At 73.5% G+C, this 53,583-nt stretch carries 54 protein-coding genes and 2 pseudogenes (1 of these 56 only partly in view); 22 read left to right on the top strand and 34 right to left on the bottom strand.

The features are described from left to right. The 4 genes from Q9S36_RS22240 to Q9S36_RS22255 all read right to left on the bottom strand — a co-directional run. Positions 1–72: the beginning of a DUF3140 domain-containing protein gene (locus Q9S36_RS22240; RefSeq protein ID WP_311287036.1), read on the bottom strand. Its footprint begins 270 nt before the window's first position; the window shows 72 of its 342 coding nt (coding positions 1–72); its start codon is at positions 70–72; its stop codon lies beyond the left edge, outside the window. A 79-nt stretch (positions 73–151) separates the two neighbouring features. Beyond that, complete coding sequence (locus Q9S36_RS22245; RefSeq protein ID WP_311287038.1) at positions 152–1,630, bottom strand: class I SAM-dependent methyltransferase; 1,479 nt, start codon at positions 1,628–1,630, stop codon at positions 152–154. A gap of 76 nt (positions 1,631–1,706) precedes the next feature. Beyond that, positions 1,707–4,034 carry a sodium-translocating pyrophosphatase gene (locus Q9S36_RS22250; protein WP_311287039.1) on the bottom strand — a complete coding sequence of 776 codons (2,328 nt, stop codon included), beginning with the start codon at positions 4,032–4,034 and terminating at the stop codon, positions 1,707–1,709. A gap of 152 nt (positions 4,035–4,186) precedes the next feature. Next, positions 4,187–4,522 carry an anti-sigma factor antagonist gene (locus Q9S36_RS22255; protein ID WP_311287040.1) on the bottom strand — a complete coding sequence of 112 codons (336 nt, stop codon included), beginning with the start codon at positions 4,520–4,522 and terminating at the stop codon, positions 4,187–4,189. Between the two features lie 158 nt (positions 4,523–4,680). Between Q9S36_RS22255 and Q9S36_RS22260 the strand changes: the two genes are divergently transcribed. Together Q9S36_RS22260 and Q9S36_RS22265 are read left to right on the top strand one after the other, a co-directional pair. Beyond that, a complete protein-coding gene (locus Q9S36_RS22260; RefSeq protein ID WP_396653814.1) occupies positions 4,681–7,020 on the top strand; it encodes a DEAD/DEAH box helicase in 2,340 nt (779 codons plus the stop codon). Positions 7,021–7,037: 17 nt separating this feature from the next. Beyond that, positions 7,038–7,346 carry a hypothetical protein gene (locus tag Q9S36_RS22265; RefSeq protein WP_311287041.1) on the top strand — a complete coding sequence of 103 codons (309 nt, stop codon included), beginning with the start codon at positions 7,038–7,040 and terminating at the stop codon, positions 7,344–7,346. 20 nt (positions 7,347–7,366) lie between these two features. On the opposite strand, the pseudogene Q9S36_RS51655 reads toward Q9S36_RS22265, so the two are convergent. The 7 genes and pseudogenes from Q9S36_RS51655 to ssd all read right to left on the bottom strand — a co-directional run. Beyond that, a pseudogene (locus tag Q9S36_RS51655) lies at positions 7,367–7,684 on the bottom strand (Rv3654c family TadE-like protein); the annotation flags it as partial. Further along, entirely contained in the window at positions 7,681–8,043 is a 363-nt protein-coding gene (locus Q9S36_RS22270; protein WP_311287042.1) for a pilus assembly protein, read from the bottom strand. The gene Q9S36_RS22270 and the pseudogene Q9S36_RS51655, both read right to left, overlap by 4 nt. Then, positions 8,043–8,228 (bottom strand): DUF4244 domain-containing protein, encoded by a 186-nt coding sequence (locus Q9S36_RS22275; RefSeq protein WP_311287043.1) that lies wholly within the window; start codon positions 8,226–8,228, stop codon positions 8,043–8,045. Before Q9S36_RS22275 ends, Q9S36_RS22270 begins: the two co-directional genes overlap by 1 nt. A 163-nt stretch (positions 8,229–8,391) precedes the next feature. Then, a complete protein-coding gene (locus Q9S36_RS22280) occupies positions 8,392–9,078 on the bottom strand; it encodes a type II secretion system F family protein (RefSeq protein ID WP_311287044.1) in 687 nt (228 codons plus the stop codon). After that, positions 9,075–9,737 carry a type II secretion system F family protein gene (locus Q9S36_RS22285; protein WP_311287045.1) on the bottom strand — a complete coding sequence of 221 codons (663 nt, stop codon included), beginning with the start codon at positions 9,735–9,737 and terminating at the stop codon, positions 9,075–9,077. Before Q9S36_RS22285 ends, Q9S36_RS22280 begins: the two co-directional genes overlap by 4 nt. Further along, the gene (locus Q9S36_RS22290; RefSeq protein WP_311287046.1) at positions 9,734–10,900 is read right to left on the bottom strand and encodes a TadA family conjugal transfer-associated ATPase; all 1,167 of its coding nucleotides are present in this window, start codon (positions 10,898–10,900) and stop codon (positions 9,734–9,736) included. Before Q9S36_RS22290 ends, Q9S36_RS22285 begins: the two co-directional genes overlap by 4 nt. Next, positions 10,897–11,916 (bottom strand): septum site-determining protein Ssd, encoded by a 1,020-nt coding sequence (gene ssd, locus Q9S36_RS22295; RefSeq protein WP_311287048.1) that lies wholly within the window; start codon positions 11,914–11,916, stop codon positions 10,897–10,899. The genes Q9S36_RS22290 and ssd overlap by 4 nt, the downstream gene beginning before the upstream one ends. A 134-nt stretch (positions 11,917–12,050) precedes the next feature. Between ssd and Q9S36_RS22300 the strand changes: the two genes are divergently transcribed. Continuing rightward, positions 12,051–12,848, top strand: a complete 798-nt coding sequence (locus tag Q9S36_RS22300; RefSeq protein ID WP_311287049.1) for an HAD-IB family hydrolase — start codon at positions 12,051–12,053, stop codon at positions 12,846–12,848. Between the two features lie 291 nt (positions 12,849–13,139). Here Q9S36_RS22300 and Q9S36_RS22305 read toward each other — a convergent pair whose 3' ends face one another. Continuing rightward, positions 13,140–13,856 (bottom strand): hypothetical protein, encoded by a 717-nt coding sequence (locus Q9S36_RS22305; protein WP_311287050.1) that lies wholly within the window; start codon positions 13,854–13,856, stop codon positions 13,140–13,142. A gap of 93 nt (positions 13,857–13,949) precedes the next feature. Here Q9S36_RS22305 and Q9S36_RS22310 point away from each other — a divergent pair, with 93 nt between their 5' ends. The 8 genes from Q9S36_RS22310 to Q9S36_RS22345 all read left to right on the top strand — a co-directional run bounded on the left by Q9S36_RS22310 (position 13,950) and on the right by Q9S36_RS22345 (position 22,459). Next, positions 13,950–15,263 carry a hypothetical protein gene (locus Q9S36_RS22310; RefSeq protein ID WP_311287051.1) on the top strand — a complete coding sequence of 438 codons (1,314 nt, stop codon included), beginning with the start codon at positions 13,950–13,952 and terminating at the stop codon, positions 15,261–15,263. Positions 15,264–15,296: 33 nt separating this feature from the next. After that, complete coding sequence (locus Q9S36_RS22315; protein ID WP_311287052.1) at positions 15,297–16,148, top strand: class I SAM-dependent methyltransferase; 852 nt, start codon at positions 15,297–15,299, stop codon at positions 16,146–16,148. 20 nt (positions 16,149–16,168) lie between these two features. Then, positions 16,169–17,557, top strand: coding sequence for a hypothetical protein (locus Q9S36_RS22320; protein WP_311287053.1), 1,389 nt, complete (start codon positions 16,169–16,171; stop codon positions 17,555–17,557). An 18-nt stretch (positions 17,558–17,575) separates the two neighbouring features. After that, positions 17,576–18,706, top strand: coding sequence for a histidine kinase (locus Q9S36_RS22325; RefSeq protein WP_311287054.1), 1,131 nt, complete (start codon positions 17,576–17,578; stop codon positions 18,704–18,706). Further along, positions 18,703–19,425, top strand: a complete 723-nt coding sequence (locus Q9S36_RS22330; protein ID WP_311287055.1) for a LytTR family DNA-binding domain-containing protein — start codon at positions 18,703–18,705, stop codon at positions 19,423–19,425. The genes Q9S36_RS22325 and Q9S36_RS22330 overlap by 4 nt, the downstream gene beginning before the upstream one ends. Then, on the top strand, positions 19,422–19,817 hold the full coding sequence (locus Q9S36_RS22335) for a hypothetical protein (protein WP_311287056.1): 396 nt from the start codon (positions 19,422–19,424) through the stop codon (positions 19,815–19,817). The genes Q9S36_RS22330 and Q9S36_RS22335 overlap by 4 nt, the downstream gene beginning before the upstream one ends. After that, on the top strand, positions 19,814–21,331 hold the full coding sequence (locus tag Q9S36_RS22340; RefSeq protein WP_311287057.1) for a cation acetate symporter: 1,518 nt from the start codon (positions 19,814–19,816) through the stop codon (positions 21,329–21,331). Before Q9S36_RS22335 ends, Q9S36_RS22340 begins: the two co-directional genes overlap by 4 nt. A gap of 87 nt (positions 21,332–21,418) precedes the next feature. Further along, positions 21,419–22,459, top strand: a complete 1,041-nt coding sequence (locus Q9S36_RS22345; protein WP_311287058.1) for a DUF4082 domain-containing protein — start codon at positions 21,419–21,421, stop codon at positions 22,457–22,459. Between the two features lie 107 nt (positions 22,460–22,566). On the opposite strand, the gene Q9S36_RS22350 is transcribed toward Q9S36_RS22345, so the two are convergent. Beyond that, complete coding sequence (locus Q9S36_RS22350) at positions 22,567–23,223, bottom strand: VOC family protein (RefSeq protein WP_311287059.1); 657 nt, start codon at positions 23,221–23,223, stop codon at positions 22,567–22,569. Between the two features lie 124 nt (positions 23,224–23,347). Here Q9S36_RS22350 and Q9S36_RS22355 point away from each other — a divergent pair, with 124 nt between their 5' ends. Continuing rightward, positions 23,348–23,911: a hypothetical protein gene (locus Q9S36_RS22355; RefSeq protein WP_311287060.1), complete on the top strand. Its 564-nt coding sequence runs from the start codon at positions 23,348–23,350 to the stop codon at positions 23,909–23,911. After that, entirely contained in the window at positions 23,911–24,198 is a 288-nt protein-coding gene (locus Q9S36_RS22360; RefSeq protein ID WP_311287061.1) for a transcriptional regulator, read from the top strand. Before Q9S36_RS22355 ends, Q9S36_RS22360 begins: the two co-directional genes overlap by 1 nt. A 24-nt stretch (positions 24,199–24,222) precedes the next feature. Here the strand turns inward: Q9S36_RS22360 and Q9S36_RS22365 are convergent, their stop codons facing one another. The 5 genes from Q9S36_RS22365 to Q9S36_RS22385 form a co-directional block, all read right to left on the bottom strand. Then, positions 24,223–25,128, bottom strand: a complete 906-nt coding sequence (locus tag Q9S36_RS22365) for an NAD(P)-dependent oxidoreductase (RefSeq protein ID WP_311287062.1) — start codon at positions 25,126–25,128, stop codon at positions 24,223–24,225. Then, the gene (locus tag Q9S36_RS22370; protein WP_311287063.1) at positions 25,125–26,264 is read right to left on the bottom strand and encodes a uroporphyrinogen-III synthase; all 1,140 of its coding nucleotides are present in this window, start codon (positions 26,262–26,264) and stop codon (positions 25,125–25,127) included. The genes Q9S36_RS22365 and Q9S36_RS22370 overlap by 4 nt, the downstream gene beginning before the upstream one ends. Beyond that, a complete protein-coding gene (gene nirD / locus Q9S36_RS22375) occupies positions 26,261–26,605 on the bottom strand; it encodes a nitrite reductase small subunit NirD (RefSeq protein WP_311287064.1) in 345 nt (114 codons plus the stop codon). Before nirD ends, Q9S36_RS22370 begins: the two co-directional genes overlap by 4 nt. Further along, on the bottom strand, positions 26,602–29,196 hold the full coding sequence (nirB, locus tag Q9S36_RS22380) for a nitrite reductase large subunit NirB (protein ID WP_311287065.1): 2,595 nt from the start codon (positions 29,194–29,196) through the stop codon (positions 26,602–26,604). Before nirB ends, nirD begins: the two co-directional genes overlap by 4 nt. Before the next feature lie 76 nt (positions 29,197–29,272). Further along, positions 29,273–29,713: a hypothetical protein gene (locus Q9S36_RS22385; RefSeq protein ID WP_311287066.1), complete on the bottom strand. Its 441-nt coding sequence runs from the start codon at positions 29,711–29,713 to the stop codon at positions 29,273–29,275. A gap of 55 nt (positions 29,714–29,768) precedes the next feature. Here Q9S36_RS22385 and Q9S36_RS22390 point away from each other — a divergent pair, with 55 nt between their 5' ends. After that, the gene (locus tag Q9S36_RS22390) at positions 29,769–31,223 is read left to right on the top strand and encodes a phospholipase D family protein (protein ID WP_311287067.1); all 1,455 of its coding nucleotides are present in this window, start codon (positions 29,769–29,771) and stop codon (positions 31,221–31,223) included. Here Q9S36_RS22390 and Q9S36_RS22395 read toward each other — a convergent pair. The 3 genes from Q9S36_RS22395 to Q9S36_RS22405 form a co-directional block, all read right to left on the bottom strand. After that, positions 31,172–31,885, bottom strand: coding sequence for a phosphatase PAP2 family protein (locus Q9S36_RS22395; RefSeq protein WP_311287068.1), 714 nt, complete (start codon positions 31,883–31,885; stop codon positions 31,172–31,174). The genes Q9S36_RS22390 and Q9S36_RS22395 overlap by 52 nt on opposite strands. Positions 31,886–31,958: 73 nt before the next feature. Further along, positions 31,959–33,026: an S-adenosylmethionine:tRNA ribosyltransferase-isomerase gene (locus tag Q9S36_RS22400; RefSeq protein WP_311287069.1), complete on the bottom strand. Its 1,068-nt coding sequence runs from the start codon at positions 33,024–33,026 to the stop codon at positions 31,959–31,961. Beyond that, entirely contained in the window at positions 33,023–33,709 is a 687-nt protein-coding gene (locus tag Q9S36_RS22405) for an SDR family NAD(P)-dependent oxidoreductase (RefSeq protein ID WP_311287070.1), read from the bottom strand. Before Q9S36_RS22405 ends, Q9S36_RS22400 begins: the two co-directional genes overlap by 4 nt. A gap of 49 nt (positions 33,710–33,758) precedes the next feature. Between Q9S36_RS22405 and soxR the strand changes: the two genes are divergently transcribed. Both soxR and Q9S36_RS22415 read left to right on the top strand, forming a co-directional pair. Then, positions 33,759–34,241: a redox-sensitive transcriptional activator SoxR gene (gene soxR / locus Q9S36_RS22410; RefSeq protein ID WP_311287071.1), complete on the top strand. Its 483-nt coding sequence runs from the start codon at positions 33,759–33,761 to the stop codon at positions 34,239–34,241. Further along, positions 34,238–34,663 carry a GNAT family N-acetyltransferase gene (locus Q9S36_RS22415; RefSeq protein ID WP_311287072.1) on the top strand — a complete coding sequence of 142 codons (426 nt, stop codon included), beginning with the start codon at positions 34,238–34,240 and terminating at the stop codon, positions 34,661–34,663. The genes soxR and Q9S36_RS22415 overlap by 4 nt, the downstream gene beginning before the upstream one ends. 298 nt (positions 34,664–34,961) lie before the next feature. Here the strand turns inward: Q9S36_RS22415 and Q9S36_RS22420 are convergent, their stop codons facing one another. Both Q9S36_RS22420 and Q9S36_RS22425 read right to left on the bottom strand, forming a co-directional pair. Then, the gene (locus tag Q9S36_RS22420; protein WP_311287073.1) at positions 34,962–35,381 is read right to left on the bottom strand and encodes a VOC family protein; all 420 of its coding nucleotides are present in this window, start codon (positions 35,379–35,381) and stop codon (positions 34,962–34,964) included. 14 nt (positions 35,382–35,395) lie between these two features. After that, a complete protein-coding gene (locus Q9S36_RS22425; RefSeq protein WP_311287074.1) occupies positions 35,396–35,815 on the bottom strand; it encodes a MarR family transcriptional regulator in 420 nt (139 codons plus the stop codon). Positions 35,816–35,886: 71 nt separating this feature from the next. On the opposite strand from Q9S36_RS22425, the gene Q9S36_RS22430 reads away from it, so the two are divergent. Further along, positions 35,887–36,972: a methyltransferase gene (locus Q9S36_RS22430; RefSeq protein WP_311287075.1), complete on the top strand. Its 1,086-nt coding sequence runs from the start codon at positions 35,887–35,889 to the stop codon at positions 36,970–36,972. Positions 36,973–36,976: 4 nt separating this feature from the next. Next, the gene (locus tag Q9S36_RS22435) at positions 36,977–37,375 is read left to right on the top strand and encodes a DUF1304 family protein (protein WP_311287076.1); all 399 of its coding nucleotides are present in this window, start codon (positions 36,977–36,979) and stop codon (positions 37,373–37,375) included. On the opposite strand, the gene Q9S36_RS22440 is transcribed toward Q9S36_RS22435, so the two are convergent. The 6 genes from Q9S36_RS22440 to Q9S36_RS22465 form a co-directional block, all read right to left on the bottom strand. Next, positions 37,372–38,013, bottom strand: a complete 642-nt coding sequence (locus Q9S36_RS22440) for a hypothetical protein (protein WP_311287077.1) — start codon at positions 38,011–38,013, stop codon at positions 37,372–37,374. The genes Q9S36_RS22435 and Q9S36_RS22440 overlap by 4 nt on opposite strands. A 4-nt stretch (positions 38,014–38,017) precedes the next feature. Continuing rightward, the gene (locus Q9S36_RS22445) at positions 38,018–38,668 is read right to left on the bottom strand and encodes a hypothetical protein (protein ID WP_311287078.1); all 651 of its coding nucleotides are present in this window, start codon (positions 38,666–38,668) and stop codon (positions 38,018–38,020) included. Between the two features lie 68 nt (positions 38,669–38,736). Next, complete coding sequence (locus Q9S36_RS22450; RefSeq protein ID WP_311287079.1) at positions 38,737–40,125, bottom strand: FAD-dependent oxidoreductase; 1,389 nt, start codon at positions 40,123–40,125, stop codon at positions 38,737–38,739. Further along, positions 40,118–42,178, bottom strand: a complete 2,061-nt coding sequence (locus Q9S36_RS22455) for a molybdopterin oxidoreductase family protein (RefSeq protein ID WP_311287081.1) — start codon at positions 42,176–42,178, stop codon at positions 40,118–40,120. Before Q9S36_RS22455 ends, Q9S36_RS22450 begins: the two co-directional genes overlap by 8 nt. Beyond that, the gene (locus Q9S36_RS22460) at positions 42,178–43,647 is read right to left on the bottom strand and encodes an MFS transporter (protein WP_311287082.1); all 1,470 of its coding nucleotides are present in this window, start codon (positions 43,645–43,647) and stop codon (positions 42,178–42,180) included. The genes Q9S36_RS22455 and Q9S36_RS22460 overlap by 1 nt, the downstream gene beginning before the upstream one ends. 97 nt (positions 43,648–43,744) lie before the next feature. Continuing rightward, positions 43,745–44,608, bottom strand: a complete 864-nt coding sequence (locus Q9S36_RS22465) for an MEDS domain-containing protein (protein ID WP_311287083.1) — start codon at positions 44,606–44,608, stop codon at positions 43,745–43,747. 220 nt (positions 44,609–44,828) lie between these two features. Here Q9S36_RS22465 and Q9S36_RS22470 point away from each other — a divergent pair, with 220 nt between their 5' ends. The 3 genes from Q9S36_RS22470 to acs all read left to right on the top strand — a co-directional run bounded on the left by Q9S36_RS22470 (position 44,829) and on the right by acs (position 48,907). After that, a complete protein-coding gene (locus Q9S36_RS22470; protein WP_311287084.1) occupies positions 44,829–45,200 on the top strand; it encodes a DUF485 domain-containing protein in 372 nt (123 codons plus the stop codon). A 1-nt stretch (position 45,201) separates the two neighbouring features. After that, positions 45,202–46,836, top strand: coding sequence for a cation acetate symporter (locus Q9S36_RS22475; protein ID WP_311287085.1), 1,635 nt, complete (start codon positions 45,202–45,204; stop codon positions 46,834–46,836). A 142-nt stretch (positions 46,837–46,978) separates the two neighbouring features. Then, complete coding sequence (acs, locus tag Q9S36_RS22480) at positions 46,979–48,907, top strand: acetate--CoA ligase (RefSeq protein ID WP_311287094.1); 1,929 nt, start codon at positions 46,979–46,981, stop codon at positions 48,905–48,907. Between the two features lie 34 nt (positions 48,908–48,941). On the opposite strand, the gene nhaA is transcribed toward acs, so the two are convergent. Beyond that, positions 48,942–50,336, bottom strand: coding sequence for a Na+/H+ antiporter NhaA (nhaA, locus tag Q9S36_RS22485; RefSeq protein ID WP_311287086.1), 1,395 nt, complete (start codon positions 50,334–50,336; stop codon positions 48,942–48,944). A 160-nt stretch (positions 50,337–50,496) separates the two neighbouring features. On the opposite strand from nhaA, the gene Q9S36_RS22490 reads away from it, so the two are divergent. Next, positions 50,497–50,910 carry a phage holin family protein gene (locus tag Q9S36_RS22490; RefSeq protein ID WP_311287087.1) on the top strand — a complete coding sequence of 138 codons (414 nt, stop codon included), beginning with the start codon at positions 50,497–50,499 and terminating at the stop codon, positions 50,908–50,910. A 12-nt stretch (positions 50,911–50,922) separates the two neighbouring features. On the opposite strand, the gene Q9S36_RS22495 is transcribed toward Q9S36_RS22490, so the two are convergent. The 4 genes and pseudogenes from Q9S36_RS22495 to Q9S36_RS22510 all read right to left on the bottom strand — a co-directional run. After that, positions 50,923–52,098 carry a MarP family serine protease gene (locus Q9S36_RS22495; protein WP_311287088.1) on the bottom strand — a complete coding sequence of 392 codons (1,176 nt, stop codon included), beginning with the start codon at positions 52,096–52,098 and terminating at the stop codon, positions 50,923–50,925. Between the two features lie 4 nt (positions 52,099–52,102). After that, positions 52,103–52,846: a CoA pyrophosphatase gene (locus tag Q9S36_RS22500; RefSeq protein WP_311287089.1), complete on the bottom strand. Its 744-nt coding sequence runs from the start codon at positions 52,844–52,846 to the stop codon at positions 52,103–52,105. A gap of 17 nt (positions 52,847–52,863) precedes the next feature. Continuing rightward, complete coding sequence (locus Q9S36_RS22505) at positions 52,864–53,466, bottom strand: TlpA disulfide reductase family protein (RefSeq protein WP_311287090.1); 603 nt, start codon at positions 53,464–53,466, stop codon at positions 52,864–52,866. Continuing rightward, positions 53,463–53,583, bottom strand: a pseudogene (locus Q9S36_RS22510) (endonuclease III); the annotation flags it as partial. The gene Q9S36_RS22505 and the pseudogene Q9S36_RS22510, both read right to left, overlap by 4 nt.

The raw sequence follows: 53,583 nt of genomic DNA on the forward strand, positions 1-53,583 counted from the left end.
CTCACGCGAGGTCATGTTGACCACGGCGTGGAACTCCTCCCACAGCTCGTCGCTGACGTGTGACTCGGCCATCAGGTGTCTCCTCCATCGTCGTGGTGGTCGGGCGTGGTCCGGCAGTACCCCGTCGGCCGCGATGCACACGGCCGCCCGGTCAGGTCGTGAGGAAGCCCTCGGCGACGAGCTCGCGCACCACGGGGAGGTACGTCGCCCGGAGCTCGGCCTCGTCGCGCTGCAGGAGCGACCCCAGGGCGCCCAGCAGCGCTCCGACCGGGAGGTCGCCGTCGCAGGCGCCGAGGAAGGCCGCCTCGACGGTGTCGGCGGTGCGGGCACGGCGGAAGCCCCGCTGCTGGCGCAGCACGATCGCCTCGGGGTCCTCCGCACCCGGACGACCGACCGTCTCCTGCTGGACGTCCTCGCGGGCGCGCAGGGTGGTGGCCAGCAGGTCGTCGTCGGAGAGCCCCCGCAGGTCGGTGACGGCCTCGCCCCAGGCCCGGACGGCCGGACCGATGGGCTGCTCCACGTCGTAGGGCCACTCCTGGAGGTCGTGGCGCCCTCCCCCGCCTCGTCGGACGTTGATCCAGCCGAAGCCGACCCCCTCGATCCCCGTCTCCTCCAGCCACGAGAGCCAGGTGTCGTAGCGGGCGGCGTACTGCGGACCGCCGTGGTGACCACTGTCCTTGAGCCACAGCTCGACGTACGACGCCGGGTCGAGCGTCTCGCGCTGCACGACCAGCGCGTCGCAGTCGTCGCGCAGCCAGGAGGCGAGCCGCTCGTCCCAGGGCTGCCCGTCAAGGATCGCCCAGTTGGCGAGGACCTGGAGCCAGCCGCCGTCGGAGAGGTGCTCGGGGCCGGTGCGCACGATGTGCTCGACGACCCGGTCGCCGGGGAGGCCCGAGTCGCGGTAGACCAGCCGCTCGCCGGTCGCCGGGGAGATCACGAAGGGCGGGTTGGTGGCGATGAGGTCGAAGCGCTCGCCGGCCACCGGCTCGAAGAACGACCCGTCGCGGACGTCGACCTCGACCTCGTTGAGCGCGGCGTTGAGCCGGGTCATCCAGAGCGCGCGGGCGTTGACGTCGGTGGCGACGACGCGCGTGGCGTGGCCGGCCAGGTGGAGGGCCTGCACGCCGCAGCCGGTGCCGAGGTCGAGGGCGCTGCCGACCGGCTCGCGCATGGTGAGCTGCGCCAGGCTGGTCGACGCGCTCGAGATGCCGAGCACGTGGTCGGGGCCCACCGCGACGGGCGCCCCGTCGAGGCCCGGCGTCAGGTCGGAGACGACCCACAGGTCGCGGTCCTCGCCGTTTCCGGTGGCGGCGTAGGGCCGGCAGTCGGTCCGGGCGGCCACCTCGCTGACGCTCTGCTCGAGCAGCCCGGCGTTGCAGAGCCGGTCGACGAGCCCGGGCAGCGCCCGGTCGGCCTCGTCGCGGGTGACCGTGGTCTGCAGCAGGAACAGCCGCACGAGCGTGTCGAGAGGTGCGCCCGACGTCGTACGCCGCAGCGCGGGGAGCGTCTCGTTGCGCCCGAGGGCGCGGTGGGCGTCGTCACCGATCGCCTCCGCGACCCGGTCGTAGGTGAAGTCCGCGGCGATCAGTGCCTCGCGTAGGGGGGCGGCGACGTCGAGCTCGGGGCGCATGGCACCAGCCTCGCAGACGCGGCCCGCCACTCCCGGAGGAGTGACGGGCCGCGGCGCGCGTCGTGCAGGGTGCGGGTCAGGCGTGGTGCGGGGCGAACGACGACGAGCCGGCGTTGTCGCCGTCGTCGGCGATGGCCACCTCGCGCCGCTTGGAGATCACCACGGCCACGGTGATGATCGCGACCGCGACGAGGGCGATCACGATGCGGAGGGCGTCGTTCTGGTCCTCACCGACGCTCATCGAGACGATGGCGCTGGCGATGAGCAGCGACACCAGGTTCATCACCTTGATGAGCGGGTTGATGGCCGGGCCGGCGGTGTCCTTGAAGGGGTCGCCCACCGTGTCGCCGATGACGGTCGCGGCGTGGGCCTCCGAGCCCTTGCCGCCGTGGTGGCCGTCCTCGACGAGCTTCTTGGCGTTGTCCCAGGCGCCACCGGCGTTGGCCAGGAAGACCGCCATGAGCGTGCCCGTGCCGATCGCGCCGGCGAGGAAGCCCGCCAGCGCGGCCACGCCGAGGCCGAAGCCGACGGCGACCGGTGCCATCACGGCCAGGATGCCCGGCGTGATCAGCTCGCGGAGGGAGTCGCGGGTGACGATGTCGACGACCTTGCCGTACTCCGGACGACCGGTGCCCTCCATGATCCCGGGGATCTCTCGGAACTGGCGGCGCACCTCGAACACGACCGCGCCGGCGGCGCGGGCGACGGCGTTGATGGCCAGGCCGGAGAAGAGGAACACGACCGCCGCGCCGAGGAGCACGCCGACCAGGACGCCCGGGTTGTAGACGAGGAAGTTGAGCGCGGTCTGGTCGTCGTCGCTCAGCGCACCGGCGTCGAAGACCGCGTCGGCGACCGACGTCGAGTAGGAGCCGAACAGGGCGGTCGCGGCGAGCACCGCCGTGGCGATGGCGATGCCCTTCGTGATCGCCTTGGTGGTGTTGCCGACCGCGTCGAGCTCGGTGAGGATCTGCGCACCCTCCTCACTGACGTCGCCCGACATCTCGGCGATGCCCTGGGCGTTGTCGGAGACCGGGCCGAAGGTGTCCATCGCGACGATGACGCCGACGGTGGTCAGCAGTCCGCAGCCGGCGAGCGCGACGGCGAAGAGCGAGACGGTGACGGTCGCGCCGCCCAGCAGGAAGGCGCCGAAGACCGCGGCGCCGATCACCAGCGTCGTGTAGACCGCCGACTCGAAGCCGACGCTCAGTCCGGACAGGATCACGGTGGCGGGACCGGTGAGCGAGGTCTTGCCGACGTCCTTGACGGGGCGGTACTCGGTGCCGGTGTAGTAGCCGGTGAGGGCGAGGATGCCCGCGGCCATGACGATGCCGATGACGACGGCGAGGCTGGCGATCAGCCGGGGGTCGCCGCTCGCCTGCGCGATGTCGGCGCCGGTGACGTTCTCGAAGTCGGCGAACGAGCCGGGGAGGTAGACGTAGGACAGGACCACCGACGCGAGCGCGCCGACGGCGGCGGAGATGTAGAACGCACGGTTGATGGTGGTGAGGCCGTTCTCGCCGGCCCGCGGCTTGGTGATGAAGACACCCAGCACGGCGGTCAGCGCGCCGATCGCGGGGATCAGCAGCGGGAAGACCAGGCCGTCGTTGCCGAACGCTGCGGCGCCGAGGATGAGCGCGGCGACCAGCGTGACGGCGTACGACTCGAAGAGGTCGGCGGCCATGCCGGCGCAGTCACCGACGTTGTCACCGACGTTGTCGGCGATGGTCGCGGCGTTGCGCGGGTCGTCCTCGGGGATGTTGTTCTCGACCTTGCCCACCAGGTCGGCGCCGACGTCGGCCGCCTTGGTGAAGATGCCGCCGCCGACACGCATGAACATGGCGAGCAGGGCGGCGCCGAAGCCGAAGCCCTCGAGCACGTGCGGGGCCTCGTCCTTGTAGAGGAGCACCACGACGCTGGCGCCGAGGAGGCCGAGGCCGACGGTCGCCATGCCGACGAACGCGCCGGTGCGGAAGCCGATGGTCATGGCGGGGTCGCGACCCTCGGTCTCGGCGGCGGCCGCGACGCGGAGGTTGGCGCGGACGGCGAGGCTCATGCCGAGGTAGCCGATGGCGGCGGAGAAGGCGGCGCCGACCAGGAAGAAGACCGAGCGGCCGATCCTGACCGTGACGTCGTCGGCGGGCAGTGCGAACAGGACCACGAACGCCACCGCGGCGAAGATCCCGAGAGTGCGGAACTGCCGGGTCAGGTAGGCGTTGGCGCCTTCCTGCACGGCCTGGGCGATGGTCCTCATGTTGTCGGTGCCCTCACCGGCGGCCATCACCTGCGACCGGAACATCGCGGCCATCCCGAGCGCGCCGAGCGCGATCAGGGCGACGACGACGACCAGGACCAGGTTCCCACCTTCGAGCTCCGGCTTCACGACTGCGGGCAAGATCCCCGTCATCAGCGAGTCCTCCTGTGAATGAGTCAGAACGCGCCGGAGTCTACGCAGACGTGATCCGGATCACGTCGAAGGGTGACCCACGCCACACGGGGTGTTCGCACTGGAACGCGAAAAGCCCTCCGGACACATCCGGAGGGGTGTGGGCGCGGCGCTCAGGCGCCGGGGGCGAGGCCGACTGAGTCGTGGATGACGAACACCTTGGCGAGGCCGGTGATGCGGAAGATCTTGAGCAGGCGCTCCTGGGTGCACACCAGGTCGAGCGACCCGTCGTGGGCACGGACCTTCTTCAGGCCGCCGACGAGCACACCGAGGCCGGTGGAGTCGAGGAACTCGACGGCCTCGAGGTCGATGATGATGTCGTAGGTGCCGGCACCGACGAGCTCGGTGATGCAGTCGCGCAGCTTGGGTGCGGTGTAGACGTCGATCTCGCCGCCGACCGCCACGATGGCGCGACCATCCACCTCGCGTGTGGCAAGGGTGAGATCCACGACTGCTCCCCGGTTCCCGAAATCAGTTCGGACAGTACGCCTGCAGGACGCAGGGTGCGTCCCTAGTTCATTCGGGTGGTATCAAACCACGAGTCCCTCCCGTTCCGCAGGACTCCCCGAGATCTCCCCCGGTCGGTGCTGTTTGCCAGACTCGAGAGGTGAGACCTTCCCGCCCCGGCGTGCTGCCCCAGGTCGACGCGCTGGTCGACCGGCTGGCGGCCGTGCCCGGCCGCGAGGACCGGCTGCGCCACCTCGAGGTGCTGCCGGCCCGGGAGCCGGTCCACGAGGCGTGGCCGGAGTGGGTGCCGGGCGACGTACGGGCCGCCTTCGCCGCCCAGGGGGTGGCCCGCCCGTGGCGCCACCAGGCGGTCGCGGCCGACGCCGCGCACGCGGGCGACCACGTCATCGTGGCCACCGGCACCGCGTCGGGGAAGTCCCTGGCCTACCAGGTGCCGGCACTGTCCGCGATCCGTGCGGCGCGCGGCCCGCGCGGCGAGCGGGGCGCCTCGGTGCTCTACCTCGCGCCCACCAAGGCGCTCGCCCACGACCAGCTCGCCGGCCTCGCCTCCCTCGGCCTCGACGTGCGCCTCGCGGCCCACGACGGCGACAGCTCGCGGGAGGAGCGCGACTGGACGCGCGACTTCGGGGAGTACGTCCTGACCAACCCCGACATGCTCCACCGCTCGCTCCTGCCCTCCCACCACCGCTGGTCACGCTTCCTCGGCTCCCTGCAGTACGTCGTGGTCGACGAGTGCCACCACTACCGCGGGGTGTTCGGGGCGCACGTCTCCCACGTGCTGCGCCGGCTGCGGCGGGTGTGCGCGATGTACGGCGCGCACCCGACGTTCGTGCTCGCCTCGGCGACGGTCGCCGAGCCCGAGGTGACCGCGTCGCGGCTGACCGGCCTCGACGTCGTCGCCCTCACCCGCGACGACTCCCCGCGCGGCAACGTCTCGCTGCTGCTGTGGGAGCCGCCCTTCACCTCCCACGCCGGCGAGAACGGCGCCCCGGTCCGGCGCGCGGCCTCGTCCGAGGTGGCCGACCTACTGGCCGACCTCGTCGCCGAGGACGTCCGCACCCTGGCCTTCATCCGCTCCCGACGCGGGGCCGAGCAGGTCGCGCTGACGGCGTCGGAGCTGCTGGCCGAGGTGGACCGCTCGCTGCCCGACAAGGTCGCCGCCTACCGGGGCGGGTACCTCCCCGAGGAGCGACGGGCCCTCGAGGCGGCGCTGCGCCGCGGCGACCTGGTGGGGCTGGCCGCCACCAACGCCCTCGAGCTCGGGATCGACATCAGCGGTCTCGACGCCGTGCTGATCGCGGGCTTCCCGGGCACCCGCGCGGCGTTCTGGCAGCAGGTCGGGCGGGCCGGGCGGGGCGCGGAGGACGCGCTCGGCATCCTGGTCGCCAAGGACGACCCGCTCGACACCTATCTGGTCACGCACCCGGAGATGCTCATCGGGGCGCCGGTGGAGGCGTCGGTCTTCGACCCGTCGAACCCGCACGTGATGGGGCCGCACCTCGCCGCCGCCGCGCAGGAGTCACCGCTCACCGAGGCCGACCTGCCGCTGTTCGGGCCGACGGCCCGCGAGGTGGTGGACCGGCTCGTCGATCTGGGGCTGCTGCGGCGGCGCCCGCGCGGCTGGTTCTGGACCGACCGCGGCCGGGCCGCGGACCTGGCCGACATCCGGTCCGCGGGCGGGTCGCCCGTGCAGCTGGTCGAGGCGGACACCGGTCGGGTCGTCGGGACGGTCGACGCGGGCGGCGCCCACAACCAGGCGCACCCCGGCGCGGTCTACGTCCACCAGGGCGAGACCTGGCTGGTCGAGGAGCTCGACCTCGAGCACTCCGTCGCCACGATGCGCCGCGACGACCCGTCGTACTCGACCACGGCACGCGAGGTCACCGACATCAGCATCGTCGCGACCCACGAGCGCCGGTCGTGGGGCGGCTGCGAGCTCGCCCTCGGCGAGGTCGACGTCTCCCACCAGGTGGTGTCCTTCCTCAAGCGGCGCCAGCCGGGCGGCGAGGTGCTCGCGGAGGAGCCGCTCGACCTGCCGGAGCGGACCCTGCGGACCACGGCGGTGTGGTGGACGGTGCCCGACGACGTGGTCGCCGAGGCGGGGCTCGCCGCGCTCGACGTCCCGGGCGCGGCCCACGCCGCGGAGCACTGCTCGATCGGCCTCCTCCCCCTCTTCGCGACCTGCGACCGCTGGGACATCGGCGGCGTCTCCACGGCCCGGCACGCCGACACCGGCGTGCTCACCGTCTTCGTGTACGACGGCCACCCGGGCGGCGCGGGGTTCTCCGAGCGGGGCTTCCGGACGGCGGTCGACTGGCTCGGCGCCACCCGCGAGGCGATCGCCGGCTGCGAGTGCGTCAGCGGCTGCCCCTCGTGCATCCAGTCGCCGAAGTGCGGCAACCAGAACAACCCGCTCGACAAGCCTGGCGCCATCCTGCTGCTCGACGCCCTCCTCGCGGGCGCGCCGCGCACCGGCTGAGGGGCTACATTCGGCGCATGGTCATCCTCGGACTCGCCCTCATCATCCTCGGCGGCATCGCGATCCTCTCGGCCGTGTTCGTGAGCGAGCCGGGCAGCGGCGGTGAGCTCCTCGGGTTCGACGTCAGCACGCTCGAGTCGTTCTTCATCGGCGTCGCCGCGGGCGCGGCGATCCTCTGGGGCTTCTCGATCCTCAAGTGGGGCACCAAGCGCAGCCTCGCCCACCGGCGTGAACGCAAGGAGCTCACCGAGCTGAACCAGAAGCTCGAGCGCGTCGAGGCCGAGCGGCGCGCCGACGGCGACAACGACGGCGACCCCCGCACCTGAGCCCGCGCGGGTCCGGCCCGCGCCTCGGCGGTGACGCGCACCGTCCGCCAGGGCACGGCGGGACCGGCGACCGACACCGCCACCAGGGCCTCGCGCCCGGCGACCCGGCAGTCCGCCACGATCGCGTCGTTGAGGACTGCGACCCGGGTGGCCTCGGCGCACCGGTCGCCCGTGCTCGTGGCCGCGGCGAGGGCGGCGAGGTCGGCGGCCGCCTGAGCCCGGCGCTGGGCCGTCACCAGGCCCCCGGCCGCGGCCAGCCCCATCGCCACGAACACCAGCAGCCCGGCCACCGCCACGACCAGCACCGTGGCACCGCCGCCGTCCGTCCGCGGCCTCACGGGTCCTCCACCAGGGCCACCGCCTCGTCGGAGACCGTCACCCCGGGGAGCGACGCCAGCAGCCCGCCCGGCCCGCGCACCCGCGCGCTGGTGGTGACCACCACCTGCCCGTCACCGGGCACGACGCGCACGTGCGCGCCCTCCGGTGCGATCCGCAGTGCCACGGCCTCGGCCGCGGCCACGTCGTCACCGCGGGCCACTGCCCGGGCCGCCTCGCGCGACGCGTCGACGACGCGCACCTGGGCCGCGCCCACGGCCAGCATCCACACCAGGCCGGCCGCCAGGGCCACCAGGAGCGGGATGCCGAGCGCCAGCTCGGCCGTGGTCGCGCCCTCCTCGCGGTGACGACGCACCCTCATCAGCCGATGCCGAGCAGGCCCATGACGTGGTCGAAGAGCCGGCCGAGCAGCTGGTTGCCGAAGCTCCCGGTGAGCAGCTTGTAGAGCAGGGCGGCGAACCCGGCTCCGGCCGCGGTGCCGACGGCGTACTCCGCCGTGGTGATGCCCCGGTCGTCGCGCGGCGTGGTCGTGGGCAGGGTGGTCATCTGTCCTCCTGGAGGTCGTGCGGGGCTGCGGTCGAGTCCCGTCCCAGACGACGATGGGCGCCCGGCCCCGGGGTCCGCACGCGCTCGGTCCGCACGCTGTGGACGGACCCCGGCCGACGGGCTCTGTGGACGTCTCGCGGCCCACGCGCGGCTCGACGCGCGCTCACGGGGCGACCGTGCCGAAGAGGGAGGCGACGGTCGGCACGACGCCGAGGAGCAGGAACGCCGGGAGGAGGCAGACGCCGAGCGGCACGGCGGCCGCGACCCCGACCCTCCTCGCGGCGTCCTCGGCCTGGGCGAGCCCCTCGCGCTCCAGCTCGTCGGCCAGCCGCTCGACGAGGTCCACCACGGAGGCGCCCGAGGCGTACGAGCGCACCATGGCGCGCACCAGCGGTGCGAGCTGCTCGTCGTCGCCGACCGCCCGCCAGGCCTCGGCCGCGGTGGCGCCCCAGCGGGCGTGCTCGACCACCGGGGCGAGCCGCTCGGCGGCCGCACCGGGCAGCGCGTCGCACACCTGTGCCAGCCCGGCGACGGGGTCGGCGCCGGAGCGCAGGGTCGAGGCGAGGAGGTCGATGAGGTGCGGAAGGGTGCGCTGCACCTCCTCGCGCTCGCGGCGTGCCCCGGGCGGCTCGACGCGTGACAGCGTCCACCAGGCACCGGCGGCGCCGACCACGCCTGCCACCGGACCCGCGGCGCCGCCGACGAACAGCCACGCGGCGACGCCCGCCCCGACGACGCCGATCGCCCGGAGGGGCGGGCCGGACGACGTGGGGCGCCGGGGCGTGCGCTGGCCCGGGGGCAGCCAGAGCAGGACGGCGAGGGACGCGCACACCGCCGCCAGCCAGGTCATGGGGCGGCCGCCCGGTCGGCCAGCCGCTCGATCCACCACAGCCCCAGCGCGACGAGGGCGATCCCGGCGAGGAGGCACGCCCACCCGACCGGCGTGCCCAGCAGGAACCCCCACGGGTCGGACCCCGCGCCGGACCCCATCAGCAGCACCGCCAGCGGCAGGCACGCGACCAGGCGTGCGGTCGCCCGGGCCGACGCGAGCTCGGAGTCGACCAGGCGACGGGTGCGCCGCCGGGCTCGCAGGCCCGCCGCGGTGCGCTCGAGAGCGGCCGCGAGCCCGTGGCCGGAGTGGTGCGCCACCTGCCAGGCACCCGCCACCCACCGCAGGTCGCTGGCGCCGGGCCTGGCCGACGCCAGCTCGCGCAACGCCTGCGACACGTCGGCGCCGAGGTGGTGGGCGTCGACGGCGGACCGCAACGGCGGCCACTGCTCGCCCGCCACCTGCAATGCGGTGCCGGGCGGCTGCCCGGACGCGAGCTCGGCGGCCAGCAGGTCGCAGACCTCGAGCACCGCCGCCTGGTCGGCCGCACGCCGGCGCCGCCGGCCGCGCGGCGACCGCGGCAGGCGGGACGGCCGGGGAGGCGCGGACGTCGCGGCCGGCCCCGGCAGGAGCAGCGCCACCGCTCCCCCGAGGAGGACGGCCGCGACCCAGGCGCTCACCACGCGACCGCCTCGAGCCGACGGGCGAGCACCGGCGCGGCAGGCCCCCGGACGACCCGGTCGGGCTCGAACGTCGCGGCGGTGCGCAGCGAGACGAGGCCCGTGTCGTCGTCGCGCTCGGGGACCCCCAGCTCGAGCACCCGACGCCGACCGTCGCGACCCCGGCCGAGGTGGATCACCACGTCGAGCGCGGCCGCCAGCTGGCTGTGCGCCGCCTCGCGCGGCAGGCCCGCGGCCAGCGACAGCGCCTCGACGCGGGCCGGGACGTCCGCCGCCGAGTTGGCGTGGAGGGTCCCGCAGCCACCACCGTGCCCGGTGTTGAGCGCCGCCATCAGGTCGACGACCTCGGCGCCGCGCACCTCCCCGACCACGAGCCGGTCCGGCCGCATCCGCAGCGCCTGCCGCACGAGCGTCTGGAGGGTGATCTCGCCGGCACCCTCGATGTTGGGGGGCCGGCCCTCCAGACCGACGACGTGCGGGTGCTCGGGCCGCAGCTCGCTGGCGTCCTCGACGAGCACGATCCGCTCGCCGGGGTCGACCAGCGACAGCAGGGCGGAGAGGACCGAGGTCTTGCCCGTCCCGGTGCCGCCGGTGACCAGGAAGGCGCAGCGCGCGTCGACGACCTCCTCGAGCAGGAAGGCGCCCTCGGGCGGCAGTGCGGAGGCGGCGACGAGCTCGGGCAGGGTCCACACCCGGCCGCGCGGCACGCGCAGCGAGATGACGGTCCCGGACCGGGCGACCGGCGCGAGGACGGCGTGGAAGCGCGTGCCGTCGGGAAGCCGCACGTCGGCGTGCGGCGTGGCGTCGTCGAGCCGTCGCCCGGCCGAGGCGGCGAGCCGCTGGGCGAGCCGGCGCACGGACGCGTCGTCGGGGAAGGTGACCGAGGCGGACTCGAGCCCCCGCCCGCGGTCGATCCAGACGTCGGTGGGGCCGTTGACGAGCACGTCGGTGACGTCGGGCAGGCGGAGCAGCTCCTCCAGCGGGCCGGCGCCGAGCACGTCGCGGCGCAGCACGTCGTGGACGGCGAGCACCGTGGCGTCGCCCACCGGCGAGCCGGACGCCCGCAGCGCCTCCGCCACCCGGTGCGGCGTCAGGTCGCCCGCGGCGCCGGCCAGCCGACGGCGTACGTCGTCGAGGACCGCCGTCGGCACCGGCGTGCTCATGCGGCCTCCCGGAGCAGGTCGCGCGCCGCGCGGGCCAGCGGGCCGCGCCCGGTCAGCGGCCCCCAGCCTCGGTCGACGGACGTGGCGAGCCCGCGCTGGTCGGGAAGGGCCGCCACCACCGGGAGTCCAGTGACTCGTTCGGCGTCGGCGTCGCCCAGCCCGCCGGGCCGCACGACCAGGCCGGCGCGCCCGCCCCGGCCGTCACGGCCGAGCAGGCCGACGAGCCGCGCGGTGGCGGCCAGGCCGGGCACCGTCGCGGGGGTGACGACGAGCAGGTCGTCGCACCGGTCGACCAGCTCGGCGAGCGACTCCCCGTGGCGCGCCAGGTCGAGGACGACGAGGTCGTGCCCGCGCACGGCGGACGGCAGCACCCGTCGGACGGTCGGCAGGTCGAGCCGGCGCCGCAGTCCCGACCAGGTCAGCACGCCGAGATGGTCGCGCCGCGGCACGCCCTCGCGCAGCGCCCGGGCGCCGAGCCGCCCCGCCGTCTCGGCCAGCCCCTCCCACCGGACGCCAGTCTCCGCCTCCATCCCCAGCAGGCGGTCGAGCCCGGGACCGAGCGGGTCGGTGTCGACGAGGAGGGTGCGGGCGCTGCCGGCGTTCCACTGGGCCAGCGCGCACGCCAGGGTGGTGGCACCGGCGCCGCCCGAGCCACCCACGACCCCGACGACCCGCCCGGGCGAGGCCCGCTCGCCCACGTCGGTGAGCGACTCGACGAGCCACTCCGCCGCGGTGTCGAGGTCGACGACCGACTGCGCCCCGAGCAGCACGGCGGCCCGGAAGGCGGCGTCCTGCGGCGTGGGGCCCACCAGGAGGACGCCCTGCCGGCGCGCGGGCGCGAGCGCGGCGAGGTCCTCCGCGACGTCGGCGCCCACCAGCACCAGGTCGGCGGCGGCCCAGCCGGCCAGGGCCAGCACGGGGTCGCGACACACCTCGGCGTCGACCCCGGCCGCGGCGCACAGCGGCAGCACGGCGTCGTGGACGGGAGCGGATGCGGTGACGAGGAGGACGGGCATGCGCGCCAGCCTCGGGCTCACGTCCCCCACCGCGCCGTCCCGGACCCGCGGCCCTGTGGAGCACCGCTGCCAGGAGCAGGCTGTGGACGCCTGGAGGCCCGGGATCCCCGCCGGATGCCCCCTACGATGACGGCATGCCCCGCCCCACCGCGGCCTTCTTCGACCTCGACAAGACGATCATCGCCAAGTCGAGCACGCTGGCCTTCAGCCGCGAGTTCCAGGCGGGTGGACTCATCTCGCGGCGCGCGATGCTGCGCTCGGCGTACGCCCAGTTCGTCTTCTTCACCGGCGGCGCGGACCACGACCAGATGGACAAGATGCGCGCCTTCATGTCGCAGCTGTGCGCCGGCTGGGACGTCGCCACGGTGCGCGAGATCGTCACCGACACGATCACCAACATCGTCGAGCCGCTGGTCTACGACGAGGCGGTCACGCTGATGGCGGAGCACCGGGCAGCCGGGCGCGACATCGTCATCGTCTCGGCCAGCGGTGCGGAAGTCGTCGAGCCGATCGGCCGGATGCTCGGCGCGGACCGGGTCGTGGCGACCCGGATGGAGATCGTCGACGGGAAGTACACCGGCAACATCGACTACTACGCCTACGCCGAGGAGAAGGCGCGCGCCATCGAGCACCTCGCCGACACGGTCGGCTACGACCTGTCCGAGTCCTACGCCTACAGCGACTCGGTCACCGACGTGCACATGCTCGAGGTCGTCGGCCACCCGTTCGCGGTGAACCCCGACAAGGAGCTGCGTCGCATCGCGCTCGCGCACGAGTGGCCGGTGCTCCTCTTCGTGCGCCCGGTGGCGCTGCGCCGGCACCTGCCCGTCCCGCCCGCCAAGCCGACGCTCGCCGCCCTCGCCGTGGGCGGCGCGATGGCCGCCGGGGGGGTCATCTGGGCCAACCGGAAGCGGCGCGGGCTCGAGGCCTGACGACTTTGCGCCGGATCCCCGTGCACCCACCGGCGCTGCGGAAAGTCAACCCTTGAAGACCCCTGCGGGGCGGGCTAGAACAGAGTCAGCAACTCAAGAGACAGCACGTGTACCGGGTACCCACGCGGCGATCCACCCATCCGATGGGGTGCTGGCCGATCGGGATCTGCCCGAGGCAGCGATTGAGAAGAGCACGCTTGGTAGCCACGGCATCACGTGTCAGCGGCGGCACCCGATCCACGTGAGCGGGTGCCGCTCGCATGTGGCTTCGAGGCTCGCTGCGCTCGCGCCTCACCCGCGCAGCGGTGAGGCCTCGGCGCCCGCCGCGAACGCCTCGGCGGCGTACAGCGCCCACGAGTGCACCCCGCTCGGGCCGCCCTGCGAGTAGCCGCGCAGGTTCGACTCGTACGCCGCCCGGTGCGCCAGGTGCCCGGCCTCCGGCACCACCAGCGACTTCGCGTCGACGCCGCGCGAGACCAGCACCAGCCGCTCGAGCGCGCGGGCCACGATCCCGTTGTGCGACGCGAACGGCGCGGCCGTCGCTACGTCCGCGTGCGCGACCGCCGCGACCAGCAGCGCCGGCGCCTCCGTCCCGGACAGCAGCAGCTCGGACACCCCGCGCAGCCGGTCGGCCGACGCCGCGTCGCGCGGCCGGCCGAGCTCGTCGGGCGACAGCGACGAGGACGCGACGACGGTGTGCAGCCGGGCGATCGCCTGCAGCGGTGCGGTCTTCAGCAGCGGGGCCAGCGCGAGCATCGACGCCGAGAGCCGGACCGCGTCGGCGGCGATCTCGTCGCCGTCGCCTGCCCGGACCTCCTCCAGCGAGGACGCCGACCCCTCGAGCACGGCGCTCGCGTGGGCGCCGCGCAGCAGGGACTCCGCGGTCAGCTCCGGCGACGTACGCCGCAGCCCGCGGTCGCGGAGCATCACGTCGATCCCGTCGCGGGTCCCGGCGTAGGCCGAGCGCACGCCCTCGAGGTCGGTGAGCCAGGCGAGCGGGTCGGTCATGGGGAGGACGGTAGTCGCGGCAACCTTTCGCCCGGTCGCGGCATCCCACCGCGTAACCTGCGCCACGACCAACGACCACGGGGGAACACATCCATGCACCGCACCACCACCGCACTCCTCGCCAGCGCCCTCCTCGGCGCCACGCTGCTGCCGGCCACCTCGGCCACGGCCGCGCCGTCCACCTGCCAGGGGCAGGCGGTGACGCGCAGCGGCCCCGGCGACGCCTCCGGCACGCTGACCGGCACCGAGGGCCGCGACGTCATCGCCACCGAGGGCGCGACGCGCGTCCTCGCGCTCGGGGGCGACGACCTCGTGTGCGTGACCGGCGGGGCCCGACCCGTGGTCGACGCAGGCACGGGCAACGACACCGTGGACGCCAGCGCGGCCGTGGCGGGGAGCGAGAGCGTCCTGGGCGAGGGCGACGACCGCTACGTCGGCTCGGCGGCCTGGGACGTCGTGCACGCCGGTGTCCTCTCCGGCGACCACCTGGACGGCGGGCGGGACGTGATCGACACGGGCTCGCGCGGCCTCCGCGAGGACGTCGTGGTCTCGGGCCAGACGCAGCAGGCCAACCCGGACGAGGTGCGGGCCGGCTGGGTCGACCTGTCCTGGTACGGCGTCGCGACCGGCGCCGGAGCGCTGGACGGAGGGGACGACAGCATGCTCCGCCTGGACCCGGTGGAGGCGTGGGGCGTGAGCATCAACGCCGACCTCGGCACCCTCGCCATGACCCGGGCGCCGCTGCAGCCCATCGCGGGCTTCTCGCGGTTCGCCGTCACCTCCCACCCGGGGCTGACGCGCTTCAGCTTCGGTGGCACCGGGCGCCACGACTCGCTGTTCTTCGACGGCCTGCGGAGCTCGACGCTCTTCCAGGTGTCCCTCGGGTCGGGGGACGACGAGCTGCGGGTCGTCTCCCTGGAGAAGACCAAGGACAACGCCTCGTTCAGCGGCGGGCGCGGGACCGACCGCCTGGACCTCGGCATGGCCGGCGTGTCGGACGTCGACCTCGACCTCCGCAAGGGCCGGCTCTCGACGGGCCGCGGCAAGGGCGAGGTCACGATCGCGGCCCGCGGCTTCGAGGACGCCACCGTCGTCGCACCGGACGTCGAGGTCCTCGGCACGACCGGCGCCAACGACGTGTCCGTCCTCGCCTGCCGCGCGACCGCGCACGGCCTGGGCGGGAAGGACATCATCACCGCCCTCGACGCCACCGTGGACCTCGGCCGCGTCGACTGCGACCGCTCGCCCCGCGTGCGCTTCCTGGGCGGCCCGGGCAAGGACACGCTCACCGGCTCGAACGGCCCCGACCGCCTCATCGGCGGTCCCGGAAGGGACTTCGTCGACGGCAGGTCGGGACGCGACACCTGCCAGGGCGAGACGGTGCGTCGCTGCGAGGCACGCCGCTGAGGCCGGTGCGGCCGCGCTTGTAGCCTGTCCGCGATGAGCGACGAACTCCCCGCTGCCCCCGCCCCGGTCGACCGCGCTCGGTCCTTCGGGTCCGTCGCCGAGGCCTACGACCGCGGCCGGCCGTCGTACCCGGCGGAGGCGGTGGCGTGGCTCGCGGGCGGCGAGGCGAAGGTCGTGCTCGAGCTGGCGGCCGGCACCGGCAAGCTCACCCGGGCGCTCGTCGACCAGGGGCACGCGGTCTTCGCCACCGAGCCCGACGAGGCCATGCTCGAGGTGCTCCGCGACCGGGTGCCGGAGGTGAGCGCGAAGGTGGCGACCGCGGAGGAGATCCCCGCCAACGACCGGTCGGTCGACGTGGTGGTGGTGGCGCAGGCGTTCCACTGGTTCGACCCCGAGTCGGCACTCCCCGAGATCGCGCGCGTGCTCAAGCCCGGCGGCCACGTCGCCCTCGTGTGGAACAGCCGCGACGAGCGCATCCCGTGGGTGCGCCGCATGGGCGATCTCCTCGGCCGCCAGGACCTCGACACCAGCTCCGCCGACCACCTCGTGCACAGCGACCTCTTCGGCTTCGTCGAGGAGGCGAGCTTCAAGCACTGGCAGGAGGTCAACCGCGAGACCGTGCTCGACCTCGCGCGCTCCCGCTCGAGCTTCCTGGTGATGGACGAGGAGGAGCAGGAGCGCCACCTCGCACAGGTGCTCGCCTTCTACGACGACTACGGCCGCGGCATGGACGGCATGCAGATCCCCTACGTCACCCGCTGCTACCGCGCCGTCGTGGTCGATGGTGACGAGCCGGCAACTTCCGGCCCGGACGAGCCGTCACAGGAGGGACCGGTCGTGAGCGACGGCACCGACACCGACATGCTGCTCATCGACTTCCGCTGACTGCTTCCACGGGGGAACGCATGCGACGTACGACGACACTGACCGCATCGGCGCTGCTGGGCCTGGCCCTGCTCACGCCCACCGCGCCCGCGAGCGCGGCCGCAGAGACCTGCCGCGGCGAGGCCGCCACCCTCGTCGGCACCACGCCGACGCTCACCGGCACCGAGGGACGCGACGTGATCGTCACCGGGACGTCCGGCGACGTCGCGGGCCTCGGCGGTGACGACCTGATCTGCGTGACCGGCGGCCGCAACATCAACCTCCTCAGCGTCGACGCCGGGCCGGGCAACGACACGGTCGACACCACTGCGGCCCCGCGGGGCTTCTACGTCACGACCGACCTCGGGCTCGGCGCCGACACCTTCGTCGGCGGTCCTGCCGCCGACACCGTCACCACCGGCCCGGAGGCGTCCGACGCGGTCGACGACGAGCGCGACGTCGTGCACACCGGCGAGGGGGACGACCGGGTCGCAACGGGCGCGTCCTACTACGAGACCAACCCCGACGTCGTCGACACCGGTGCCGGCGACGACCGGGTCGAGCTCTTCACCTGGCAGACCGCACCCGACGGCCTCGTCACGGGCGGCGCCGGGCTGGACACGCTGGAGACCACCTCCTCGATCGCCTACGTCGAGATGTACGTCGACATGGCCGCCGGCACCATCGACGGCATCAGCCCGAAGGAGTTCGACGGCAGCCTCCAGGCACGGTTCTCCTACTTCGAGGCCCTCGAGCTGGGCGTCCACGACGAGGAGGTCTCCTACCGCGGCACGACCGGGGACGACGTCCTCGAGCTCCAGCAGCTGCGACCGGGCTGCTGCGAGGGACGACACCCCCTCCTGCGCGCCGAGACGTCCGACGGCGACGACCAGGTCCGCGTGCGCGGCGAGCTCGACAGCGGGAGCCGGGTCGACCTCGGTCAGGGCCGCGACGAGATCGTCGCCGCGGTGGACGACGGCGTGCTGGGGGTCGACCTCGAGCAAGGCACGCTGTGGTCCGGCAACGGCGAGAGGGCCGACGCCGTCGGCATCGAGGACGCCGTCCTGATGGGGCCGCGCGTGATCGCTGTCGGGAACGACCGGGGCAACCGCCTCGTCGCCAATGCCTGCCGGGCAGCACTGCGCGGCGGACGCGGGCACGACTACCTCACCCACGTCTCGGGCGACCCGTGGTGGGAGGAGTACGAGCTCGACTGCTCCGGCCGCGTGGTGGCCTACGGCGGCCCGGGCAAGGACCGGATCCGCGGCAGCCAGGGCAAGGACCGGCTCGACGGACAGGGCGGCAACGACGCCCTCGAGGGCCGCGGAGGCAACGACGTGCTGCTCGGTGGCGGAGGCCGCGACAAGGCCGACGGCGGCAAGGGCCGCGACCGCTGCACCGCCGAGCGGGAGCGCCGCTGCGAGCGCTGACGGGATTACTGTCGCCCCGTGGCGAGATGGCGGTGGCGGCGTACGTCCCTGGGCGGCGAGGCCGACCGCGCCGCCTTCCGTGCGCTGCACAACGCCTCCCTCGCGAGCCCGGCGCTGCGTGAGGGCCTGACCTCGGCGAGCGCCGAGCGGTCGGTGCGCCACCTGCGGGCGCTCCTCGGCACCCCCGCCGCCGGGCTCGGCGACACCAGCGGGCTGCTCGCGTGGGACGGGCTCGGGGGCCACCACCGCAGCCAGCTCGCGGCCACGATCAGCCAGGTCGCGGAGACCGGGCGGACCATGATCGTCGACGAGCGCACGCTGGTGTGCGACGACGGGGGCTGCCAGGTGCGGCAGGCCATCGTGAGCCCGCTGGTCGTCGAGGACACGCTCGTGGGGGCACTGGTCGTGGGTGCGCCCCACACGACCGGCGGCCTGGTCCGGGCGGCCGACGAGGTGGCGTCCTGGGTGAGCGGGCAGCTCGAGCTGGCCGAGCTCGACGCCTCCCGCACCCGCCTGATGGAGGCCGAGGTCCGCGCGCTGCGCGCGCAGATCAGCCCCCACTTCATCTACAACTCGCTCGGCGCGATCGCCAGCTTTGTGCGCACCGACCCCGACCGGGCCCGCGAGCTGCTGCTCGAGTTCGCCGACTTCACCCGCTACTCCTTCCGTCGCCACGGCGAGTACACGACGCTCGCCGAGGAGCTCCGCTCGGTCGAGCGCTACCTCCTGCTCGAGCAGGCGCGCTTCGGCGACCGGCTCCACGTGACGTTGCAGGTCGCCCCGGAGGTGCTCCCCGTGGCCGTGCCGTTCCTGTGCATCCAGCCGCTCGTCGAGAACGCCGTGCGCCACGGGCTGGAGGCCAGCGCCGACAAGGAGGACGGCGTCGGCCGGCTCTCCATCACCGCCCGCGACCTCGACCAGGAGTGCGTGATCGAGGTCGAGGACGACGGCACCGGCGAGGACCCCGAACGGGTGCGGCGCGCCCTCGCCGGGGACACCTCGATGGACTCCGTCGGCCTGGGCAACGTGGACGCCCGGCTGCGCAACGCCTACGGCGACGACTACGGTCTGGTGGTCGAGACCGCGCCCGGCGCCGGCACGAAGGTCATCGTGCGGGTGCCGAAGTTCGCCCCCGGAGTCCAGGTATGACCGCCACCCCGCTGCTCAAGGTCCTCGTCATCGACGACGAGCGTCCCGCGCTCGACGAGCTCACCTTCCTGCTCGGGCGCGACCCACGCATCGGCGAGGTGCGGGGCAGCGACTCCGCGACCGAGGCGCTGCGCGTGCTGCAGGCCGAGGAGGTCGACGCGGTCTTCCTCGACATCCAGATGCCCGGCCTGACCGGCCTCGACCTCGCGCAGGTGCTGTCGCGCTTCAAGCAGCCCCCGCCGGTGGTGTTCGTGACCGCGCACGAGGAGCATGCCGTCGCCGCCTTCGAGCTCCGGGCGGTCGACTACGTCCTCAAGCCGGTGCGCGAGGAGCGCCTCGCCGAGGCCGTACGACGCGTCGTCGAGGCCGGCGGCCCGGCGCCGTCGGGCGACGTGCAGATCCCGGTCGAGCGGGGCGGCGTCACCCGGTTCATCAACCGCTCCGAGATCACCCACGTCGAGGCGCAGGGCGACTACGCGCGGCTGCACACCGCCGAGGGCTCCCACCTGGTGCGCACCCCGCTCAGCTCGCTGGCCGAGCAGTGGGCACCCGCCGGCTTCGTGCGGATCCACCGCTCCGTCCTCGTCGCGCTGCCCCACGTCGAGGAGGTCCGCAGCGAGGGTGGCCGGGTGAGCGTCGTCATCGGCGGCACCGAGCTGCCGGTCTCGCGGCGGCACACACGCGAGCTGCGGTCGGTGCTGACCCGGCGCGAGACATGAGCGAGCAGCCGCCTCCCCGGGTGCGGGTCACCGGGCCGCCGCGGCGCCGCGCGGACGTCGTACGGTCCACGGGGACGCGCGAGATCGACGCCGAGACCGCCCTCGGCGAGGTGTTCATGCGGTCCCTGCTGCGCGAGCAGCTGCTGCTCGCCATTCGCGTGCTGGTCGGGCTGGCCCTGAGCCTCGGGCTGCTGCCGGTGCTGTTCCACCTCGTCCCCTCGCTGCGTGACGTCCACGTCGGCTCGATGCCGCTCGCCTGGCTGCTCCTCGGGGTCCTCACCTACCCGTGGCTGGTGCTGCTCGGGTGGTTCTACGTCCGCCGCTCCGAGGCCAACGAGCGCGACTTCGCCGACCTCGTGGGCTCGGTGCTCCCCGACGAGGACGCCCGGTGAGCACCGACGTCGTGCCCGGCGTCGTCGCCGTCGTCCTGGTCTCGCTCGCGACCCTGGCGATCGGCACCTGGGGCCTGCGGATCTCGCGGACGACCAGCGACTTCTTCGTGGCCTCGCGCACCGTGCGGCCGCGGCTCAACGCAAGCGCGATCGGCGGGGAGTACCTCTCGGCCGCCTCCTTCCTCGGCGTCGCGGGCCTGCTGCTCACCTTCGGCGCGGAGATGCTCTGGTACCCGGTCGGCTGGACCGCCGGCTACCTCGTGCTGCTCGTGCTCGTCGCCGCCCCGCTGCGACGCTCGGGCGCCTACACGCTGCCCGACTTCGCCGAGGCACGGCTCGGCTCGCGGGGCGTGCGCAAGCTGTGCTCGGTGCTGGTCGTGGGCATCGGCTGGCTCTACCTGCTGCCCCAGTTCCAGGGTGCCGGGGTGACGCTGCGCGCGACCATCGACGCGCCCACCTGGGCCGGCTCGCTGGTCGTGGCGCTGGTCGTGCTCGCGTCGGTGAGCCCGGGCGGCATGCGCTCGATCACCTTCGTGCAGGCCTTCCAGTACTGGCTCAAGCTCACCGCCCTGCTGGTGCCGGTCTTCGTGCTGCTGGCGGTCTGGGCGAGCGACGGCGCGCCCGACCCGACGCGGGCCGCGCCGCAGTCGTGGTCGGTGCCGCTGGCCTCCCCCGGCGGTGGCATCGGGCTCTACACGACGTACTCGCTCATCGTCGCGACCTTCCTCGGCACGATGGGGCTGCCGCACGTGGTCGTGCGCTTCTACACCAACCCCGACGGCCGGGCCGCGCGTCGCACGACGCTCGCGGTGCTGGTGCTGCTCGGGATCTTCTACGTCCTGCCGCCGGTGTACGCCGCCCTCGGCCGCATCTACGCCGGCGAGCTGGTCGACGGACGGTCCGACGTGCTCGTGCTCGAGCTGCCGCACCTGATGGTGCCCGGGGCGGCGGGGTCCGTCCTCACCGGCCTGGTCACCGCCGGCGCGTTCGCCGCGTTCCTGTCGACGAGCTCGGGGCTGACCATCGCCGTCGCCGGCGTGCTGTCGCAGGACGTGACCGGACGGCGCTGGGGCCGCTACCGGCTCGGCGGGGTCGCCGCCTTCCGGGTGGCGGCCGCGATCGCGGTCGTCGTACCCCTGCTGGCCTCGCTGCCGGCCCAGGACGTCGCGGTCGCCCGGACGGTGGGGCTGGCGTTCGCGGTGACGGCCTCGACGTTCGCACCGCTGCTGATGCTCGGCATCTGGTGGCGCGGGCTGACGCCGGCCGGCGCCGTGGCCGGGCTGCTGGTGGGCGGGCTCGGGTCGGGCGCGGCGGTCGCGTGGACGCTGGGGGCCTCGCCCTCGAGCGGCTGGGCCGAGGCGCTGCTGGGACAGCCCGCGGCTTGGTCGGTGCCGGCGTCGTTCGTCACGATGGTCGTGGTCTCGCGGCTGACCCGTGCGTCGGTCCCGGTGCACGCCGGACGGTTCATGGTGCGTCTGCACACTCCGGAGGCGGTCGAGCTCGAGCGCGGCTAGACCACCAGCGCCGATCAGCCCGTTCCGCTCCCACCCCTTGGGGTGAGTTGTTAGGTTCCGCTCACATTCACACGCGGTTGGGGAGACATGGGGATCAGGACGCTCGTCGCGTCACTGGCAGGAGTGGTGCTCGCGTCGGCGGGCGTGGCGCCGACCACGGCTGCGCCTGCCCCGGACCACCGTTCCGCCCAGGACGCCGTCGGCCTCTGGGACACCGACTTCAGCGCCGGCCTGGAGGCCGGGGACTGCGGCCGGTGGAAGCTCGGCGAGCGCGGCTTCTGCACCGCCAACGACTGGCGCAACGGCGTCGAGCTCGGCACCGCGTTCCAGACCGCGCGTGACGTCACCGTGGTCGGCGTGCGGGTCTACCGCGTCGACCCGGGCCAGGTGACCGGCTCCCTCTGGGACGGCCTCGGCAACCGCATCGCGACCGGCACGTTCGCGCAGACCAGCAAGAAGGGCTGGCAGGACCTGGTCTTCGCGCAGCCCGTCGCGATCTCGCCCGGCCAGACCTACATCGCGTCCTACTACACGCCCGGCACGAAGTACGCTTTCCAGTACGACTTCTTCGACCGCGCGCTGACCCGCGGCCCGATCACCGCGCTGCGCGCGACGGCCTCCGCCCCCAACGGCCTGCACTGCTACGACGTCGCCCCGTGCACCTACCCCACCGACGGCTTCCGCAGCTCCAGCTACTGGGTGACCCCGTTGTGGCGGACGTCCTCGACCCCGACCCCGACACCCACCCCCGCGCCGACGCCCACCCCCGTCCCGCCCGCGGCACAGGCGCCCGCCGTGCAGGCGTCCGCCCCGAGCGCCGGTGCGACCCGGGTGAGCCGGGGGACCTCGATCCGGGTGACGTTCTCCACGAAGATCCGCGCCGCCACCCTGACCCGCGCCAGCGTCCGGCTGGTCCGTGCGGGCCGGGCGGCGCGGGTGCCCGCGCGACTGTCGTACGACGCCCGGCGCGCGCGGCTCACGCTCACCCCGAGGAGCCGCCTGCAGCCCGGGACGACCTACCGCGTCGTGGTGACCTCGAAGGTCCGCGACACCCACGGCAACGCGCTCGACCAGGACCCGCAGAAGCCGGGCATCCAGCGGGCGAGCTGGACCTTCCGCACGCGCTGAGGTCTGCGGGGCCTCCTGCGCGCACGTGCGGCGGTTGTGGCCCTTGCACGCGTCATCCGGCGGCCACTTCCGCCGCACGTGCGCACTTCGGCGCCTGGGGACCCATCTCAGGAGCGCAGGCGGAACTCGTTGCCGTCGGGGTCCGCCAACTCGACCTCGTCGTCGCGCCGGACGACGACCGTCGCGCCCAGGCCGACGAGGCGGTCGACCTCGGTGTCGAGGTCGGCGGCCTCGAGCACGAAGTGCATCCGGTTGCGGCCGTGGCGCTCGTTCAACGGCGGGCCGCCCCAGGCGATCTTGGTGCCACCGCCCGGCGGCTGGATCGCCGTCTCGCCGTCCTCGTCGTGGACGAGCGGCCAGCCGAGGGCCTCGCTCCAGAAGACCCCGACCTCGCGGGTGCCGTCCGCTGCGAGCTCGCCGAGGAACCCGGTGCCGGCCAGCCAGCCGTTGCCCGCCTCGATCACGCAGAACTCGTTGCCGTCCGGGTCGGCCAGCACGACGTGGTCCTCCTCCGGCAGCTGGCCGACGTCGAGGTGCCTGGCCCCGAGCGCGAGCGCCCGGGCGACGGTGTCCTCCTGCGCAGCGGTGTTGCTGGTCAGGTGGAGGTGGATCTGGTTGAGCCCGACCTTCGGCACGTCGCCCGGCTCGACGACGAGGGTGAAGGGCAGGTCGTCGCGCGACGGGCCGAGGAGGTCGCGCCAGAAGGAGGCCAGCCGCTCGGGGTCGGACGAGAGGATCGTGAGCGACCGCAGGCGGGCAGACATGGTTCGCACCGTAGGCAGATCTCCGGCCCGGCGCGAGCCGTTTGTCGTCAGCCACGCATGCAGTCGCTCGCCCGACCCGGTCCACTACTTGCCAAATCGGAAAGTACAGTTCATAGTTTCCATCATGGAAAGCACGTCGACGCCGTACGACCCGGACGACCCGAGGCAGGCCCTGGCCGCAGCGGACCGGGCGAGCCACCGCTTGTCAGCCGGTCTGCGGCTGCCCCCCGGGTTCCATCCGGCACTGGCCGTGGCGATCGCTCTCCAGATCGGCACCGCCGCCTGGGGCATCGCCGCTCAGACGGGCACCGGCCTCGCCGTGGCACTGGCAGGCGCCGTGGTGTTCCTGGGATTCGCCGCGCTGGCGCTGCACCGCTTCCGGCAGGTCAACGGCGCCAGGCTCGACGGCCTGACCAGCCAGGTCGTCCTGGGGGCCGGGACCATGGCCTCGAGCATCTACGTGTGCACGTTCGGGGCCGCCACCTGGGCCGCCTTCGAGTCCCAGTGGTGGCTGGTCGCCGCGGCGGCCGCGACAGGAGGGGCTGGGTACGCCCTCGCCGCCCGGCAGTGGTGGCGCGCCTACCAGCTCGACCCGGTCGGGCACGCGGTCGGCGCCTCCTCGCGGGCACTGGCCGTCCTTGCGGCAGTTGCCGGCCTCGGCCTCGTCGTGCTGCTCGTCACCGGCTGATGCCCCGTCTCGACCCGCTCATCCACGCTCCTGCCCGGCTCCAGGTGGTCACCACGCTCGCAGCCGTGTCCGAGGCAGAGTTCGTCACCCTGCGCACCGCTCTCGACGTGAGCGACTCGGTGCTGTCCAAGCACATCTCGGCGCTGGCAGAGGCCGGCTACGTCCGCAGCCGCAAGTCGGTCCACGCCGGCCGACGCACCACCTGGATCAGCTTGACCCCCGCTGGCCGCGCTGCCCTGCGCGCCCACGTCGCGGCGCTGCGCGAGCTGATCGCCGACGTCGACTGACGTCCCGGGTGGCGGAGGGCACACCTACAGCGCCCGCACGCCCTCCTCGAGCTCCGCGAGCGCGTCCTGCAGCGAGACCTTCGGCGCCCAGCCCCAGCCCCGAGCCCGGTCGGCGAGGATCTGGCCGGTCCACGCGTCGCCGTCCTCCCAGACGGGGTCGACGCCGAGGGCGCGGGCGACGGTGCCGAGGTAGTCGCGCTGGGTCGCCGGCTCGCTGGCGACGTTCACCGGGGTGCAGCCGGCCGCCACCGGGCCGGACGACGGGTCCGCGGACACGGGGATCGCGCCGGTCGCCACGTCCGCGACGAGGGCCGCCAGGTCGGTGACGTGCACCCAGGCGAACGACTTGTCCGGCGGCGCGTGGCGCTCGGTCTCGGAGTCGCGGATCTCGGCGGGGCGCACCGAGTTCCACACCGACGACTCCCCCGGGCCGAGGATCGCGGGCGGCCGGACCAGGACGCGCGTGGCACCCTCCAGCCGGTCGAGCGCGGCGTCGACGTCGCGCTTGATCACTGCGTAGTCGTCGGCGTCGTCGCCCACCAGCGCGGAGTCCTCGGAGACGTCGCCGACGCCCGGGCTGCGGTCGTAGACCGCAGCGGTCGAGACGTGGACGAGGAGGGGTACGCCGGCCGCGACCGCGGCCTCCGCGACGACCAACGTGCCGTCGAGGCCCACGCGGCGCTGGGCCTCCGCGTCGCCGCCGAGCGGGTGGACCGTCGTCACCAGCGCGTCGGCGCCCGCCACGACCGTCCCGGCGAACGCGGGATCCGCGAAGTCGCCGACGTGCTCCTCGACGCCCGGGTCGTCCGGGGCGGCGCCCACGCGGCGTACGACGGCGCGCACGGTCGCGCCTCGCTCGGTCAGGGCGGCCACCACGTGGCGGCCGACGAGGCCGTTGGCTCCGGTCACGACGACGATCGGTGAGGTCATGCCTCCACACTGACAGCCAGCCGGTAGCCCCGCTTCACCACGGTCAGCACGGCCTTGGTGCCGATCGCGGCGCGGAGCCGGGCCACGGCCATCTCGACGGCGTGCTCGGAGCCGGCCTGTCCGCTGGGCAGCGCGGCCAGCAGGGCGCGGCGCGACACCACGAACCCGGGGTTGACCAGCAGGGCCATCAGGACCGACGCGGGCGCCGGGGACAGCTCGACGGGCACGCCGTCGAGGATCAGCGAGTCGCCGTGCACGATGAGCGTGCGCCCGTCCGCGAGGCGTACGCCGACGCCGTCACGCCGCGTCGGCAGCTCGGTCTCGAGCTGCTTGACCATCCCCGCCAGCCGCGAGCGCTCGGGGAAGATCGTCGGCACGCCCCACATCTCGAAGGCCGCCGCGGTCACCGGCCCGACGCACGACGCGACCACGTCGGACTGGAACGCCGAGATGACGTCGTCGCGGCGACCGACCGAGAAGGCCGCCTCCATCAGGGCCGCGACGGCGGGCGCGGAGGTGAACGTGACCGCGTCGAGCTCGCGGTCGGCGATCCGGTCGATGAGGTGGAACATCGGCTCCGGGTCGTCGGCCGACGCCACCCGGTAGATCGGCACGGTGACCACGGACGCACCCTGGCGGCGCAGCGCGTGCGCGGCCATCGAGAGCGACTGGCCGTGCTCCTGCACGACGATCCGCTTGCCGCTCAGGTCGCGGCCGCGCAGGTGCGCGAGCACGTCCTCGAAGCACTCCGACTCCGGCGCCCACAGCTCGCGGAGCCCGTGGCGGCGCAGCACTCCGACGCTCTTCGGGCCGCGGGCGAGGATCTCGGCGCCGTCGAGCGTGGCGACCAGCTCGTCGTAGAGGCCGGCCTCGCGGGCGGCCTCGAGCCAGGTCTTCATGCCGACGCCGGTCGTGGCGAGGAAGAAGTCGACCGGCCCCGTGAGCACCTCCTTCGTCGCGGCGAGCAGCTCGGCGAGGTCGACGTGGTTCGGCTCGAGCGACAGCGCCGCGGCCCACTCCACCGAGGCGCCGCGGCGGCGCAGCAGCGCGACCTGCTCGTCGGCCTTCCGTGCGGCAGTGACGCCGATCCGGAAGCCGTCGAGCGGTCGGGCCTCGGGGACGGGGGCTTGGCTCACGCGACCTCCCGCCGACGGCCGACCAGCACGCGCCCGTCGACCACCGCGACGTCGTACGTCGGCACGCGCACCGACGCGTCGTCGAGGCAGGCACCGGTGCGCAGGTCGAAGGCCTGCTTGTACATCGGTGAGCTCACGACCGGTACGTCGCCGCGGCTGCCCACGATGCCGCGGGCCAGCACGGAGGCGCCGCTGAACGGGTCGACGTTGCCGAGGGCGTGGAGGGTGCCGTCGTGGGTGCGGAACACCGCGACCGGGTGCCCGTCGACCAGCGCCGCCACGCCGCCCTCGAGCGGCACGGACTCCACGTCGCACACCGACGTCATCGCGAGGGTCGTCATGCCGGGGCTCCCACCGAGATCAGCGCGGGTGCGATCGGCTGCACCTGGTCGCGCTCGGTCGTGAACGCGATGGTCGGGTCGGGGGTGTCGGGCGCGTTGACGAACGACACGAACCGGGCCAGCTTCTCCGGGTCCTCGAGGGTCGCGCGCCACTCGTCGGCGTACCCACCGACGTGGCGGGCCATCTCCGCCTCGAGCTCGGCGCCGAGCCCGAGCGCGTCGTCGACGACCACCTCGCGCACGCGGTCGAGGCCGCCCTCGAGGTGCTCGATCCAGGTCGAGGTGCGCTGGAGCCGGTCGGCGGTGCGGACGTAGTACATGAGGAAGCGGTCGAGGTACGACACCAGCGTCCCGGTGTCCAGGTCGCCGGCCAGGAGCCGCGCGTGGGCGGGGGTGGCGCCGCCGTTGCCGCCGACGTAGAGGTTCCAGCCCTTCTCGGTCGCGATGACGCCGAAGTCCTTGCCGCGCGCCTCGGCGCACTCGCGGGCGCAGCCGCTGACGCCCCCCTTGAGCTTGTGCGGGCTGCGCAGGCCCCGGTAGCGCAGCTCGAGGGCGATCGCGAGGCCGACGGAGTCCTGGACGCCGTAGCGGCACCAGGTTGACCCGACGCACGACTTCACCGTGCGCAGCGACTTGCCGTAGGCGTGGCCGGACTCGAAGCCCGCGTCGACGAGGCGCCGCCAGATCGCGGGCAGCTGCTCCATCCGGGCGCCGAGGAGGTCGATGCGCTGGCCGCCGGTGATCTTGGTGTAGAGGTCGAAGTCGCGGGCGACCTCGCCGATGACGATCAGCTTCTCCGGCGTGATCTCACCGCCGGGGATGCGCGGCACCACGGAGTAGGTGCCGTTGCGCTGGATGTTGGCGAGGTAGGCGTCGTTGGTGTCCTGGAGGCCGGCGGTCTCCCGCTCGAGGATGTGGGTGCTGGTCTGGCTGGCCAGGATGCTCGCGATCGCCGGCTTGCAGATGTCACAGCCGCGGCCGGTGCCGTGGGCCTCGACGATGTCGTCGAAGCGGCGGTAGCCGTGGACCGCGACCACGTCGAAGAGCTCCTGCCGGGTCAGCCGGAAGTGCTCGCACAGCCCCTTGTCGACGACCCTGCCCTGGCTGGCGAAGTGCTCCTCGATGAGGTTCTTCACCGTCGGGACGCACGAGCCGCACGTGCTGCCGGCGCGCGTGCAGGCCTTGACGGCCGCGACGTCCTCACACCCCTGCTCGGCGACCGCGTGCAGGATGTCGGCCTTGGTGACGTCGTTGCACGAGCAGACCTGGGCCCCGTCAGGCATCCCCAGCTCGACGCCGCCGCCCGCAGGGAGGATGAGCTGCTCCGGGTTGTCGGGGAGGGGCAGCCCGCTGCTCACCAGCGGCCGGAGCACGCCGTACGCCGACGCGTCGCCGACCAGGATCCCGCCGAGCAGCCGGGTCCCGTCCTCGCTCACCACGAGCTTCTTGTAGACGCCGGTGACGGCGTCGGAGTAGACGAGCTCGAGGGAGTCCGGGGTGGTCGCGAAGGCGTCGCCGAAGCTGGCGACGTCGACGCCGAGCAGCTTGAGCTTGGTCGACATGTCGGCGCCCGTGAAGGCGCCCGGCCCACCGAGGAGCGCGTCGACGACGACCTCTGCCATCGCGTAGCCGGGCGCCACGAGGCCGTACATCGTCCCGCCGGGTGCCGCGCACTCGCCGATGGCGAAGACCGCCGGGTCGCTGGTGCGGCACTGCTCGTCGACCAGCACGCCCCCGCGCTCGGCGACCGCGAGGTCGCACTCCCGCGCGAGCGCGTCGCGCGGGCGGATGCCGGCGGAGAACACCACGACCTGCGCCTCAATCGTCGTCGTCGGTGCGCCTTCCTCGGTCCCGGCCGGCCGCATGCGCAGCCCGGTCACCGCATCCGTCCCGGTCACCTCCTCGGTGAGCACACCGGTGTGGGCGGTGACGCCGAGCCGCTCGATGTGCCGCACCAGCGTGGTGCCGGCGGCGTCGTCGAGCTGGACCGGCATCAGGCGCGGCGCCATCTCCACGACGTGGGTGTCGAGCCCGAGCTGGACGAGGGCGTTGGCCGCCTCGAGACCGAGGAGGCCGCCGCCGACCACGATGCCGCTGGTGGCGGTGGCGCTCGCGGCCTTGATCGCCTGCAGGTCCTCGATGGTCCGGTAGACGAAGCAGCCGCGGCGGCCGCGGCCCTCGACCGGCGGCACGAAGGGCGCGGCGCCGGTGGCGAGCACCAGGACGTCGTACTCGTGCACGGTGACCGCCCCCGGGTGGGCCAGCGGGTCACCTGCTGCGGTCGGAGGCGAGACCACCGTGACCGTCCGTGCGGCACGGTCGATCTCGGTCACGACGCTGTCGAGCACGAGCCGCACGCGCGGGTCGTCGTACTCACCGCCGGGGAGGAGCGAGAGCGCCTCGTCGCCGTTGCCGTCGGCGTCGTGGCCGAACCAGCTGGTCAGCGCGACCCGGTCGTACGCCGCCCTCGGCTCCTCGCCGACGACGAGCACGTCGTGGGTCTCGGTGAGGCCGCGCTCGACGGCAGCCTGGGCGAACCGGTGGCCCACCATGCCGTGCCCGACGACGACGATCCGCTGGCGCTTGGTCATGGCGACGACGCTAGGAACGCGATGTTTCCCGCCCGTCGGGAGAATGTTTCGGCTGTGAAAACTGGCCGGCACGACCTCACACGAGGTCGGCCAGCTCGTCGCTCATCGCGGCGAGCAGCGCGAGCTGGGCCCGGGTGACGTAGGACGGGTTGCTGCCCGCCGGCATCCGGAGCACCTCGAGCGACGACAGCTCCGGGTGCCCCACGAGCTCGCTGCGCAGCAGCGGCTCGCGCAGCGGCAGCAGCCTCATCGGCATCGTCCCGTCCGTCGCCGGTCCCGTGGTCCGGCCGCACGCGTGGATGCCGGCCGGGTGCTCCGCGCGCGTCCCGCTGACCCAGAGCAGCACCGGTTGCCCGGGTGCCACCAGCGCGGTGCGGTACGTCGGTCGCGCGCACCAGGCCCCGACGTGGGCGAAGCCGGTCCGCACGTGCTGCCCGGTCGACGGCTCGGCCCCGCTGGCCTTGACCAGCCAGGCGCCGAGGGTGTCCAAGGACAGGGCGCGGGCAGCGGGAACCACCCCCTGAGGGTGGCACACCGTCGACGGCACGGCTCCGCGCTGGGAGCCTGTGGGGGTGAGCGAGTGGTTCCTGCCCGAGTCGGAGCGCCCGTGGACGTCGGGCAACCTCGTGGTGCCGCGCGTGCACGGCGCGGAGTACTTCGCCCGCGTCGTGGAGCTGGTCGGCGCCACCGAGGCCGGCGACCGGATCTTCTTCACCGACTGGCGAGGCGACTCCGACGAGCGGCTGACCGACCAGGGCCCCACCGTCGCCGAGCTCCTCCGGGCGGCTGCCGGCCGGGGCGTGGAGGTCCGCGCCCTCATGTGGCGCTCCCACCCCGGCCAGCTCAACAGCGAGGAGAACGGCCACCTCGGCCGCGTCATCAACGAGTGCGGGGGCGAGGCGCTGCTCGACGAACGCGTCCGGCGTGGTGGCTCGCACCACCAGAAGCTGTTCGTGGTGCGGCGCAAGGGCAGGCCCGAGGAGGACGTGGCCTTCGTCGGCGGCATCGACCTCTGCCACGGTCGGCGCGACGACGCGCGGCACGCCGGCGACCCCCAGGCGCCGCCCCTCGACGACAGGTACGGCGACACGCCTCCGTGGCACGACGTGATGGCGGAGATCCGCGGACCCGCCGTCGCGCACGTGCTCGACACCTTCACCGAGCGGTGGGACGACGACACGCCGCTCGACCACCGCAACCCCTACCGGGCGGCGGCACACCGGATCGCCCGGATGCCCCGGCACCCGGAGGAGCTGCCCGCGCGGTGGGACCCACCGCCCGAGGCCGGCCGCCACCGGGTGCAGATCCTGCGGACCTACCCGTACAAGCGCCCTCGCTACCCGTTCGCCCCGGACGGCGAGCGGTCCATCGCCCGGGCCTACTCCCGCGCGTTCAGCCGCGCCAAGCGGCTGGTCTACGTCGAGGACCAGTACTTCTGGTCCGACGTGGTCGCCACCACCCTCGCCGACGCGCTGCGCCGCGAGCCCGACCTGCAGGTGATCGCGGTGGTCCCGCGGCACCCCGAGGAGGACAACAAGGTCGCCGGGCCCCCGATGAGGTACGGCCAGCGCATCGCCTGGGACCGGCTGCGCGAGGCCGGCGGCGAGCGGTTCGCGATGTTCGACCTCGAGAACGCCGCCGGCACGCCGGTCTACGTCCACGCCAAGGTCTGCATCGTCGACGACGCGTGGATGACGATCGGCTCCGACAACCTCAACCTGCGCTCGTGGACGCACGACTCCGAGCTCACCTGCGCCGTGGTCGACCCCGACGGCGAGCTGCCGCGGAGCCTGCGCACGCGGCTGTGGGCCGAGCACCTCGGGCTGCCCGACGACGAACGCCTGGCGGACGTCGAGGACCCGATGGCGCTGTGGACCTCACGCGTCGGTGCCCCGGGCTCGCGCATCGGGTGGCACGAGCCGCCCCGGCTCTCGCGTCGTACGACGCTGTGGGCGCGCCCCGCCTACCGCCTGGCCTACGACCCCGACGGCAGGCCGCGCGCGCTGCGCGGCACCTCGGAGTTCTGAGGACCCTCGTCGTCCCCGGATCGCTGCGGCAGGAGCACGCGGGAGACCACCACGAGCCAGACCGTCGCGAAGACCAGGCTGGCCATCACGTCGGTCGGGTGGTGCGCGCCCTGGTAGAGCCGGGACGGGGCGACGACGAGCGGGGCGAGGAACAGCGGCCATATCCACGGGCGCCAGCGCGGCGCGACGGCGCCGACCCAGAGGGCGATGCCGCCGTAGACGACGATCGAGGTCGCCACGTGACCGGACGGGTAGCTGTGGTCCGGGATCAGGCCCGGGTCGAGGATCTCGACGGGTGGTCGGTCGCGGGTGACGAGGTGCGTGACGATGACGTAGAGCGCGAGGTACCCGGCGACGAGGACGGTGAAGTAGACGACCGGGCGCCACGAGCGCAGCCGCCACGCGGCGAGGCCCGCGACCACCACGGCCAGCCCGACGCCGATGATCGTGTCGGCGATGCCGCTGCCGATGGCGGCGGCCACGTCGAGGTCGGCGGTGCGCTCGGCGGCGATGGAGCGCTCGACGCTGTCGTCCCACGGGTCCACCGTCGACTCGAGCGGACCGGTGATCACCCAGCCGACGGCGAGGACGGCGAGGACGAGAACGGCCCACACGGCCGCGAGGGTGCGCGCCACCGCCCGGTGGCTCGTCGAGAGGCTCACAGGGGTGAGACTGCCGCACGGGGTCCTCGCGCCGTCCACCCCCAGGGCCATTTCGCCCCCGTGGCCGCAGCGATCAGCGCCGCAGCAAGAGCGCCGAGTCGCCGAACTCGTGCCAGAGGTAGCCCTCCGCGACCGCCGCGTCGTACGCCGCCTGGGTGAGGCCGGGACCGGCCACCGCCTCGACGAGGAGCAGGTGCGAGGCCATCGGGTCGTGCCAGCCCGTGACCAGGCCGTCGACCACCCGGGGCGGATCGCCAGGCGTGACGACGCGGTCGGTCCAGCCTCGTCCGGCGATCACGTGCCGTCCCCGCACGCTGGACTCCACCGCGCGGGTCGCCGTGGTGCCCACCGCGACCACGCGGCCGCCGTCGGCCCGTGACCCGTTGATCAGCCGGGCACTGGTCGGCGGCACCTCGAACCACTCCGGGCCGGGCGCCTCGCCGGCCTCCTGCGAGGAGACGCCGGTGTGCAGCGTGACCGGCGCGAAGTGCACGCCGGCGGCCACCAGCCGGGTCACCAGGGCGTCGGTGAAGGGCCGGCCGGCCGAGGCCATCTCGGCGCTGCCGGGCCGGAACCCGAAGACGGTCTGGTAGGCCGACAGCGGGTAGCGGTGGTCGAGGTAGCCGTAGGCGATCGGGCGGCCGTTCCAGTCGAGCTGGCGGTCCAGGTCCCCGCGGACCGACGCCCGCCAGAGCCGGTTGCCGCGACCGGTCGGGGACGACGGCGTACCACTGGGCCAGGGCTCGCGCAGCACCAGGCGTACGTCGCCCACCGCCACGACTGCCCCCTCCCAGGCGTCGAGGATCGCGCGACCGGCGTCGGGCGCGGTGCGCAGCTCGACGACGCGGTCCCCGTCGTCGAGGCGGTGGGCCACGTGCAGCACGACCGGATCCCCGTCGAGCACCGCGTCGACCTGGCCGTTGACGGTGGCCGAGGTGTTGACGACGAGGACGTCGCCGGGGTGCAGGTGGTCGGGCAGGTCGCGGAAGCGGACATGGTCGATGCCGTCGGGCGTGCCGACCAGCAGTCGCACCTCGTCCCGCGCCAGCCCGCGCTCCTCCGCCGGCTTCGGGGCGAAGGTGGAGGCCTCGAAGCGGGTGCGCGGGGTCTCGTGGAGCCGTGCCGTCCAGGACCGGGTCATCCGAGGTCCTCCGCCCGGTAGCGGCCGGAGGCCGGACGGGTTCCCAGCAGGGCCAGCAGACGGGGGACCACCGTCTCGGGGAGCGGGCGGTCGGAGATGTCCTCGCCGGGGAAGGCGTCCTGGTGCATCGCGGTCCGCATGTCCCCGGGGTCCACCGCGTAGCCCGTCAGGCCCGTCTCGGCGGCGTAGGTCAGCGTGACGTGGTCCAGCGCGGCCTTGCTCGCGCCGTAGAGCCCCCACGTCTCGTAGTGGGCGACGGCGGCGTCCGAGCTGATGGAGAGCAGCACGCCGTCTGCCTCCCGCAGCCACGGCAGGAGGGCCGAGGTCAGCACAAGGGGCGCGCCGATGTTGGTGCGCCACACCTGCGCCAGGTCGGCGATGTCGACCTCGGCCAGAGGACGCATCGGGAGCGGACCGAGCGTGCTGGCGTTGTGGACGAGCAGGTCCAGGCGGCCGCGGTCGCCGACCGCGGCCACGAGGCGGTCGCGGTGGTCGGCGTCGGTGAGGTCGCCCACCACCACGGTCACCCCCGCGGGCAGCTCCGCCTCCTTGAACTTCTCCTCGCTGCGTCCGTCGGTCAGGACGTCCCAACCCGCTGCGGCCAGGGCGCGGACGAGGGCACGTCCCAGTCCTGCCGATCCTCCGGTGACGAGCGCCACCCGTGTCGTCGTGTTCGTAGTCATGCCATCATGGTTCAAGTTGAAGTGAACTTGAGTTCAAGGGGTGACATCGATGGATGCTCGCGACCTCCTCCCGATGGGCGAGATCTCGCGGCGCAGCGGCTTCGCGGCCTCGGCCATCCGCTACTACGAGGCGGAGGGCCTCATCGAGGCGCACCGCTCCGGCGGGGGCCAGCGACGGTTCGAGCGCAGCGTGCTCCGGCGCCTCGCCTTCATCCGCGCGGCCTCCAACGTCGGGCTGACCATCGAGGAGATCCGCGAGGAGCTCGCCCGGCTGCCGGGCAACCGCACGCCCACCAAGGCCGACTGGCACCGCATCTCGCAGCACTGGCGTCGTCGGCTCGACGACCAGATAGCCGCCCTCGAGCGCCTCAAGGGCGGGCTCGACAGCTGCATCGGCTGCGGGTGCCTGAGCCTGCGGTCGTGCGCCTTCTCCAACGCCGGCGACTGGGCCGCCGAGCGCGGGCCCGGCGCGCAGCTGCTGCCCGACACCCTCCGCAAGCCGCACCCGACCAGGCGAGGATCATCCTCATGACCGACCAGCACGAGATCCGCACCGACGTCGCCGACATGGACCTCGACCTCGTCCACCGGTGGCTGAGCACCGACGCCTACTGGTCGATGGGCCGTTCCCGCGAGGCCGTGGGCACCGCCGCGGAGCACTCGTTGAACTTCGCCACGTTCACCGCCGACGGGCAGCAGGTGGCCTACGCCCGCGTCGTCACCGACCGCGCCAACTTCGCCTGGCTCTGCGACGTGTACGTCGACCGCGCCCACCGCGGCACGGGCGTGGGCACGCGCCTGGTGGCGGCCGTCGCCGAGCACCTCGACGCCCTCGGCGTGAAGCGCACGCTGCTGGCGACCCGGGACGCGCACGAGGTCTACTCCGGCTTCGGCTTCACCCCTCTCCCCGACCCGACGATGTGGATGGTCAGGACGCCTCCCGCCGCCGGTTGAGCCCTCGGGCCCCCGCCGGTTGAGGTGCGAGGAGCGCCAGCGACGAGCCTCGAAACCTGCGGTGGGGGCTGGTTTCGAGGCTCGCTCCGCTCGCACCTCAACCACCAGCAAGCCTCCCCACCTGCCGCTGGTTGGAGGTGCGAGGAGCGCCCCGCTCCCGCCGGTTGAGGTGCGAGGAGCGCCAGCGACGAGCCTCGAAACCTGCGGCGGAAGCTGGATTCGAGGCTCGCTCCGCTCGCACCTCAACCACCAAGGACAGGGGCTTGCACATCAACCACCAAGCGCAGGCGCTCGCACATCAACCAGCGGGGAGGCTGAACAGGGTCAGCTGCATGCCGTCCGGCGCGGCGACGCGGGCGTTGCGGTCGCCCCAGGGCGTGTCGACGGCGTCCGCGACGGGGGTCGCCCCGGCACCGACCAGAGAGGCGGCAGCGGCATCGGCATCGGGCACCTGGAGCGCGAAGCGCACCTTCCCCGTCACCCGGTGCCCGACCTCGAGGTCGTCGACCATCGCGGCCTGCGCCTGGTCGAACAGCTCGAGCGTCGCGCGGCCCGCGTCGAGCAGCAGCACCCGGCCCCGGTCACTGCTCCAGTCGGCCACCTGGGGCAGGCCGAGCGCATCGCGGTAGAGGCGTACGGCCGCGTCGAAGTCGTCGACGGTGAGGGTGATGCGGAACTCGTGGACATCGAGGTGGACATCGGGGTGGACATCGGTCATGGGTCGATCCTCGCTCAGGCGTAGGGGTCGGTCACCTCACGCAGCTTCGTGAGCGCGACGCGCAGCTGGACGGTGAGCCGCGGACCGAGGTGCTCGGCCCACTCCTGCTCGACGCCGATGACGACCCGCATCGCCTCCTGCGACGCTGCGCGGCCGCGCTCGGTGAAGCGGATCAGCCGCGCCCGCCCGTCCGCCGGGTCGGCGACCCGTTCGACCAGACCCTGCTGCTCGAGGGCGGCGACGAGCACGCTCGCGGTCTGCTTGGTGACCTGCGCGCGCTCGGCGAGGTCGGTGAGCCGGGAGCCCCCGTCGGCGATGCGCTGGGCGAGACGCGCCTGCGCCGGGGTGACGTCGTAGCCGGCTGCGCGCATCGTGGCGACGACCCGCTCGTCCATCGCACGGTAGGACACGAACATGAGCGTGGCGAGGTCCATCGCACCCCTTGACATTGGTCAGCATCCCTGACCACTATGGTCAGTATTACTGACCATCATAGGGGCACCCCATGGCCAAGCTCCCCCCGGTCCGCGTGGCCCGCGCCGCGACCTCGGTCCGCGCCGCGCTCCAGTCGCTGACGCGCCGGATGGTGCCGGCGGAGATCGACCTCCTCGAGCTCGCGTCCGGTTTCATGGCCACCCACACGGTGTACGCCGTCGCCCGCCTCGGGATCGCCGACGCACTGGCCGCCGGGCCCCGCCCGGCCGGCGAGGTGGCGGCCGAGCTCGGCACCAGCCCCGACGCGACATACCGGCTGCTCCGGGCCGCCGCCACGTTCCGCCTGGTGCGCGAGGACAGCGACGGCCGCTTCGCGCTGACCACCCTGGGAGCAACCCTCCGGTCGGACCGTGCGGACTCGATGCGGGCGGTCGTGCTGATGCTGGGCGACCCCGCCTACCAGGCGGTCTGGGGTCGGTTGCCGGAGTCGGTGACCACCGGCGCCCCGGGCGCGCAGGCGGCGCTGGGCGTGCCGATGTGGGAGCACGTCGACCGCGACGAGCAGTTCGCCGCGACGTTCAACGACGCGATGACCCGCCTGTCGGCGCTGGACTGGCCGACGGTCGAGGCGGTCTACGACTTCACCCCGTTCGCCACCATCGTCGACGTCGGAGGCGGGCACGGCCAGCTGCTCGCCCGGATGCTGGAGGCCGCTCCAGCGGCCGAGGGCGTCCTGCTCGAGCGCGAGTCCGTGCTCCCGGGGGCCGAGGCGCACCTGCGCGAGACCGGGGTCCTCGCGCGGTGCCGCCTCGAGGCCGGGTCCTTCTTCGAGACCGCGCCGGAGGACGGTGACCTCTACGTGCTCCGGCGGGTGGTGCACGACTTCGACGACGACGAGGCGACGGCGATCCTGAGGACCCTCCGCCGGCACATGCCGGACGACGCCACCCTGCTGCTGATGGAGAGCGTCGTGCCGGCGGGCAACGAGCCGCACCTCGCCAAGACCCTCGACCTCGACATGCTCGTCTTCGTCGGCGGCCGCGAGCGGACCGAGCGGGAGTACGCCGACCTGCTCGAGCGTTCGGGCTTCCGGATGACCCGCGTCGTCCCCACGATCTCGACCATCTCGCTGGTCGAGGCCGGGCCGGGTCGGTGACGCGATGGACACCCTCGCCCAGGTCGCTGCGGGACTCTCCGCGGTGGTGCTCATCGCGGTCTTCCCGTTCGAGGCGTTCCTCATCGACCGGCCGTGGGTGCAGCGCTTCCTCGGCATCGAGCCCCACGGGATCCCCAACGTCCATCTCTGGTCGTTCTGCATCGGCGCCCGCAACGCCCTCGCCGGGATCGGCACGCTCGTGGGCCTCTGGATGGTCAACCGCGGCGACGCCGACACGGGCACGACGGTGGTGGTCGTCGCCTGCGTCTACATGCTGCTGGCCTCACTCTTCATGGGCGTCGCCGACCTGCTCGGCTACTGGCTGCCCCGCGGCGGCAGCGTCCGCGGGACCATCGCATCGTCGGTGCTGCCCGCCGTCGCCCTGATCGCGATCGCCGCCTAGCGCAGCTCCGGCGGCACGAGGTCGGGCAGGAGGTGCTCGAGCACGCCGACCTCCTCGACGTTGTGCGCGATCCACGCCCGCGCCATCGGCTCCGGAAAGACGCGTGAGGTCAGGTGGCGGTTCGCCGGCGTCAGCAGGCGCGACGGTGAGCCGAGGTCCATCACGCTGACGTAGTGGGTGCCGTCGCGCCCGGCCGACCACGTGTGCTCGAGCTGGAAGACCTGGATCCCCGCGACGCGGCGGACCAGCCGGATGCCGGTCTCGTCCAGCTTCTCGACCCGCTCGACCGAGTCGACGTAGAAGTCCGCGCGGCGACCGAACGCCTCCACGATCCGGTAGCGGGCTCCCTCGCCCGCCCCGCCGCCGGGCGCCGGCCGCGCCAGCTCCCACCTGATGTGGTCGAGCGGGTGCCACGCCAGGTAGCCGGGCACCTGCTCGCCGGCGTAGGTGATCGAGTCGCCGATGTGCCGGAACCACCACAGCAGCATCGTCGGCGTCACTCCGGCCAGGGGTTCGTGGTCGATCGTGACACGCATCCGGTGGTGGGACAGCCGCCGCAGGGTGGTGCGCACCGGGTCGGCGGTCCGCAGCGGATGCAGCAACGGTCGCGGCGGTGGCAGCGTCAGGCGTCGGGCCATGCCCTCACGGTAGGGCGGGGTCGCCCGCCAGGTCGATGCGTTCGTACTCCGTGAAGGTCGTCGCCCCTGCAGCCCAGGACGAGCGCAGGAGCGTGACGTGCGTCGGCGACCAGTAGGGCCCGCGGCACGGCACCTCGATGCCGGCGAGGGGGACCGACGAGTCGTATTCCGCCGTCTGGACGGCGCCGAGGACGAGCTCGCTGCGGAAGCTGCGCCGGTCGAGGAAGAAGCCCTGCGACTGCGCCACCTCGTTGACGTGGCGGTGGAGGCCGCGCAGGGCGTCGAGGTCGCCCTCGAGGCGGGCGGAGACCTCGAAGGGGTACGCCTTGCCTACCACCAGGTGCGTGACGTAGACGACGGGCACCGGCCACCCGCCAGCAGCCGCGGCGAGCGCGTCGGCGAGGGAGCCGGCGTCGGTGGACGTGACGTTGCCGAACTTGGCCAGGCGCACGTGGGCCGCCCCCGGAGCCGCCTCCGTGAACGTGAGCTCGGGCGGTGCCGGCGCCTCCGGCTCACGCCGGCCGAGCACGCGGTCGAGCAACCGTGCCTTCTGCTCCGGCGCCGACGGGGCCGGTGGCGAGACGATCACCCGGGCAGCCTCGAGGGCGGCCTCGACCACGCTCGGCGGCGGGACGATCGCCGCGTGCAGCTGCATCTCGACCTCCTTCTGCCGCCTCCCATCGGCCGGCAGCGCCGCGACCTGAGGCCCCGCGCGCATCGGGGTCAACCGACGGCGACCGGCTCCGCGCTGCGCTCCCCCACGAGGCGGCGTACGACGTCCGCGCAGCCTCCGCAGCCGGTGGTGGCACGCGTCCGGTCCACGCACTCCGCGACGGAGCCGCACGACCGGACCTCCCCCGCCGACACCCCGGCGCAGGCGCACACCTCGGCCGCGTCGGGCAGGGGCGTCGGCGACTCGGCCGGCTCGGGCAGGAGGAGCTGCCCGGGCTCGTCGGGGCCGAGGATCGTGCCGCGGTCGTAGAGCTGGGTGATCAGGCCGACGCGCGACAGGTCGCCCACCAGCTCGGCGGCCACGATGCGCCCACCGTGCACGACGAGGCGGCGGTGCGACCCGCTGACCGGGTTGGTCACCTCGACCACCTCGCCCTCAGCGGTGCGCGGGTCGCCGAGCACGGCGACGTCGAGCCCGGTGGCGCGCAGGCGTGCCACGCTGCGGCTGCCGTCGTACGTCGCCTCCTGCCCGCGCAGCGCCCGGGCCAGCACCTCGGCCTGCTCCCAGGCCGGTGGGACGAAGCCGCTCGTGCGCCGCCGGTGCTCCGCGCAGTCGCCGATGGCGTGGACGCGGTCGTCGGTGACGCTGGTCAGGGTGGCGTCGACGACGACCCCACGGCCGACCATCAGCCCGGCGCGGCGGGCCAGCGCGGTCGACGGGCGACCGCCGGCGGTGAGCACCACCAGGTCCGTGGGGAGCAGCGCACCGTTGTCGAGCACCAGCCCGTCGCCCGTCAGCCGCACGGCTCGTGCGCCGGTGTAGACGTCGGTCCCGAGGCGGCGCAGGTCCCGGGCCAGGACCCGGCCGGCCGGCCCGCCCAGGTGTGAGTGGAGCAGGTGGTCGGCGCCCTCGACCACCTCGGTGGGCAGGCCGCGCACCGCGAGCGCGCGGGCGACCTGGATGCCGAGGAGGCCGCCGCCGACGATGACGGCGCGCCGCGCGCCGGCGACGGCTGCGTCCAGGCGACGACAGTCCTCCAGGCTGCGGAACGGGTGGACCCGCGGGTCGAGCGTGCCGTCGCGCCGGACCAGCCCCCGGATCGGCGGCAGCGTGGGGATCGAGCCGCACGCCAGGACCAGCCGGTCCCAGGCGATGCGGTCCCCGTCGACGAGGGTGACCTCGCGGGCCTCCCGGTCGACCTCGAGCACGCGCGCGCCGAGGCGCAGGTCGATGCCGTGGTCGGCGTACCACTCCGGCGGGCGGAGGGACAGCGCGTCGGCCGCGTGCACCCCCTCCAGGACCGCCGAGAGCAGGATGCGGTTGTACGGCACGTGCGGCTCGTCGGCGAGGACCGTCAGGCGGACGTCCGCACCGGCCAGGTGCTCGACCAGCCGGGCCGCGGCCATCCCGCCGCCGACCACGACCACGTGCTCAGGCATGGGACACCTGCGCGGCGCAGACCTTGAACTCCGGCATCCGGGAGGCGGGGTCCAGCGCGTCGTTGGTGAGGCGGTTGGCGCCGACCCAGTGGAAGGGGACGAAGACGGTGTCCGGGCGGATCGTCGGGACGACCCGGGCCGGAGCCGTCATCGCGCCCCGCCGAGTCGACACCTGCAGGGGGTCGCCCGTGACGACCCCGAGGCGACCGGCGAGGAGGGGGTGCAGCTCCACGAAGGGACCCTCGTCCGGGAGCGCCCGGACCCGGCGCGTCTGGGCACCGGATTGGTACTGCGCGAGCACCCGCCCGGTCGTGAGGTGGACCGGGTAGTCCTCGCACGGCTGCTCGGCGGCGCCGCGGTGCTCCACCGCGAGCATCCGGGCCAGCCCGTCCGGGTGCGCGAAGGACTCGGCGAAGAGCCGTTCGCCGCCCCAGAAGACCCCGCCCTCGTCCCGGATCCGGTCGTAGGTGATCGCCGAGTAGTCGGCCGCCCCACCCGCCGAGGCCCGGCCGAGCTCGGCGAAGACCTCCTCGGGGTCGGTCGAGAACGGCACGTCCGAGAGCCGCTCGGCCAGGCCAGCCACGACGTCGAGGTCCGACCGCACGCCGGCGGGCGGCGTGATCGCCCGCTGCCGCAGCACGACCCGTCCCTCGAGGTTGGTCATCGTCCCCGTCTCCTCGGCCCACTGCGTCACCGGCAGCACGACGTCGGCGAGGGCTGCGGTCTCCGACATCACCACGTCGCACACCACGAGCAGGTCCAGCGCCTCGAGGCGCGCCGTGACGTGGGACGCGCGCGGCGCGCTGACCACGATGTTCGAGCCGAGGACCAGCAGCGCCGACGGACCGCCCGGGGTGCCGAGGGCGTCGAGCAGCTCGTACGCCGACCGCCCCGGGCCCGGGAGCGCGTCGGGATCCACGCCCCAGACCGCCGCCACGTGCGCGCGGGCCTCCGGGTCGTCGATGCGCCGGTAGCCGGGGAGCTGGTCGGCCTTCTGGCCGTGCTCGCGGCCGCCCTGCCCGTTGCCCTGGCCGGTCAGGCAGCCGTAGCCGGCGCCCCTGCGGCCCACCATGCCGAGGGCGAGCGCGACGTTGATCCACGCCAGCACGGTGTCCGAGCCCGTCGAGTGCTGCTCGGCGCCGCGCGCGGTGAGCACCATGACCTTGGGCCTCTCGGTGGTCGAGGTGCGAGCGGAGCGAGCCTCGAGGCCTGCGAGCAGTGCAGCGAACGCCCGCACCTCGGACGCCTCGATGCCGGTCACCCGCTCGACCCGCTCGGGCCACCACGACGCGACCGAAGCTCGCACCTCCGCCCACCCGACCGTGCGCGCGGCGAGGTAGTCCTCGTCCACCGCGCCGGCGGCGACCAGCAGGTGCAGGACGCCCAGGGCGAGCGCGAGGTCGGTCCCGGGCACGGGCTGCAGGTGCAGGTCGGCGCGGTCCGCGGTCGGCGTACGCCGCGGGTCGACGACCACCACCCGGCCACCGCGCTCGCGCAGCCGGTCGAGGTGGCGAGCGGCGGGCGGCATCGTCTCGGCGAGGTTCGACCCGACGAGCACCAGCACGTCGGCCTCCTCGGCGTCGGCGAGCGGGAACGGCAGGCCACGGTCGACGCCGAACGCGCGGATCCCCGCGGACGCGGCGGACGACATGCACCAGCGACCGTTGTAGTCGATCTGCGAGGTGCCGAGCGCGGCGCGGGCGAGCTTCCCGAGCGAGTACGCCTTCTCGTTGGTGAGCCCGCCGCCACCGAACACCGCGACGGCGTCAGGTCCGCCGCGTGCCTGCGCCGCCCGGATCCCCTCGGCGACCCGGTCGAGCGCGTCGTCCCATGTCACCGCGGCCCACTCGCCCGTCCGGCGGTCACGCACCAGCGGGGAGGTCAGTCGCTCGCGCGACCCGTACAGCCCGGCTGCGGACCAGCCCTTGCGGCACAGCGCGCCGCGGTTGACCGGGAACTCGTCCCACGACCGCACCTCGGGCGCACGGCGGCCGACGAGCCGCATCCCGCACTGGAGCGAGCAGTAGGGGCAGTGCGTCTGGGTCTCGGTCATCAGATCTCGGCGGCCGCCAGGCCGTGGGCGCGCACGGGCCGGCGCAGGTAGAGCGCCCACGTGAGCAGCGCGCACGCCAGGTAGTAGGCGGTGAAGACGGTGAAGGCCGCGCGCGTGGCCGCGAGCGGGTCGGAGACCCACGGCGCTGCGAACGCGAGCGGCACGAGGAAGCCGCCGACGGCTCCGACGGCGCCGATCACGCCGAGCGCTGCGGACGACTGCCGGGTGGCGGTGGCGAGCGCGGCGTCGCGCGCCGCCGTGCCCGGGACGGTCGAGCGCTCGGCCTCGGCTCGCCAGAGCGCGGGGATCATCTTGTAGACCGATCCGTTGCCGATGCCGGTCGCGGCGAAGATGCACAGGAAGAAGCCGAGGAACAGCGGGAACCACCCGGCGTTGTCGGTGGCGATGGCGGGGTCGGCGGCCGGGTTCGGCGTGAGGCGGCTGACCGTCCACAGCACCCCGAGGGTGAAGGCGACCATCGCGACGAAGGCGCCGAGGGTGACGCGCGCGCCGCCGAGGCGGTCGGCCAGCCAGCCGCCGAACGGGCGGGTCAGCGACCCGACGCCCGCGCCGAGGAAGGCGTAGAAAGCGAAGTAGATGCCGGTGCCGAGCGGGGCGGGATCGGGCACCCAGAAGTTCAGCTTGATCAGCAGCGGCATCGCGGCGGAGTAGCCGATGAACGACCCGAAGGTGCCGATGTAGAGCACCGACAGCAGCCAGGTCTGGCGCTGCCGCACGACCTGCAGCTGCTCGCGCGGGGAGGAGGTGACCGTGCTCAGGTTGTCCATCCAGAGCCACGCGGCGGCCGTGGCGAGCAGCGCCAGCCCGGCATAGACGTACGCCGCCCGCTCGAGGTGGATGCCGCTGCCGGACGCCTGCACCAGGCCGAAGATCCCGGCGCCGCCGACCATCACCGGGAGCAGCAGCTGGATCAGCGAGACCCCGAGGTTGCCTCCGGCGGCGTTGAGCCCGAGCGCGGCCCCCTTCTTGTCGGAGGGGTAGAAGAAGTTGATGTTGGCCATCGAGGAGGCGAAGTTGCCGCCACCGACGCCGGCGGTGGCCGCGATCAGGCAGAACACCCAGTAGGGCGTCGTCGGCTGCTGCACGGCGTAGGCGAAGAGCAGGGTCGGGACGAGCAGCAGTGCGCCGCTGACGATCGTCCAGTTCCGCCCGCCGAACCGCGGCACCGCGAAGGTGTACGGCAGTCGCAGCAGCGAGCCGACCAGGTTGGGCAGCGCGACCAGCAGGAACAGCTGCTGCGGGCTGAACGCGAAGCCCTGCGCGAGCAGGAACGCCGAGGAGACGCTCCAGACCAGCCAGACCGAGAAGCCGACGTGCTCGGCGAAGATCGACCAGACCAGGTTCCGGCGGGCCACGGCCCGCCCGGTGGACTCCCAGAACTCGGGGTCCTCCGGGCGCCAGTCCTCGATCCAGCGGCGGGTACGGCGGGCGGGGGTCTGCGTGCTCATGCCGACGATGGTGCGCAGGCCGTGTATCGGCCGACCTCCCGCTGCGGTGGCGGGACCGTCACATCTTCCTCACGGCCTCACGCGCGCGGCGGCGCGCTCAGGAGTCGACCAGGAGCCGCTCGTGCTGGATCCCGGTGAGGTCCAGCAGGCGTCGTACGACGTGGGGCACCCGCGCGAGCTCCACCCATCCGCCGGGCGGCAGCTCGGCGGCCACCGCGCGGAGCCGGGCGAGGGTGCCGGCGTCCATGAAGGTCACGGCCTCGAGGTCGAGGCGCACCCGCGGTGCCGTCGCGGCGCGGGCGAGCACCGCACGCCGCAGGAGGTCGCGGTTGGAGGCGTCGAGCTCGCCACTCACCCGCAGTCCCCACGGCTCGTCGACGGCCAGGACGGTGGCGAGCGGCGGCACGTCGACCTCCGGCGCCTGCCCGTCGTGCTCGCGGGCGATCGACGCCGCCTCGACCGGCGCGAGCCGGGTCGCGTCGTAGAGGCACACCGAGCTGACCTCGATCTCGCGCTGCAGGTCGGTGGACATCCGCTCCCACTCCACGACCTCCTGCGCCGACCCGAGCAGGGCGGGCAGCTCGTCCATCCGGGCCGCCACCCGCAGCCCGGGGAAGCCGGCCTTGCGCGCATGGCTCGCCGCGGCACGGAAGCCGTCGGCGACGGCGGCGAGGTCGTCGGGACGCCGGCTGCCGTAGGCGCCCTCGAAGGTGCTGAGCACCAGCTGACCCGACGCGAGGGCGCCCGACGGATGCACGTGGTCGGGCAGGGCGGCGAGGAGCGTGTCGGCCTGCTCGTCCGAGGCGACGTACAACATCTGGTCGCCCGCGGCGAGCCCGTGCCCGACGAAGGTGGCCGCGACGCGGTCGAGCTGGAGCCCGCCCCGCTCGAGCGCGCACAGGTGGGTGCCGGGTGCGAGCGAGCAGAGGTCCGCCGCCGAGCGGTGGGCTCCGTGGATCATGCGGCCACTGTAGGGGGGCCGCCGAGGTCTGGACCACCGCCCTCCACCGCCCCGGCCGCGAGCGCCTGTCGACCGCTCGTCGTGCCACACCGACCGCTGAGCGCTCCAGCGCTCCCTCCGAACGACCCGCGCGGGCGGCCCCCTCCCCTGCGGCGCGCGAGCGGTGTCACGGTGACGGCGGTCACACCCCGGTGGCCGACCGTCCGGAAAGGAACCTGTCGTGACCCATGACGCGCACGACCAGGCCGCGCGCCACGACCCCGTCTACGACGAGCTGTCGGCCCGGCCCGAGTTCGCGGAGCTCCGCTCCCGCTACCGCAAGTTCATCATCCCGGCGACCGCCGCGTTCCTGGTCTGGTACGGGCTCTACGTGCTCATGTCGATGTTCGCCTCGGACTTCATGAACGCCAAGGTCGTCGGCAACATCAACGTCGCGCTCGTCTTCGGCCTCCTCCAGTTCGTCACGACGTTCCTCATCGCCTGGCTCTACAGCCGCTACTCCAACGCCAACCTCGACCCGCTGGCCCGCCAGCTCACCGAGGACTACCACCGCACCCTCGACGGTCGCACCGACACCAACGGAGGCATCTGACATGGAGGGCAACCAGATCCTCACCACCGCCCTCTTCCTGGCGGTCGTCGCACTGACGGTCGGCATCACCATCTGGGCCAGCCGGAACTCCTCCGGCGCCGCCGACCACTACGCCGGCGGACGCGGCTTCTCCGGCTTCCAGAACGGCCTGGCCATCGGCGGCGACTACATGTCGGCGGCGTCGTTCCTCGGCATCTCCGGAGCGATCGCGCTCTCCGGCTACGACGGCTTCCTCTACTCGATCGGCTTCCTGGTCGCGTGGCTCGTGGCGCTGCTCCTCGTCGCCGAGGTGCTCCGCAACTCCGGTCGCTACACGATGGCCGACCAGCTCGCCTACCGGATGCGGCAGAAGCCGGTCCGCACCGCGGCGGCCACCTCGACCGTGGTCGTCTCGATCTTCTACCTGCTCGCGCAGATGGTCGGCGCGGGTGCGCTGGTCGCGCTGCTGCTCGGCGTCACCAGCGAGGGCGTGAAGAACCTGACCATCTTCTTCGTCGGTGCGCTGATGATCTTCTACGTCACCGTCGGCGGCATGAAGGGCACCACCTGGGTGCAGATCGTCAAGGCGGTCCTGCTGATGGCGGGCTCGGCGCTCATCGTCGTGCTGGTGCTGGCGAAGTTCGGCTTCAACCTCTCCGACCTGCTCGGCACCGCCGCCTCCAACAGCGGCAAGGGCGGGGCGTTCCTCGAGCCCGGCCTGAAGTACGGCGTCTCCACCACGTCGAAGATCGACTTCATCTCCCTCGGCATCGCGCTCGTGCTCGGCACGGCAGGCCTGCCGCACATCCTGATCCGCTTCTACACCACCCCGACGTCGCGCGACGCGCGCAAGTCGGTGCTGTGGGCGATCGGCCTCATCGGCGCGTTCTACCTGTTCACGCTGGTCCTCGGCTTCGGTGCCGCGGCCCTGCTCGACAAGGACGCCTACGCCGAGGTGGCCGCGTCCGGCGGCAACCTGGCCTCGCCGCTGCTGGCCGAGGCCGTCGGAGGCGGGCCGGGCTCGACCGGAGGTGCCGTGCTGCTGGCGCTGATCGCGGCGGTCGCGTTCGCCACGATCCTCGCGGTGGTGGCCGGACTGACCCTGACGTCGTCGGTGTCGGTGGCGCACGACCTCTACAACTCGGTGTTCAAGGACGGCAAGGCCTCCGAGGCCGAGGAGATCCGGGTCTCCCGGATCGCCGCCGGCGTCATCGGCCTGGTGGCGATCCTGCTGGCCATCCCGGCCCAGAAGCTGAACATCGCGTTCCTGGTCGCCCTGGCCTTCGCTGTGGCGGCCTCGGCCAACCTGCCGGCGATCATCTACAACATGTTCTGGCGGCGCTTCAACACCCGCGGCGCCCTGTGGAGCATCTACGGCGGCCTCGTCTCCGCCGTCGGCCTGGTGGTCTTCAGCCCGGTCGTGTCCGGCAAGGGCATCGACCCCAACACGGGCAAGAACCTGTCCCTGCTGCCGGCCGACATCGACATCTCGTGGTTCCCGCTGGAGAACCCCGGCATCGTGTCGATCCCGCTCGGCTTCCTGCTCGGCTACCTCGGCACGATCACGTCGAAGGAGCCGGAAGCCGAGGAGCGCTACACCGAGCTCGAGGTCCGCGCCCTCACCGGCGCGGGCGCCGAGCAGGCCGTCCAGCACTGACCCAGCACCCCCGTGACCCCCTCGCCGTGCCGGAGTAGGTTCGGCGAGGGGGTCTCCCCCACCCCCTGATGTCGTGTCCCCGCCCGAGGAGAGAGCCCCCTTGTCCGAGAAGACGCAGTCCGAGCAGACCCTGTCGAACCTCATGCACGAGGACCGGCGCTTCGAGCCGCCCGCCGACCTGGCCGCGAACGCCAACGTGAAGGAGGAGGCCTACGCCCGCGCCGACGCCGATCGCGAGCGCTTCTGGGCCGAGGCCGCCGACCGCCTGGACTGGGGCCGGAAGTGGGACCAGGTCCTCGACTGGTCGAACCCGCCGTTCGCCAAGTGGTTCGTCGGCGGCACGCTCAACGCCTCGGTCAACTGCGTCGACCGGCACGTCGCGGCCGGCAACGGCGACAAGGTGGCGCTCCACTGGGTGGGCGAGCCCGAGGACGACACCCGCGACATCACCTACGCCCAGCTCAAGGACGAGGTGTCGAAGGCCGCGAACGCGCTGACCGAGCTCGGCGTGAAGAAGGGCGACCGGGTCGCGATCTACATGCCGATGATCCCCGAGGTCGTCGTCGCGATGCTCGCCTGCGCGCGCCTCGGCGCCCCGCACACCGTGGTCTTCGGCGGCTTCTCCGCCGACGCCCTCGCGTCGCGCATCACCGACTGCGAGGCCCACGTGGTCATCACCTCCGACGGCGGCTACCGCCGCGGGGCGGCCAGCGCGCTCAAGCCGGCCGTCGACGAGGCCGTGGAGAAGACCGGTGACCTGGTGCGCCACGTGCTCGTCGTACGCCGCACGGGGCAGGACGTCGACTGGGACGACTCGCGCGACGTGTGGTGGCACGACGCCGTCGACTCCGCGTCGGCCGAGCACGAGCCCGAGATGCACGACTCCGAGCACCCGCTCTACGTCATGTACACCTCCGGCACGACCGGCAAGCCCAAGGGCATCCTGCACACGACCGGCGGCTACCTCACCGGGACGTCGTTCACGCACTGGGAGGTCTTCGACCTCAAGCCGGAGACCGACGTCTACTGGTGCACCGCCGACGTCGGCTGGGTGACCGGCCACAGCTACATGGTCTACGGCCCGCTCGCCAACGGCGCCACGCAGGTGATGTACGAGGGCACGCCCGAGAAGGGCCGCTGGTGGCAGATCGTGCAGGACTACAAGGTCACCATCTTCTACACCGCACCGACCGCGATCCGGACCTTCATGAAGCAGGGCCGCGAGATCCCCGACGGCTACGACATGTCGTCGCTGCGGCTGCTCGGATCGGTCGGCGAGCCGATCAACCCCGAGGCCTACGTCTGGTACCGCGAGGTCATCGGCGGCGACCGCTGCCCGATCGTCGACACGTGGTGGCAGACCGAGACCGGCCAGATCATGATCAGCCCCCTGCCCGGCGTGACGGCCGGCAAGCCCGGCTCGGCCATGAAGGCGCTGCCCGGCATCGCGGCCGACGTGGTCGACGACGAGGCGCGCTCGGTCGGCAACGGCAACGGCGGCTACCTCGTGCTCACCGAGCCGTGGCCGGCCATGCTCCGCACGCTGTGGGGCGACGACCAGCGGTTCAAGGACACCTACTGGTCGCGCTGGGAGGGCCTCTACTTCGCCGGTGACGGCGCCAAGCTCGACGAGGACGGCGACATCTGGCTGCTCGGCCGGGTCGACGACGTGATGAACGTGTCGGGGCACCGCCTCTCCACCACCGAGATCGAGTCGGCGCTCGTCTCCCACCCCAAGGTCGCCGAGGCCGCCGTGGTGGGTGCCGCCGACGAGACCACCGGCCAGGCCGTGTGCGCCTTCGTCATCCTCCGCGACAGCGCGGGCGACGGCGGCGACGACATCGTCGAGGAGCTGCGCAAGCACGTCGCCAAGGAGATCGGCGCGATCGCCAAGCCGCGCCAGATCATGGTCGTGCCCGAGCTGCCCAAGACCCGCTCGGGCAAGATCATGCGCCGCCTGCTCAAGGACGTCGCCGAGCACCGCGAGGTCGGCGACGTGACCACCCTCGCCGACTCGACGGTCATGGACCTCATCAAGTCGAAGGAGACCTCGGCCCCCGCTGAGGACTGACCTCCGGCGCGCTATCTAGGGACGATCTGGTAGGTCAGGACACCGATCCGTCAACCGGATCGTCCCTAGGTACACCGGCGCGGGTGGCGGCCAGCAGCAGGACGACGCCGACGACGGCGGCCACCAGCGAGGCCAGCAGGATCGCGATCTTTGCCTCCTCGGTGAGCAGGTCCGCCCCCGGGAAGGACAGGCCGGCGATGAAGAGCGACACCGTGAAGCCGATGCCGCCGACCGCGCCGAGGCCGAGGACCATCGGCCAGGTGGTGTCGTGCGGGAGCCGGCCCAGCCCGAGCCGTACGGCGAGCGCGGACGCCAGGAAGATGCCCACCGGCTTGCCGAGCACGAGGCCGAGCACGATGCCGAGGCCGACCGGCTCGGAGAAGACCTTGCCGATGGCGCCGAGCTCGACGCCGGCGTTGGCGAGCGCGAAGACCGGCAGGACGACGTACGCCGAGACCGGGTGCAGCGTGCTCTGCAGACGCTCCACGACCGAGACCGACTCCTTGAGCAGGAAGCGCAGCCGGGCCAGCTCGTCGGGGTCCAGCACGTTGTCGCGCAGCGCCTGCCGGGCGTGCTCGCGCGCGACCTCCTCGCGCAGCAGCGGCGCCGCCGGGGTGAGCAGCCCGATCGCCACCCCGGCCAGGGTGGCGTGCACGCCCGACTCGAGCAGCGCGAACCAGACCCCGACACCGAGGAGCGCGTAGACGACGACCGTCCACACGCGCAGCATCCGGGCCACGACCATCACCCCGAGCAGCGCGAGGGCGGTCGCGAGCCAGCCGAGCGAGAGGTCGTCGGTGTAGAAGACCGCGATCACGAGGATGGCGCCGATGTCGTCGACGATCGCCAGGGTGAGGAGGAACAGGCGCGCCGCCGAGGGGATCCGACGCCCGAGGATGCCGAGCACCCCGACCGCGAAGGCGATGTCGGTCGCCATCGGGATCCCCCAACCGGAGCCGCCGTCGCTGCCCGGCGGGTTGAGCGCGAGGTAGAGCCCGGCCGGCACGAGCATCCCGCCGATCGCGGCGATGATCGGCAGCGCCGCCGTCTTCGGGTCGCGCAGGTCCCCGTTGACCAGCTCGTACTTGATCTCCAGGCCGACGACGAAGAAGAAGATCACCATCAACGCGTCGTTGACCCAGTGCTGCAGCGACTCGTCGAGGTGCAGCGGCCCGACGTCGAGCACGAGGTGGGTGTGCCAGAAGGAGTCGTACGACGACGCCCACGGGCTGTTCGCCCACACCAGCGCGACCGCAGCGGCCGTCAGCAGCAGCAGCGAGCCGGCCGACTCGATGCGCAGGAACTCGCGGACCGGCCGGGCGACCAGTCGGGCGAGCGGCTTGTTGCTGGCGAGGTAGACCGGCCCCCGCTCCCAGAGGTCGTCGTCGGGTCCGGCACCGTCGTGGGGGTTGTTCGAGCGAGACGCCATGCGGGGGCGCATCCTTCCGGGGTGGTCGGGGTAACGATCACCGCGGCTGCTCGCCGCGGGCCGACCAGACTTCCCGGCTCACCTGAGGCCCGAGTCTAGAGGGTCGCGTTGGTAGGGTCGCAGCCGTCAGCCGACGACGTACGACAAAGGACTGCTGCGCATGGCACACGACCCGGTCAAGGCCGCACCGATCGACAGCGGCGAACCGACGCTCGGCAAGCTCGTCATGGACGCGCAGCGTGACATCTCGACCCTCGTCTCCAAGGAGATCGCGCTCGCCAAGAGCGAGCTCAAGGTCAGCGTCAAGCACGGCGGGGTCGGCATCGGCCTCTTCGCAGGAGCGGCGTTCCTCGGCCTGCTCGCCGTGATCATGCTGTCGGTCTCGATCGCCTACTTCATCCACTGGGCCGGCCTCGGCCTGCACTGGGCCTTCCTCATCGTCTTCGGGCTCTACGTCCTCGTCGCGGCGCTGCTGGCCTTCATCGGGCTCAAGCAGGTCAAGCAGGTCAAGGCACCCGAGCGGGCGATCGAGCAGGGCAAGCAGATCCCCCAGGCGCTCAAGGGCAAGGGCTGAGGGTCCGCCCGCTCAGCGCACGCACGTGCCGGTGTCGACCGGCGCAGCGTCGGTGATCCCGCGCGCCGCGGACTCGGACACCTGCGCGGCGGTCAGCGCGTAGCCGGTGTCGGGGTCGCTCACCGACGCGGCGAACACCATCCCGGCGACGTCGCCGCCCGAGGTGAGGATCGGCCCGCCGGAGTTGCCCGGCCGGATCAGCGCGCGCAGCGAGTAGACCTGCCGGATGACGGTCCCCTCGCCGTAGATGTCGGGCGAGCGCAGCCGCTGCTCCGAACGGATGCGGCCGGCCTCGACGTCGTAGGGACCGTCCTCGGGGTAGCCCACGACCGCGACGTTGTCGTCCGGCCCGGCCTTCGTGTCGAGCGCGAGGTGCGGGACGCCGGGGTCGGGCATCGCGAGCACCGCGATGTCGAGGTCGGGGTCGTAGAGCACGACCGACGCGACGACCGACGTGCCGCCGACCTCCACCTCGGGGCGGGTGACCCCGGCGACCACGTGGGCGTTGGTCATCAGCCGCCCGGGGGCGAAGAAGAAGCCGGTGCCCTCGACGCCGCCGCCGCACCCGTTGGCACCGCGCACCTTGACCACGCTCGACTGCGCAGCCACCACGTCGGGGTCGGTGAGCATCCGCTTGTCGCCGGGCTCGACGGCGACGATCCGCTCTGGCGCGAACGGCTCGAGGTAGCGGGGGAAGAAGGTGGTGCCGACGACGTTGTTGAACGTCTGCAGCACCTTGCCGGCGTCGGCCGGCAGCGTCCGGTCGACCTCGGCGAGCACGGCGGAGTCGCGCACCAGCGGGGTGATCGCCCCGATCCGGGTGCCGGACACCGCGACCCCGAGCGCCCAGGCGACGAGCAGGACCGCGACCGCGCTCAGCGCGGAGCCGCCGATCGCGTCCACGGCGCGGATCGGCTGCCAGGTGATCCGGTCGCGGATCCGGGCCCCGACGTACTGGAAGAGCGCCTGGCCCACCGACGCGGAGACGATCACGATGAACAGGGCGCCGAGGGACACCCACAGCGAGGGCGCCGCGTCGCCGAGCGCCGTCGGGGCGGCCCAGATCCCGAGCAGGCCACCGACCAGCAGGCCGGCGGTCGCGAAGGCCCCGGTGATGAAGCCCTGCCAGTAGCCGGACAGGGCATAGATCCCCACGAGCGCCACCAGGCACCAGTCGAGGACGTTCATGGTGCTACTCCTCGAGCTTGGTGTTGGGTGCCAGGTCGGTTCCCCTGGGCACACCCTGCAGCATGTGGTCCGGCAGGTCACGCACCCGCGCCCGGTCCCACTCCTGCGCCCAGCCGAGGTAGTCGAAGAGCCGGGCCACGATGCCGGCGGTGAAGCCCCACAGGATGACGTCCTTGTCGGGGCCGATGAGGAAGCCGGGACCCACCCAGCCGCTGGGGTGGCGGACGTTGACCCGGTGCTCGGGGTCGAGCAGCTCGGCGATGGCGACGTGGTGGATCTCGTGCACCTCGTCGGGGCTGGCGATCCGCACCTCCCCGGGGTCCTTCCAGTAGCCGAGGACCGGCGTCACCGCGAAGTTGCTCGGCGGCAGCCAGAGCTCGGGGAGCTCACCGAACACCTCCACCTCGGCGGGCTCGAGACCGATCTCCTCGTGGGCCTCGCGCAGCGCCGCCTCGCGCGGTGTCTCGCCAGCGTCGAGCGAGCCGCCGGGGAACGAGACCTGGCCGGGGTGCGAGCGCATGTGGTGGGCACGCTCGGTGAGCAGCAGCTCGCCGCGGTGGGCGAGGTCGTCGGGACCGGGACCCTCCTGCTGGTCGAGCCCCGTCGCGACCCGGTCGGCGAAGACCATCAGCACCGCGCCGCGGCGCGCCTCGGCGTCCTCCGGCGGCATGAAGCGGGTCAGCTCGTGGACCGTGATCGAGCGGGAGGCCTCGACGACGGGCGCCAGCCAGGTCGGGAGGGAGCTCATGCGGTGCTCATCTGCGCTCACAGCTCGATCCCGAGCTGTTCGGCGACGAGCTCCTCGACCTCGGCGACGGACTCCACCCCGCCCGAGACCTGCCCGACGACGGCACCGTCGGCGTCGACGAGGACGAACGCCGGCATGCCGCGACGCGCGACGGCGAAGGCCTCCTCGACCATCAGGTCACCGCCCGGGTCGGCGAGGGACGGGTAGGTCACGCCGGTCTCCTCCGCCAGCGCGAGCGCGCCGCCGGGGTGGACGTCGTTGAAGTCGATGCCGAGGACGGCGACCCGGTCGCCGTGCCGCTGGTGGAACTCCTCCAGCGCCGGCATCTCCTTCTTGCAGGGGCCGCAGTTGGCCTGCCACAGGTTGATCACCATCGGACCGCGGAGCGTCGACAGGTCGACGTCCGGACCGCCACCGAGGCACGGCAGCGTCACCTCGGGCAGGCCACCCTCGACCGGCTCGGCCGAACCGGGCGCGCAGTCGTCCATGCCGATGCGGGCCTTGACCTCCCGCAGCTCGGGGGTGTCGACCTGCACGTCCGGGGGGCGTACGTCGATCGCGTCGGGGCTGCACGCCGACAGCGAGGCGGCGACCAGGACCGCCAGCACGAGCCGCCTCACGCGGGCCCCTGGGTGGTGACCAGCTTCTCCGCCTCCACCGGGTCGGTGGGGCCGGTGCCGTAGGAGGGGCACAGGCGGGCGAGCGGGCAGGCACCGCAGGCCGGCTTCTTGGCGTGG

This window comes from Microbacterium sp. ARD31, from assembly GCF_031844425.1.

Excerpts from the sequence above, each read along its gene's own strand:
- Q9S36_RS22245 (WP_311287038.1), bottom strand. The coding sequence starts at position 1,630 with ATGCGCCCCGAGCTCGACGTCGCCGCCCCCCTACGCGAGGCACTGATC.
- Q9S36_RS22250 (WP_311287039.1), bottom strand. The coding sequence starts at position 4,034 with ATGACGGGGATCTTGCCCGCAGTCGTGAAGCCGGAGCTCGAAGGTGGG.
- Q9S36_RS22265 (WP_311287041.1), top strand. The coding sequence starts at position 7,038 with ATGGTCATCCTCGGACTCGCCCTCATCATCCTCGGCGGCATCGCGATC.
- Q9S36_RS22270 (WP_311287042.1), bottom strand. The coding sequence starts at position 8,043 with ATGAGGGTGCGTCGTCACCGCGAGGAGGGCGCGACCACGGCCGAGCTG.
- Q9S36_RS22275 (WP_311287043.1), bottom strand. The coding sequence starts at position 8,228 with ATGACCACCCTGCCCACGACCACGCCGCGCGACGACCGGGGCATCACC.
- Q9S36_RS22280 (WP_311287044.1), bottom strand. The coding sequence starts at position 9,078 with ATGACCTGGCTGGCGGCGGTGTGCGCGTCCCTCGCCGTCCTGCTCTGG.
- Q9S36_RS22290 (WP_311287046.1), bottom strand. The coding sequence starts at position 10,900 with ATGAGCACGCCGGTGCCGACGGCGGTCCTCGACGACGTACGCCGTCGG.
- ssd (WP_311287048.1), bottom strand. The coding sequence starts at position 11,916 with ATGCCCGTCCTCCTCGTCACCGCATCCGCTCCCGTCCACGACGCCGTG.
- Q9S36_RS22300 (WP_311287049.1), top strand. The coding sequence starts at position 12,051 with ATGCCCCGCCCCACCGCGGCCTTCTTCGACCTCGACAAGACGATCATC.
- Q9S36_RS22305 (WP_311287050.1), bottom strand. The coding sequence starts at position 13,856 with ATGACCGACCCGCTCGCCTGGCTCACCGACCTCGAGGGCGTGCGCTCG.
- Q9S36_RS22310 (WP_311287051.1), top strand. The coding sequence starts at position 13,950 with ATGCACCGCACCACCACCGCACTCCTCGCCAGCGCCCTCCTCGGCGCC.
- Q9S36_RS22315 (WP_311287052.1), top strand. The coding sequence starts at position 15,297 with ATGAGCGACGAACTCCCCGCTGCCCCCGCCCCGGTCGACCGCGCTCGG.
- Q9S36_RS22320 (WP_311287053.1), top strand. The coding sequence starts at position 16,169 with ATGCGACGTACGACGACACTGACCGCATCGGCGCTGCTGGGCCTGGCC.
- Q9S36_RS22330 (WP_311287055.1), top strand. The coding sequence starts at position 18,703 with ATGACCGCCACCCCGCTGCTCAAGGTCCTCGTCATCGACGACGAGCGT.
- Q9S36_RS22335 (WP_311287056.1), top strand. The coding sequence starts at position 19,422 with ATGAGCGAGCAGCCGCCTCCCCGGGTGCGGGTCACCGGGCCGCCGCGG.
- Q9S36_RS22345 (WP_311287058.1), top strand. The coding sequence starts at position 21,419 with ATGGGGATCAGGACGCTCGTCGCGTCACTGGCAGGAGTGGTGCTCGCG.
- Q9S36_RS22350 (WP_311287059.1), bottom strand. The coding sequence starts at position 23,223 with ATGTCTGCCCGCCTGCGGTCGCTCACGATCCTCTCGTCCGACCCCGAG.
- Q9S36_RS22355 (WP_311287060.1), top strand. The coding sequence starts at position 23,348 with ATGGAAAGCACGTCGACGCCGTACGACCCGGACGACCCGAGGCAGGCC.
- Q9S36_RS22360 (WP_311287061.1), top strand. The coding sequence starts at position 23,911 with ATGCCCCGTCTCGACCCGCTCATCCACGCTCCTGCCCGGCTCCAGGTG.
- Q9S36_RS22365 (WP_311287062.1), bottom strand. The coding sequence starts at position 25,128 with ATGACCTCACCGATCGTCGTCGTGACCGGAGCCAACGGCCTCGTCGGC.
- nirD (WP_311287064.1), bottom strand. The coding sequence starts at position 26,605 with ATGACGACCCTCGCGATGACGTCGGTGTGCGACGTGGAGTCCGTGCCG.
- nirB (WP_311287065.1), bottom strand. The coding sequence starts at position 29,196 with ATGACCAAGCGCCAGCGGATCGTCGTCGTCGGGCACGGCATGGTGGGC.
- Q9S36_RS22400 (WP_311287069.1), bottom strand. The coding sequence starts at position 33,026 with ATGACCCGGTCCTGGACGGCACGGCTCCACGAGACCCCGCGCACCCGC.
- Q9S36_RS22405 (WP_311287070.1), bottom strand. The coding sequence starts at position 33,709 with ATGACTACGAACACGACGACACGGGTGGCGCTCGTCACCGGAGGATCG.
- soxR (WP_311287071.1), top strand. The coding sequence starts at position 33,759 with ATGGATGCTCGCGACCTCCTCCCGATGGGCGAGATCTCGCGGCGCAGC.
- Q9S36_RS22415 (WP_311287072.1), top strand. The coding sequence starts at position 34,238 with ATGACCGACCAGCACGAGATCCGCACCGACGTCGCCGACATGGACCTC.
- Q9S36_RS22420 (WP_311287073.1), bottom strand. The coding sequence starts at position 35,381 with ATGACCGATGTCCACCCCGATGTCCACCTCGATGTCCACGAGTTCCGC.
- Q9S36_RS22425 (WP_311287074.1), bottom strand. The coding sequence starts at position 35,815 with ATGGACCTCGCCACGCTCATGTTCGTGTCCTACCGTGCGATGGACGAG.
- Q9S36_RS22430 (WP_311287075.1), top strand. The coding sequence starts at position 35,887 with ATGGCCAAGCTCCCCCCGGTCCGCGTGGCCCGCGCCGCGACCTCGGTC.
- Q9S36_RS22435 (WP_311287076.1), top strand. The coding sequence starts at position 36,977 with ATGGACACCCTCGCCCAGGTCGCTGCGGGACTCTCCGCGGTGGTGCTC.
- Q9S36_RS22440 (WP_311287077.1), bottom strand. The coding sequence starts at position 38,013 with ATGGCCCGACGCCTGACGCTGCCACCGCCGCGACCGTTGCTGCATCCG.
- Q9S36_RS22445 (WP_311287078.1), bottom strand. The coding sequence starts at position 38,668 with ATGCAGCTGCACGCGGCGATCGTCCCGCCGCCGAGCGTGGTCGAGGCC.
- Q9S36_RS22450 (WP_311287079.1), bottom strand. The coding sequence starts at position 40,125 with ATGCCTGAGCACGTGGTCGTGGTCGGCGGCGGGATGGCCGCGGCCCGG.
- Q9S36_RS22455 (WP_311287081.1), bottom strand. The coding sequence starts at position 42,178 with ATGACCGAGACCCAGACGCACTGCCCCTACTGCTCGCTCCAGTGCGGG.
- Q9S36_RS22460 (WP_311287082.1), bottom strand. The coding sequence starts at position 43,647 with ATGAGCACGCAGACCCCCGCCCGCCGTACCCGCCGCTGGATCGAGGAC.
- Q9S36_RS22465 (WP_311287083.1), bottom strand. The coding sequence starts at position 44,608 with ATGATCCACGGAGCCCACCGCTCGGCGGCGGACCTCTGCTCGCTCGCA.
- Q9S36_RS22475 (WP_311287085.1), top strand. The coding sequence starts at position 45,202 with ATGGAGGGCAACCAGATCCTCACCACCGCCCTCTTCCTGGCGGTCGTC.
- acs (WP_311287094.1), top strand. The coding sequence starts at position 46,979 with ATGCACGAGGACCGGCGCTTCGAGCCGCCCGCCGACCTGGCCGCGAAC.
- nhaA (WP_311287086.1), bottom strand. The coding sequence starts at position 50,336 with ATGGCGTCTCGCTCGAACAACCCCCACGACGGTGCCGGACCCGACGAC.
- Q9S36_RS22490 (WP_311287087.1), top strand. The coding sequence starts at position 50,497 with ATGGCACACGACCCGGTCAAGGCCGCACCGATCGACAGCGGCGAACCG.
- Q9S36_RS22495 (WP_311287088.1), bottom strand. The coding sequence starts at position 52,098 with ATGAACGTCCTCGACTGGTGCCTGGTGGCGCTCGTGGGGATCTATGCC.
- Q9S36_RS22500 (WP_311287089.1), bottom strand. The coding sequence starts at position 52,846 with ATGAGCTCCCTCCCGACCTGGCTGGCGCCCGTCGTCGAGGCCTCCCGC.